45 protein-coding genes, 4 tRNA genes and 1 riboswitch are annotated in these 46,355 nt (G+C 58.0%); of the genes, 19 read left to right on the top strand and 30 right to left on the bottom strand.

Features of this window, described 5'->3' with window-relative positions:
* Positions 1-488: 488 nt before the first annotated feature.
* Positions 489-1,700 (top strand): site-specific integrase, encoded by a 1,212-nt coding sequence (locus BFQ04_RS09145; RefSeq protein WP_065950535.1) that lies wholly within the window; start codon positions 489-491, stop codon positions 1,698-1,700.
* On the opposite strand, the gene BFQ04_RS09150 is transcribed toward BFQ04_RS09145, so the two are convergent.
* Positions 1,693-2,181: a hypothetical protein gene (locus BFQ04_RS09150; RefSeq protein ID WP_065950536.1), complete on the bottom strand. Its 489-nt coding sequence runs from the start codon at positions 2,179-2,181 to the stop codon at positions 1,693-1,695. The two genes, BFQ04_RS09145 and BFQ04_RS09150, sit on opposite strands and share 8 nt — an antisense overlap.
* Before the next feature lie 185 nt (positions 2,182-2,366).
* On the opposite strand from BFQ04_RS09150, the gene BFQ04_RS09155 reads away from it, so the two are divergent.
* From BFQ04_RS09155 to BFQ04_RS09165, 3 genes are all read left to right on the top strand, one after another.
* Positions 2,367-2,570, top strand: coding sequence for a helix-turn-helix domain-containing protein (locus BFQ04_RS09155; RefSeq protein ID WP_065950537.1), 204 nt, complete (start codon positions 2,367-2,369; stop codon positions 2,568-2,570).
* Positions 2,571-2,688: 118 nt separating this feature from the next.
* A complete protein-coding gene (locus BFQ04_RS09160; RefSeq protein WP_139111907.1) occupies positions 2,689-2,925 on the top strand; it encodes a helix-turn-helix domain-containing protein in 237 nt (78 codons plus the stop codon).
* Between the two features lie 157 nt (positions 2,926-3,082).
* Positions 3,083-3,841 (top strand): hypothetical protein, encoded by a 759-nt coding sequence (locus BFQ04_RS09165; RefSeq protein WP_256544567.1) that lies wholly within the window; start codon positions 3,083-3,085, stop codon positions 3,839-3,841.
* A 105-nt stretch (positions 3,842-3,946) separates the two neighbouring features.
* Here BFQ04_RS09165 and BFQ04_RS09170 read toward each other — a convergent pair whose 3' ends face one another.
* The 4 genes from BFQ04_RS09170 to BFQ04_RS09185 form a co-directional block, all read right to left on the bottom strand.
* Positions 3,947-4,405 carry a hypothetical protein gene (locus BFQ04_RS09170; RefSeq protein ID WP_065950539.1) on the bottom strand — a complete coding sequence of 153 codons (459 nt, stop codon included), beginning with the start codon at positions 4,403-4,405 and terminating at the stop codon, positions 3,947-3,949.
* Positions 4,402-4,665, bottom strand: coding sequence for a hypothetical protein (locus BFQ04_RS09175; RefSeq protein WP_065950540.1), 264 nt, complete (start codon positions 4,663-4,665; stop codon positions 4,402-4,404). Before BFQ04_RS09175 ends, BFQ04_RS09170 begins: the two co-directional genes overlap by 4 nt.
* Entirely contained in the window at positions 4,662-4,847 is a 186-nt protein-coding gene (locus tag BFQ04_RS09180) for a hypothetical protein (protein ID WP_065950541.1), read from the bottom strand. The genes BFQ04_RS09175 and BFQ04_RS09180 overlap by 4 nt, the downstream gene beginning before the upstream one ends.
* A 145-nt stretch (positions 4,848-4,992) precedes the next feature.
* Positions 4,993-5,211, bottom strand: a complete 219-nt coding sequence (locus BFQ04_RS09185) for a hypothetical protein (RefSeq protein WP_065950542.1) — start codon at positions 5,209-5,211, stop codon at positions 4,993-4,995.
* Between the two features lie 289 nt (positions 5,212-5,500).
* On the opposite strand from BFQ04_RS09185, the gene BFQ04_RS09190 reads away from it, so the two are divergent.
* Positions 5,501-6,163, top strand: a complete 663-nt coding sequence (locus BFQ04_RS09190; RefSeq protein WP_065950543.1) for a DUF4145 domain-containing protein — start codon at positions 5,501-5,503, stop codon at positions 6,161-6,163.
* A gap of 218 nt (positions 6,164-6,381) precedes the next feature.
* On the opposite strand, the gene BFQ04_RS29215 is transcribed toward BFQ04_RS09190, so the two are convergent.
* Positions 6,382-7,791 carry a hypothetical protein gene (locus BFQ04_RS29215; RefSeq protein WP_139111908.1) on the bottom strand — a complete coding sequence of 470 codons (1,410 nt, stop codon included), beginning with the start codon at positions 7,789-7,791 and terminating at the stop codon, positions 6,382-6,384.
* A 402-nt stretch (positions 7,792-8,193) separates the two neighbouring features.
* Between BFQ04_RS29215 and BFQ04_RS09200 the strand changes: the two genes are divergently transcribed.
* The 6 genes from BFQ04_RS09200 to BFQ04_RS09220 all read left to right on the top strand — a co-directional run bounded on the left by BFQ04_RS09200 (position 8,194) and on the right by BFQ04_RS09220 (position 11,628).
* Positions 8,194-8,646, top strand: coding sequence for a DUF2280 domain-containing protein (locus BFQ04_RS09200; RefSeq protein ID WP_065950545.1), 453 nt, complete (start codon positions 8,194-8,196; stop codon positions 8,644-8,646).
* Between the two features lie 430 nt (positions 8,647-9,076).
* Positions 9,077-9,250, top strand: coding sequence for a hypothetical protein (locus tag BFQ04_RS29640; RefSeq protein ID WP_175413267.1), 174 nt, complete (start codon positions 9,077-9,079; stop codon positions 9,248-9,250).
* 26 nt (positions 9,251-9,276) lie between these two features.
* Positions 9,277-10,110 (top strand): hypothetical protein, encoded by an 834-nt coding sequence (locus tag BFQ04_RS09205; RefSeq protein WP_065950546.1) that lies wholly within the window; start codon positions 9,277-9,279, stop codon positions 10,108-10,110.
* Between the two features lie 67 nt (positions 10,111-10,177).
* Positions 10,178-10,528 (top strand): hypothetical protein, encoded by a 351-nt coding sequence (locus BFQ04_RS09210; protein ID WP_065950547.1) that lies wholly within the window; start codon positions 10,178-10,180, stop codon positions 10,526-10,528.
* Between the two features lie 8 nt (positions 10,529-10,536).
* Positions 10,537-11,148, top strand: coding sequence for a tail assembly protein (locus BFQ04_RS09215; RefSeq protein WP_065950548.1), 612 nt, complete (start codon positions 10,537-10,539; stop codon positions 11,146-11,148).
* A gap of 48 nt (positions 11,149-11,196) precedes the next feature.
* Positions 11,197-11,628 (top strand): hypothetical protein, encoded by a 432-nt coding sequence (locus BFQ04_RS09220; RefSeq protein ID WP_083217947.1) that lies wholly within the window; start codon positions 11,197-11,199, stop codon positions 11,626-11,628.
* Positions 11,629-11,697: 69 nt separating this feature from the next.
* Here the strand turns inward: BFQ04_RS09220 and BFQ04_RS09225 are convergent, their stop codons facing one another.
* A complete protein-coding gene (locus BFQ04_RS09225) occupies positions 11,698-12,906 on the bottom strand; it encodes a hypothetical protein (RefSeq protein ID WP_065950549.1) in 1,209 nt (402 codons plus the stop codon).
* Positions 12,907-13,089: 183 nt separating this feature from the next.
* Between BFQ04_RS09225 and BFQ04_RS09230 the strand changes: the two genes are divergently transcribed.
* Complete coding sequence (locus BFQ04_RS09230) at positions 13,090-13,707, top strand: recombinase family protein (RefSeq protein ID WP_065895872.1); 618 nt, start codon at positions 13,090-13,092, stop codon at positions 13,705-13,707.
* On the opposite strand, the gene BFQ04_RS09235 is transcribed toward BFQ04_RS09230, so the two are convergent.
* Entirely contained in the window at positions 13,685-14,506 is an 822-nt protein-coding gene (locus BFQ04_RS09235; RefSeq protein WP_065895871.1) for a hypothetical protein, read from the bottom strand. The genes BFQ04_RS09230 and BFQ04_RS09235 overlap by 23 nt on opposite strands.
* A 141-nt stretch (positions 14,507-14,647) precedes the next feature.
* Positions 14,648-14,724 (bottom strand) — tRNA-Arg (locus BFQ04_RS09240).
* A 321-nt stretch (positions 14,725-15,045) separates the two neighbouring features.
* Between BFQ04_RS09240 and BFQ04_RS09250 the strand changes: the two genes are divergently transcribed.
* From BFQ04_RS09250 to BFQ04_RS09260, 3 genes are all read left to right on the top strand, one after another.
* On the top strand, positions 15,046-15,273 hold the full coding sequence (locus tag BFQ04_RS09250; protein ID WP_065950551.1) for a hypothetical protein: 228 nt from the start codon (positions 15,046-15,048) through the stop codon (positions 15,271-15,273).
* Between the two features lie 11 nt (positions 15,274-15,284).
* Positions 15,285-15,464, top strand: coding sequence for a PA3371 family protein (locus BFQ04_RS09255; RefSeq protein ID WP_065950552.1), 180 nt, complete (start codon positions 15,285-15,287; stop codon positions 15,462-15,464).
* Between the two features lie 402 nt (positions 15,465-15,866).
* Positions 15,867-16,193, top strand: a complete 327-nt coding sequence (locus BFQ04_RS09260; protein WP_065950553.1) for an Arc family DNA-binding protein — start codon at positions 15,867-15,869, stop codon at positions 16,191-16,193.
* Between the two features lie 95 nt (positions 16,194-16,288).
* Here BFQ04_RS09260 and mgtE read toward each other — a convergent pair whose 3' ends face one another.
* From mgtE to ltaE, 8 genes are all read right to left on the bottom strand, one after another.
* Entirely contained in the window at positions 16,289-17,731 is a 1,443-nt protein-coding gene (gene mgtE / locus BFQ04_RS09265) for a magnesium transporter (RefSeq protein ID WP_065950554.1), read from the bottom strand.
* Between the two features lie 348 nt (positions 17,732-18,079).
* Positions 18,080-18,156, bottom strand: a tRNA-Arg gene (locus tag BFQ04_RS09270).
* Between the two features lie 72 nt (positions 18,157-18,228).
* Positions 18,229-18,305: transfer RNA gene (locus BFQ04_RS09275), tRNA-Arg, on the bottom strand.
* A 108-nt stretch (positions 18,306-18,413) separates the two neighbouring features.
* Positions 18,414-18,504 (bottom strand) — tRNA-Ser (locus BFQ04_RS09280).
* A 62-nt stretch (positions 18,505-18,566) separates the two neighbouring features.
* The gene (gene csrA, locus BFQ04_RS09285) at positions 18,567-18,755 is read right to left on the bottom strand and encodes a carbon storage regulator CsrA (protein ID WP_003175645.1); all 189 of its coding nucleotides are present in this window, start codon (positions 18,753-18,755) and stop codon (positions 18,567-18,569) included.
* A gap of 174 nt (positions 18,756-18,929) precedes the next feature.
* Positions 18,930-20,171, bottom strand: a complete 1,242-nt coding sequence (locus BFQ04_RS09290) for an aspartate kinase (RefSeq protein ID WP_065950555.1) — start codon at positions 20,169-20,171, stop codon at positions 18,930-18,932.
* 97 nt (positions 20,172-20,268) lie between these two features.
* The gene (gene alaS / locus BFQ04_RS09295) at positions 20,269-22,887 is read right to left on the bottom strand and encodes an alanine--tRNA ligase (RefSeq protein WP_065950556.1); all 2,619 of its coding nucleotides are present in this window, start codon (positions 22,885-22,887) and stop codon (positions 20,269-20,271) included.
* Between the two features lie 146 nt (positions 22,888-23,033).
* Positions 23,034-24,038: a low-specificity L-threonine aldolase gene (gene ltaE / locus BFQ04_RS09300; protein WP_065950557.1), complete on the bottom strand. Its 1,005-nt coding sequence runs from the start codon at positions 24,036-24,038 to the stop codon at positions 23,034-23,036.
* A gap of 190 nt (positions 24,039-24,228) precedes the next feature.
* Positions 24,229-24,398, top strand: a riboswitch (FMN riboswitch).
* 113 nt (positions 24,399-24,511) lie between these two features.
* Here ltaE and BFQ04_RS09305 point away from each other — a divergent pair.
* Positions 24,512-25,021 (top strand): 6,7-dimethyl-8-ribityllumazine synthase, encoded by a 510-nt coding sequence (locus tag BFQ04_RS09305; RefSeq protein WP_057723717.1) that lies wholly within the window; start codon positions 24,512-24,514, stop codon positions 25,019-25,021.
* A gap of 131 nt (positions 25,022-25,152) precedes the next feature.
* Here BFQ04_RS09305 and astE read toward each other — a convergent pair whose 3' ends face one another.
* From astE to BFQ04_RS09340, 7 genes are all read right to left on the bottom strand, one after another.
* A complete protein-coding gene (gene astE / locus BFQ04_RS09310; protein ID WP_065950558.1) occupies positions 25,153-26,157 on the bottom strand; it encodes a succinylglutamate desuccinylase in 1,005 nt (334 codons plus the stop codon).
* A gap of 11 nt (positions 26,158-26,168) precedes the next feature.
* Positions 26,169-26,456, bottom strand: coding sequence for a hypothetical protein (locus tag BFQ04_RS09315; protein WP_003175651.1), 288 nt, complete (start codon positions 26,454-26,456; stop codon positions 26,169-26,171).
* Between the two features lie 26 nt (positions 26,457-26,482).
* The gene (astB, locus tag BFQ04_RS09320; RefSeq protein ID WP_065950559.1) at positions 26,483-27,829 is read right to left on the bottom strand and encodes an N-succinylarginine dihydrolase; all 1,347 of its coding nucleotides are present in this window, start codon (positions 27,827-27,829) and stop codon (positions 26,483-26,485) included.
* Between the two features lie 156 nt (positions 27,830-27,985).
* Complete coding sequence (gene astD, locus BFQ04_RS09325; RefSeq protein WP_175413268.1) at positions 27,986-29,455, bottom strand: succinylglutamate-semialdehyde dehydrogenase; 1,470 nt, start codon at positions 29,453-29,455, stop codon at positions 27,986-27,988.
* A complete protein-coding gene (gene astA / locus BFQ04_RS09330; protein ID WP_065950561.1) occupies positions 29,452-30,477 on the bottom strand; it encodes an arginine N-succinyltransferase in 1,026 nt (341 codons plus the stop codon). The genes astD and astA overlap by 4 nt, the downstream gene beginning before the upstream one ends.
* Before the next feature lie 51 nt (positions 30,478-30,528).
* A complete protein-coding gene (aruF, locus tag BFQ04_RS09335; protein WP_065950562.1) occupies positions 30,529-31,548 on the bottom strand; it encodes an arginine/ornithine succinyltransferase subunit alpha in 1,020 nt (339 codons plus the stop codon).
* A gap of 199 nt (positions 31,549-31,747) precedes the next feature.
* Positions 31,748-32,968 (bottom strand): aspartate aminotransferase family protein, encoded by a 1,221-nt coding sequence (locus tag BFQ04_RS09340; protein WP_065950563.1) that lies wholly within the window; start codon positions 32,966-32,968, stop codon positions 31,748-31,750.
* 295 nt (positions 32,969-33,263) lie between these two features.
* Here BFQ04_RS09340 and BFQ04_RS09345 point away from each other — a divergent pair, with 295 nt between their 5' ends.
* On the top strand, positions 33,264-39,149 hold the full coding sequence (locus BFQ04_RS09345; protein ID WP_065950564.1) for a dermonecrotic toxin domain-containing protein: 5,886 nt from the start codon (positions 33,264-33,266) through the stop codon (positions 39,147-39,149).
* A gap of 8 nt (positions 39,150-39,157) precedes the next feature.
* On the opposite strand, the gene argR is transcribed toward BFQ04_RS09345, so the two are convergent.
* The 6 genes from argR to BFQ04_RS09375 form a co-directional block, all read right to left on the bottom strand.
* A complete protein-coding gene (gene argR, locus BFQ04_RS09350; protein WP_065950565.1) occupies positions 39,158-40,138 on the bottom strand; it encodes a transcriptional regulator ArgR in 981 nt (326 codons plus the stop codon).
* 203 nt (positions 40,139-40,341) lie between these two features.
* Positions 40,342-41,106: an ABC transporter ATP-binding protein gene (locus BFQ04_RS09355; protein WP_065950566.1), complete on the bottom strand. Its 765-nt coding sequence runs from the start codon at positions 41,104-41,106 to the stop codon at positions 40,342-40,344.
* A gap of 27 nt (positions 41,107-41,133) precedes the next feature.
* On the bottom strand, positions 41,134-42,246 hold the full coding sequence (locus BFQ04_RS09360; protein ID WP_065950567.1) for a succinylglutamate desuccinylase/aspartoacylase family protein: 1,113 nt from the start codon (positions 42,244-42,246) through the stop codon (positions 41,134-41,136).
* A 1-nt stretch (position 42,247) separates the two neighbouring features.
* Positions 42,248-42,946 (bottom strand): ABC transporter permease, encoded by a 699-nt coding sequence (locus BFQ04_RS09365; RefSeq protein ID WP_065950568.1) that lies wholly within the window; start codon positions 42,944-42,946, stop codon positions 42,248-42,250.
* Positions 42,943-43,632, bottom strand: coding sequence for an ABC transporter permease (locus tag BFQ04_RS09370; protein ID WP_032886746.1), 690 nt, complete (start codon positions 43,630-43,632; stop codon positions 42,943-42,945). Before BFQ04_RS09370 ends, BFQ04_RS09365 begins: the two co-directional genes overlap by 4 nt.
* Positions 43,633-43,724: 92 nt before the next feature.
* Complete coding sequence (locus BFQ04_RS09375; RefSeq protein WP_065950569.1) at positions 43,725-44,510, bottom strand: ABC transporter substrate-binding protein; 786 nt, start codon at positions 44,508-44,510, stop codon at positions 43,725-43,727.
* A gap of 673 nt (positions 44,511-45,183) precedes the next feature.
* Between BFQ04_RS09375 and BFQ04_RS30380 the strand changes: the two genes are divergently transcribed.
* Positions 45,184-45,486, top strand: a complete 303-nt coding sequence (locus tag BFQ04_RS30380; protein ID WP_065949522.1) for a transposase — start codon at positions 45,184-45,186, stop codon at positions 45,484-45,486.
* Positions 45,483-46,319 carry an IS3 family transposase gene (locus BFQ04_RS09385; protein ID WP_065949523.1) on the top strand — a complete coding sequence of 279 codons (837 nt, stop codon included), beginning with the start codon at positions 45,483-45,485 and terminating at the stop codon, positions 46,317-46,319. Before BFQ04_RS30380 ends, BFQ04_RS09385 begins: the two co-directional genes overlap by 4 nt.
* The last annotated feature ends 36 nt before the right edge of the window (positions 46,320-46,355 follow it).

Consider the following 46,355-nt stretch of genomic DNA (forward strand, 5'->3'; position numbering starts at 1 on the left):
CAAGCGGTTATTTTCAGAAGTTTTCGAAGATTTCTTCAACAACTTCAACCACTTGCGCTTGCGATCTCTCGTAAGCGGGAGGCGAATTCTACAGAACTCACCAAGGGCGTCAAGCGCTTAATCCAAAAAAATGGAGATTTCCTTCAAGGTCGCCGCCCTTCTATATAGATGAACAACCAAGGCGTATCAGAAGCGGTAGTTTGCGGACCAACCAGCTGAAGACAACCCCCCGCTTTTCGGGAGAGATCATGGCGAGGCTGAGGGAGCGAGCGAGGGTATTACGTATGGCGAACGCCAATAAGATAAAGCGAAGGAGATGGTGTCCCAGGGCCGGTTCGAACGGCCAACCTTCCCCTTAGGAGGGTCAATTTCGACCCAACAGACACAGCCACAAGGCCAGTATTAATGGGCCTTTTAGTCCCATTGAGTACGTGAACATCGAGCGGTATAGTGCATTTTGCTGCCATCCTGCTGTCACGGACGAACTCTTGAAATCCAAAATCACTCAGAAGCTAATTGGCAGCCTAGCCGCCGAGGCGAAAGCATACCGTGTGCATGACACAGTGCAACCCGGCTTCTTCATTCGCGTGCTGCCCAGCGGTCACAAGTCCTACATGGTCACCTGGGGCCGAAACAAGAACGCCACCCTCGGGCGTGTCGGCGTGCTTACTCTTGACCAAGCCCGAACCGAGGCCGCCCAGTACTTAGCCGATGCGCACGCCCATGGCGAGCCCCTGGCCATCGCCCAGGGCCGCAAGGGGTCAGCCCTGCCCTCTCTGCGCGACTTCATCGACGACACCTATATGCCGTGGTTCAAGGCTCATCACAAAGGCCACGAGAAGACGCAGCACACCCTCAGTAATAACTTCGACCCGATCATGGCCCAGCGCCTGGACGCGATCACCGGACGAGACTTGGAGCAGATCCGCACAGGATGGATGCAGGCCGGCAACAAGCCCTCCACAGTCAACCGGAAAATGGGCTCTATCAGCGGAGTATTCAGCCGGGCGGTCGAGTGGGATTACATCGATGAGCACCCTCTGGCCAAACTGAAACAGCTCAAAGTCGATTCAAAGGGGGTGATTCGCTACCTGGCTGCCGACGAGACCAAGCGTCTACGCGCTGCCCTGGACGCTCGACAGGATGAAATGAGGGCCGATCGCGAGAGTGCAAACGCCTGGCGGACGGATCGCCACAGAGAGCCGATGCCAAGCCTGCTGGAACTGGCCTTCACCGATCACCTGAAGCCAATGGTGTTGGTATCGTTGAATACAGGCATGAGGCGCGGAGAGCTATTTGACTTGAAATGGTCAGCGGTGAACTTCGACACGAAGACAATCACAGTCGCCGGGGCCACCACCAAGACAAGCGATACGCGCCACATCCCGATGAACAAGGAGACTATAGGTGTGCTGGAAGCCTGGAAGAAGCAGGCGAGCAAGTCGCCGTATGTCTTCCCAGGTCAGGGCGGCAGTCGCTTTGAGGACGTCAAAAGCGCCTGGCTCAAGTTGCTTGAGCGGGCACAAATCGACGGATTCCGCTGGCACGATATGCGGCACGACTTCGCTTCACGCCTGGTAATGGCTGGCGTACCGCTCAACACGGTACGGGATCTGCTGGGGCACGCCGATATCAAGATGACTTTGCGCTATGCACATCTGGCGCCAGGCACAAAGGCTGCTGCGGTGGAGCTTATTTAAAAGGAACGTAATCGAGATCGCGCATTGGGACGACGGTAGAGTGCATTTTATGTTTTTCAACATGGGTTAGCAAAGAACTCCACCCCATACTTACCGCATCCAACGATATAGATTCACGGTTGACCTCGTAGTAACCCGCCTCATCCGCAATCCAAAAAACCGGGCTCACTTTTATCGTTTCCCACGTCCGTAGCTCGTCGTAAGTCAGCGCCTGGGGCAAATCAAAACAGAGCTTTACAAACCTTATCGACTCGTCGGTAGACCAAATCCCGTCAATTACCTCACCAAGCGCAGCTTTCGAACCGTCCACATTTTGATGCGCAATTGCCTGGGAAATCGCCCATTCAATCACTGCGGTTAGAGAGCGCTTCTGCAGTCGGCCCATTATATCAAGAGCAAATTTAATTTTTGGATCAATCCTAATGCCCACGGCTACCGTGGTGCTCGATTCGCCAGTCCGCTTACTTGTCTTAGTGGCCATACATTTCCATCTGCTCTGATGAGGTCAGCCTAGCTGACCTTATTGCCACAGCTTGCGCGACGCGCAAACCTCTGTCAATCCATGCGAGTACGAGTCGATTTAGCTTTTGCTTGCAAGAATAGTTTTCCGCGATGTAGGCTAGCGAAACACGACGCCTCTCCGGCTTCGTTTTTTGGGAGACCACCATGGAACAAGCACAGCAACAAATGGCGCCGCTGTCGGTGAGCGTCGAAGAATCTGCCCGCATTCTGGGTATCTCGCGCTCGGCCACCTACGAGCTGATAGCTCAAGGTGAACTCAAAACTTTCAAAATCGGCCGCCGACGCCTGGCACTGGCATCCGAGCTGAAGGCTTTTATCGAGCGCGCAGCAAAGGTCGGCGCACGGTGAAGTGCGAAAAGAATAAGGATTGGGGGTTGCGCATGGCTGCGCGAGAGGTTGCCAAGGCGGTGCTCGAACACCGCCTTAGCGAAAACACACTGGATAGCACCAACGTGAAGGGCAAACTATGACACGCCATTCTTCAACTGAGCAAGACCGCAAGATGATAGAGGCCCTGCGAAACGGGCCGGTGTCGACCATCGAAGCCGCCAAGGACCTGGATATCGTCCAGCCCCCCAACACCATCCGCCGCCTCAGGAAAAAGGGTCATGAGATCCGCACCTATTGGACGCACCAGTCCACCGAGCCAGGCCGGCCACCTCACCGCGTCGCGAAATACATCCTGATGCGCGAAGCGTTGTAATCCAGAGTTCGCAGAGGTCTCCGCAGATTTGCGGCGACCTCTTGCGTCTTCCTGTGAGCTGCTTGTGGGCTTCGGCCCGCTGGTTATCCAGCCGAGTTACGCTGAGGTCGATTCAGTGGAATGCCTAGCCACAAAACTACTTCGCCGTGGCGACGCGGTGAGCATTGAGCGTGGGCAGCTCGCCATTCAACCGGCGAGCGGCAAGCCCGTGCCGGCTGAATGGATGAATGCCAATGCGCGAGAGATCTGCCGATCGATATTGGTTGCGGCCGGCATTGACGCCTACGAGTACGTGGGACACCGCACTGGTCACTACGGAAAGCGCAGAGCTGCGGGCCTGACTCTAATTTTCGCATCGGTAATCACAGGTGAACCCGCATACGCCATATTCAACGTGGACCTGGCTCGAAAGCGGACCACGGCGGGCGGCAAGGCCGGTGATCCTCTTCCTGCTGGCGAGTTCCGCGTAGGTGAACGGAGCCACTTCTACAAGTTCTGGGCGTCCATGGGTTTGCAGATGCCAGATCGGATGCAGCGGTTCCACAAATGCATGGGCAAGCTATCCAGTTTCTTACTGACGGGCAGCGTAACCAATGAGCGCCTTGACGTGCAGTCAATCCGGCACGCGACCATCGCTGCTGATCAAGCTCGATCGGCGATTCTAGGGCACAAGGAGGGCACAACTAAGTCACAAGGAGGGCACAAGAAGGGCACAATCTCAGGTCACAACGAAACTGCTACAGACCACGAGCTACAAGGGTTTCAGCCGAATTCAACTACGTGCGCTGAAAACCACGGAAACAAGGTAATAAGGGAGTACGGTAACAAGATAAGTATTTGCTCCCCCATACAAACCCTTAAGCCACCCCAGGAGCAGAGTGTTGATGAGTGGTTGGAGGCATACACTTCGACCTGATCTGCTTTGCTGAGAAAGCACCAACGGCCAACAAATGAAAAAAGGGCACCACCCTGTTTCGGGGAAGTGCCCTTGATGCTGCGAAGGTTTCTTTGCTTGTCAGTCCTACTCCAACACCACCGCGCGGTATTGCTGATCCCCGCCCAGGTCATCTGAGCCGAACAGGGCTTGATTGACGGCCTTCCGGCTCTCAAGCATCAGATCGTGCTCATCATGCGTGCCGATGCCCGCCGCTACCCACTCCGGCAGCTCTTTGCGGCGCCGCATCTCGTTCAAGTGCGTCCACCACCGGGTAGCGTGTGCCCGCTCGGCAGAAATCGCCACGGCCGCCTCCTCGTTCGCGTCATCCAGCTCGTTTTCCATGCACTCGCACCACTGATAAATTTTCGTGGACCAGTCATTCGACTCGAGGATGCCGAGTTGCGCGAAAGCGTTGCCGGTACTGTCTTCGGGGAAGTGCTGGAGCATCAGCGTGAAGATTGCGTGCATGTTGTCTAGTGCTGCCTGCGCTTCGTACAGATCACTGGTGGCGGTCTCGGCGATTGCCTTGTAGGAGCGGCTCATTGGTCACCCCCGGCGCCCAGCGCAACACACCCGGCCAGCGCGGCGGCGATTTGCTCGCGGTCGCAGTCGGCGGCGTTGGCGCCGTCAGCGGCCAAGCTCCATGCAACGTCTAGCAAGTTACGAACGTGCTGACTGGTGCCCTTGTCTGCCAGAGCGGCATAGAGAACCGCCTCAACCTTGCGTAAGGCGATCTGAGCGCTTTCGAGGTCCTCAAGCGCGTCATGGGCGACTTCTTGGATGGTGCGGGCCTGGGCGCTCATACGAAAGCCCCCAAGCAGATTCCGCGTGACGGGGCGGCGCCCGGCAGAACCTTAAAGCTGATGTCGCCCAGGATCTTCAACGGGGCCAGCTCAGTGAGCTTGATATTGGCCGGCAGCGCCATGGTGGCGATGATCTGGCCGCGCGCATCCAGAATTTGGATGGTATTCTGTTTAAATTGCATGACGTTCACCTTCAAGTAGTGTCGTGCGATAGCCGGCCCGGTGGTTGCACACCGGGTTGGCACCTCTTTTGAGATGGCCCAAATCTGGACCATCGATTCAATTGGCTACGGCTTAAGCCGATCGACATACGGGATTTCCCCGTATCTAATGCTTACTCTTCTCGCTGATCCAGCCTGCCGCCCAACTCAAGGGGTCTTTCGACTCCATTGGCTCAAGTGGCTTCCCATCGCGTGCCGCCTGCTTGCCTTCCTGCTCCGTCTCAGTGTGAATCCACACCGTGGTGTTCTTGTAGCCCCCTGCTTTCTGACGCTCCTTGAATGCTCGCTGGCGCAACGTGTTCGGGCTTTCGGGTTTGTCTGCCATCTGAACTCCTCATTACCGGTAACGTGAAATCATACTGCCACGGCATTACCGGTAACGCAAGAGAGTGTGCAAAATAATTGCATCCCCCAAATCTGGGGTATCTGCACGGCCGAGGTAACAAGGGTTCGCGTGGCCTCTACTGAAATCCCGGTAGTTTTGCGAGGGAGTCGTAAAAGGGTTCCGCTCCCACAATCAACACCAGCTAGGAAATTCAGCGCTATTGCTAATACACAGGGAGGCAAGCGAGTATCGATGCAGAAAAATCGCCAAGACGGAAAGGGAATTGAACATGACGAGGCTTTTGGAAAAACGGTTCGGCGAACTTGAGGTGCAACTCGAAGCTATCGAGGCGACCAAGCGGATGGAGCAAGGCGCTCTGAGCGGATCCCCATACCCGCACATTAACGCCGACCTAATTCTCAACTGGACTGTCAAAGCGAAGTCGCTTTTATCAAATGCGTGTGGCGAAAAATCGTATCATTTGTCCGCTTTCGTCGAAGCAGAGAAGCCGCGCCCCTACTCAAACAATTTCGAAACGCTTCAGCGCGTTAAGGCCGTCTTTCTGGCAGCCAAAGAAGATTATGAAGGTGGCTACCTCAACAGCGTTCGCAACCTGGTGCAGGCAGAAGTGTTCACCAGCGAACTGGAGCAAGCCGAGGAGCTGCTCAAATCTGGGTATGCAACAGCTGCAGCAGTCATTGCAGGAGTTGTGCTTGAGACGACCCTGCGCGATCTATGTACAGCGCACGGGATAGAGCAGGGCAGCCTCAACAAAATGAATGACGATCTGGCTAGAGCGAACGTTTACAACGCCACTCAGAAAAAACGAATCACGGCCTTGGCAGGAACTCGCAACAGCGCGGCTCATGGCAAGCCGGAAGAATTTACGGCTGCAGAGGTGAAGGGGATGATTGACGACGTTGAGAGATTCTTGGCTATGGCCCTGCAATGAGCTCTCGGACGGAATGGGCGTTATAATCTCAGCTGCCTGATCACCTGTCGCGGATCGGCACCGGCGGATATTGCTGAGATTGCATCCTTGGTCAGTTGGTCTAGGGCCCACTTTTCGAACTCCTCAGCCATTGAGGCAGTATTACGTAAGATTGACTGGTATACATCGGACGGTCATGCACTTAGGGGCGCCACTCCTAAGCGCAGAAACATACTATTTCATAAGAAGCTTTTAATCATGTCGGAGCCTGCATTCAGACCACCTCGATTATCACTGCCCGTTTTCGGCAGTGTAAACGTATATCGCTCATCGCCTTGATATAGTAACCTGCAATGTTTAGAATCTTCGGAAATTTCGAATCCAAGCTCTTGAAGTTTTGAGCGCACTTTCTGAGTCATCTCTCTATACCCTCTCAAGGTCTCTTTCAATTTTGAGGCAATTGATGCTGACTCCCGCTCAATAACATTCTGAGTTATCAAAGCATCAATTATATGCTGTCTACGGCTTCCCTCATGAACCCGTGTTCGATAATCAAGCAGCCCATCAAGGACCACGCCTATTATTTCATTTGTAAAAAAGTCATCCTCATCGCCGGTCGATAACCTTATACCGCCCTGAATAGGAGTTTGGGCACGAAGGCGCTTAGAAACACCCTGAAGCCTTGAAACCTCTGACTTGAGAGTCTCAATTTCGTCCTCTTTCGCTTTAAGATCCTGATCAAAGAGCTCCGAATATTCATTTAGATCAGCAGAGCCACGCTTCTTCAGTTCATCGATGGCGATTCGGTTTTTCGTCTCCACCACGGCCTCGCGCGTGCATCTCCGCAAGGGAATACGTTTGGAGAGTAACTCGCTTACATCAAGGAATATCACATCCTCAAAGTCCTTGGCCGTGCTCATTTCCGACGTTCGGCGGTACGTTTTCACTCCACCGTCATTAGGCCAATAAACTCCAATGACTCCGCCATATACGTTACGCGACTTCACTAAGGGCCTGAGTGCTTGCGAAAACTGCCTGTTCGGCTCGACGAAGACATGAGCCAGACCACATAGTTTACGTGCTAGCCGCTGCGGAATAACCGGAAGATAGTCATTATGAGAACGGCTTAGATAAACAATTGGAAGTCTGTTATCACAATCACCCAATATCAATTTAGAAGCAACATCCAAGTCGCTTTGCCCTAAATCAAAAGCCTCATGTGACAAAGTAATAGCGCCATCCCTGCCACCACCAAATCGGTCTATAAGCCTAATTATCAGTACAGGCTTTTTAATTGGTGGCACGACAGCAGCAGCAGAAATTGAATTACAGTATGTTTTTATATTTACCCAAACCTCATCGGTATGATTTAAAACCAAAAAGTTTACTACAGTTACCCACTTATAATTACGATCAGACTTTGAATAAATAAATGAAGATATAGTATATTCAGTATCAGCAACCCATTCAAAGTCAATAGACTCGCCCTTTATTGAAACTTTGAAGTCCTTTTGTTCAACATATTGCGCTAGATCTTCTTGAGCAAATTTTGTGTGAGGTGAGTCGGTCACCCAATTTACACACTCAGACAGAATGTCTAGCTGGGCAGTACCCGTCTTCAAAGGAAAATCGGTTGAGAAAAATTGCATAGAAACTCCCTTTCTTGGATTTATGGCGTGCCGGTTTAGAATATTATGATTTGATTTCAATATGCCATCACTAAATGAGCTTTTTTGTGCTGTTGAGGCCTAATTTGCATACTGCAACGACAAAGGAATGCTGCTTGGGAGCACTGACGAAAAACATTCCTGCAAGACTGACGTGTCACACAGCCAGATCGGGAGTGGTTTCCGATCATCCAGGCCCCCGAAACGATATGGTGAAACAGACCAAATGATCCGATTCGGTCCGTATCGTCTGACTGGCCGGTATCGGTCCCAGCGTTACCTGATCGTTACCAGGTGCTGGTGATGCATACGTGGGGCATTGCCATTGCGCGCCACGTGGGCAACCATGAGAATTCTTGACAGACCCTAGACAGATTCCAGCCCATGGCCGCGCTTAACAACGAAATCAAAGCCTTCATCGTCCAGTCCCTGGCGTGCTTCGACTCGCCTTCACAGGTCGCGACCGCCGTTAAGGATGGCTTCGGCGTAATCGTGTCGCGCCAGCAGGTCGAGACCCATGACCCGACACGCAAGAGCAGCAAGGGCCTGGCAAAGCGCTGGGTGACGCTGTTCGAAGACACCAGGGCCGGTTTCCGGTCTGAGGTGGTCAAGGAGCCGATCGCTAACCGATCCATGAGACTGCGCGCGCTTGGGCGGATGCTTGAAGAGGCCGAGGCGCGCGGGCACCTGGTGATGGCAATGAAGCTGATGGAGCAGGCGGCCAAGGAGTGCGGGGACATCTACATTAGCCGCAGGGCCAAGACTGGCGCCGGCCAAGCCGAGCCCGCAGACCGCGTGGCGGTTGAATTCGTACTGGCGCCGCACAAGGGATCCTGACAGCAGGTCGGAGCAGGTATTCCACCACCGGTGGTGAACATATCGACGACCATTCGACGACTGCTCGACGACCGCTCAGCGAATACCGAGATGCGTCCAAAGCTGGACACATCAAATCCGCGCCACGTTTTCAAATCTCGCAAACGTGGCGCGGGAACCTGACCTACCGAAATGGGACGTCAGCCCTCCCCGCTCCATCCTCAATCTGAGGTCTGACTGAGCCGGAAATCCGGCCCTGTATCATTTTGGCTGCCACCGACTTAATGCAACAAATTCCTCCTCTCCAGCCCTGCCAAAACCAGCTCTTTCAGTCCCGTTCAATCCCGTTACGTGTAGCACCTGAGGTGCACCCTAAAAGAACTGGATATGCAGCCAGATACTGCCTAATGTGAGCTTTGCAAGGCTTTCAACAGCTCACAGAGGATTGATCATGTCAGTCAGCGCCAGCACCACCAAACCCCGTGGCCCACAAGCCAAACCCACCCGCGCCGAAATCAATGCCGCGTGGGCTCGCCTGCGTTCGGCCGCCGAACATGGAAGCGTTCAGGCAAGCGCTCTGCTGATCGCGCTTGTTGAGAACCGCCCGCTTCACGTCGACGCTTAATCGGCCCACACATCAAAGGTAACTCAATGAAAATCGGCAAACGCTCCGTACTCAAGGTTGGATTGGCCAACCTTCACTATTCCGAATACGACCACGCTCATATCGAAGGCCGCACATTTGGCATTCAGCGCCCAGACGGCACTAAGTGCACCTGGCAAGCCGGCGGCCTGCTCAAGTCGGTGCGCCATCTGCAGGGTCTGGCACTGGAGACCTTCAAAGACATCGGCGAGGAAATTCTCTCGGTTCGCAATAACAAGGACCTGAACGCCTCTGCCGTAGAGCGTATGGGCAAGGAGCAGATCGATTGCATCGCACCAGCGCTCATGCCCGCCATGGAAAAGGTTGCCAAGGATATGCTCGCGTTAGCCCAAACTGTCGCCGAGGGCTTTGCGCCGGTTACGCCTCGCTCAAGCTCTGATGTGGTTGGCTTCCTTGCTGACCAAGAGCTTCGAGCCATCGTGCGAGGGCTCAGCCCTGAAGAGCGCCGCACATTGATCACTGAGGCGCGCGCCGGTAACCATCCCGACATCGTAGAGGCAGTGCTCCGGGCAAACCCAATGCTTTCCGGACTTTCTCCAGAGGTCGCCGAGAGCTTGTCGCGCGCCGGCATTGCCGCATCGCGCGCCGAGGACATTGAAGAGCTCAAGCAAATGCTTGCGGTCTACGACGACGTGTTAGCTACCGCTTCCAATGCCGGCGTTGCACTCAGTGGGATGGTTGCTAATTCGAACGGCTACACCGGTCGATTTGAAAAATGGAAGTCCGGCTGTGAAGGCTCGGTAGCGCTTCGCGAATGGCTGGCCAAGATGCCCTCTCGCCCTTCAGCTAAAGCAGATACAGAACAATCCGAAGCCGCCTAACTGCCCATCTGTGCGCTACGCAAGCATTGTTAGCGCCGATCAACGGCAGACCTGGAGTGTGAAAACAATGACCTTTCAAGAGCGCTTCACCGAGGCGTGCAAAACGCAGAAATTCAAACCCTACGAGCTGATCCAGGGGCCGGATGCCGGCTACACGGTGTGGGAGGTCCAGCACGTCAGTGGTGGCCAACAGGTAACCGTCGACGGCCCCTTCTTCACTGAGGATGAGGCCAGGGTTTCGGCCGACCTGCTGAGGGGGACATTCCGCGGCGCCCGGGCCAGCGAGGCGATCTACAACCGGGTGTGGAACTACGACCCGCGCCAGGAGCAATTGACCATCGATCAGGCGCTTATGTCGCGCGCAGTGCTCGCCATTCGTCTTGGGCTGCCCGCCCCATCCACCAACACCAATCCATAGGAGACCCCATGGCCGCTACAGCAATCGAATACGCCCCGCTCACCACAATTAAGCTCTATGGCCAGCTCCGGCAGTTCGGAAAGGTATACCACCTGGCCGTTCGCTCGCCTGCCGAAGCCATCAAGGCATTATGTGTGCAGATTCCAGGCCTTGAGCGCTTTATCTCAAATGCTAAGTCCCGCGGTTTGGAGTTTGCCGTGTTTCGCGGCAAGAAAAATATTGGCGCAAAGGAGTTGGAATACCAAGGCACCGGCGACATCATCATCTCGCCTGTTATCGTCGGGAGTAAACGAGGTGGCGTTCTACAAACTATCGTCGGCGTTGTACTGCTCGCGGTCGGTGCAGTGCTTACTTACGCTTCTGGCGGAACGGCCACGCCTTTTACGTCAGGGATGATGATGATGGGCGCGTCTCTCGCTCTGGGCGGGGTAATCCAAATGCTCAGCCCTCAGGCCGGAGGGCTCAAGACTAGCGCGGCGCCGGAGAACGTGGCCGGATATGCGTTCGGATCGGCGAAGAACACCACAGCTTCCGGCAACCCGGTCCCGCTGTGTTGCGGCCATCGACGGTGGGGTGGTGCGATCATCAGCGCAGCCATCTATGCCGAAGACCAGATGTAGGCCTCCTGCGGCGGTGCTAAAGTGGCCGCCTCATGGAAAGGAGCTCTCATGCTGAAAATTACCGTTGTTGCAGCTCTAGTTGCCCTGTTGAGCGGATGTTCTACAACCCCCGTACCGTTCGACCAGGCCAGGCCGGTCCCTGGTGATAGGATTACGGCTTTCGGGAAGAAGCCTGCAGATCCGTACTCGACCATTCAGATCGCGCGCGATACCGGCTTCGTCAGTGGCGGATGCTTCGTTGCTGTTCACATCGACGGACGTGCCGTCGCCAGGATCGATACAGGTGAAGTGGTCAGCCTTTACGTGGAGCCTGGCGAACACTTGGTAGGCCTGGGAGCCGATGAGCGTGGATCGGGTACGTGTAGTTGGTCAGGATCGCTCAAGGAGCAAGCCACCATTTTAAAAGCCGGGCAAACAAAGCGCTTCCGGATCGGTGGCGACACGAATGTCGGCCTGGATATCCGCCCCACCTCTCTTTGACCTGCAACCGTGTCGGAAACAACATAGTGTGTAGAAATCTACACGCTATGGCGTTTTCACCAGTCTGCTTTATGAGCTCGGTTTCACCGCCTTTAACATCTCAACCAGATTCTTGAAGTGTTCCGGATCCAGCGGACTGCTGGCAGTATGCGGCTCCGTAGTCCGGCCGAAATAGCTTGTTGTTAGACCGGTGCGGATCGCAACCTTGCTGTCTTCTGGTAGTAGCTCAATGAATGGCCCAATTGATGCGAGCTCAAGCTCTGTCTGCCTGGCTCTATCGGCATTGGTGCGATGCCTAGCAGACTCACGCGCGGTGTAGATTGCTGGTGACGTTATGACGATGGCGTAGAACAAGCGAATGAGCACGGATACCGCAGTATCTTGTGAAAATGGCTCGTGCCAAAATTTATAGAACGTGGCCATTGCGATCGCAATGCCTGTTCCAAAAATTGCCACAGTAACCCATCGCCAGAAGTTTGCACTTTCGCCCTCACTATTTGCGATTCGCTGGTAATTGCCAGTTACCCCAATATTGCCGACCACTTGCACTATGCGAGCGGCATCCTCCCGGAAACCGTTGAGCTCGCCAAGAGTCTTTGACGCAACGTACGCCTGGAGCTCCAATTCATCCTTGTGTATTTTTTGCTGCTCTGCCATAGCAGTATCAAAAGCTAACTGGCGGGCACCTTCCGCCTGGGTGAACGTCTGTTCCAGCTTGGCAACCGCGGCAGAAGCCTCCGCACGCTCCTTGGCTGCATTATCAGTGGCCTCATCAAGCTTCTTGGAAAGAATCCCACCCTTTTCGACGAGTTCTACCAGCTCGCTCTCTAATTTATCTCTAGTCTTAGTCAGCTCCTGTATCACGCCTTCCGAAAACTCGGCTTGCGCCCTGAGCAAGGCAGGAAAGGTATTTTTTGCACTTCCTTGGAGCTGTGGAGTGAATGCCCAAAAAGCAGACATTATATTTTGGTCTAGCTGCGACGATGCGTTAACGATATGGCCAGGATTCCCGTTGCTGACAAATGCAACCAGCTCAGCAATTGGGGCCTGAATATGGCTATTCAGCGCACTCAACCCGCCAGCGCTTGTGAGTTCCGCAGGCGTCTTATCGAGGAGCTCTTGGAGAACCTGAGCAATAGCAAAAACCTTATCACGGGCGAATGAGTAGCCTTCATTCAATGCTACGGCTTCGCTCGAAAACTCTGACATTTTGCGCATATCTAGGATGCGCTGGACTGATGCCCGCAGCGGGTCTTGGTCGTAAGAAGCTCGAGTCATGGTGATAGCTCGTTGTTATGTCGTCCAAAAGCTACTGTTTCGCCATCATCTTGTCCACGAAACAATAAGGTATGCCTATCCAGATACAGGCTTATTTTGCCTTTCTCGGGCTTTTCGCTTGATAAGTAACACCCAAAGTGCAACAGTATTAGTAGAACGCCCTAACTGATACAGGCACCCATGATGTTCATTCGCGCATACCTCCGAGCCTCCACCGAAGAGCAAGACGCAGGCCGCGCCCGCGCCTCGCTCGAGCAGTTCGCCAGCGACCATAACAAGGTCATCGCCAGCGTGTACCTAGAGAACGCCAGCGGCGCCACCGCCGACCGGCCGGAGCTGCTGCGCCTGCTGAAAGATGCACGTAAGGGTGACGTGCTGCTGGTGGAATCCATCGACCGGCTATCCCGCCTCCCGGCGGAGGATTGGCAAAAGCTCAAGGCCGCGATCGACTCCAAGGGGCTGCGCATCGTCGCGCTCGACCTGCCGACCAGTCACCAGGGAATGCAGGACACGAAGGGCGACGAGTTCACCGGACGGATGCTTGGGGCAATCAACTCAATGCTGGTGGAAATGATGGCGGCGATCGCGCGCAAGGATTACGAGCAGCGCCGCGACCGGCAGGCCCAGGGCATCGAGAAAGCCAAGGCCGCCGGCAAGTACCAGGGGCGCCCGGTGGACGCCGATCTGCACAAACGCGTGACCGAGTTGCTCGGCGCCGGCCTGGGCATTCGCGCGACGGCCCGGCACGCCAACTGCTCGACCACCACAGTACTCAGGATTAGGGACGCGACTCTGCCTTAGAGACGGCAACTAGGGTTGCTTCAGCATGACGAAGCGCTGCCGACCCAAAATCTTGCCCGCTGAGCAATTGATCGAATGCTTGGAACAACTGCTTATCGAATTGGAGGTTAAGCCAGCGCAATCGGGAGTGGGGCTGGCGCTTGAATTCATCCAGCACCACTGGCCCTAGCGCCGCATGGATCAGGGAGTAAATATTTTCATCCTCATACCAGATGAGCCGGTTGGGCTCGGCCCTACCCTCCCGAAAGAGATAAACAACTCTTCCGAGCATTCCATGATAGGTGGCGAAAAGAGCCCAGATGACCTCACCAAGGAATGGACGGTGGTTTTCCACTTTTCCAAAAAACCTGACCATCAAATCGTGTTCGACCTTGCGCAATCCATCGCCTAATGGGCCTTGGTAGATTTTTAAGAGCTCGGATCGCACCAGTACATCAGACAACTTGATTCCCGCGGGGAACAACTCGCGCGCTTCCAGCACCGCGAGCCAGAGCACTTCGATCGCCTCAATTCTCTTCGGGATCGTGGCCTTTTGGACCTCTGTAAAAGATGATGACGCTATGCGTAGCTTGTCGGCTTGCCGATCAATTTCCGATTTCAAGATAGCGAGGTTTGAATCGCCTTGAGCCCGTAGTTCAGCTTTGAGCTGCTCTAGTCGATCATCGTACTCGTGCTTAACGCTTGCCTTTAACTTTTCGGCAATCCATGTCCTGCAAAGCAAGCCTATTGCAAGCACAAGGACGGTCGGAGTTACGGCAGACTTTAACGCGGACCACACCATCTCCAGCAGGTTTTCCATCAGCATCTTCCATACGCCGTGAATACGAAAAAGCCCCGCCAGGTGCTCCTGAATGGGGCTTTCTTTTTACCTCCTGCTGTCACCCTGCTGTCACGAAGAAATAACTCTGTGAGAGGCATGACTTGAAAGGCCTGATTTATATGGTGTCCCAGGGCCGGTTCGAACGGCCAACCTTCCCCTTAGGAGGGGGATGCTCTATCCAATTGAGCTACTGGGACAAGTCGCGATCGTCGAGCCAAAGGCTCAGCGACGGACGGCGTGCATGTTAACGGCCACGGTAAAGTTTGTCATGTCATCCGTTGGCTTTTTGATCGTAGGCCAATCCTGCATGCGCATGCGTGTGGCGACACACTACATTCGGGCGCCCTACGCCATCGTGCAGATTGCATCCCAGCAAATTGCCATCATTGCAAATTGCAATGAACCACAACCTCGATTCACCCGCAAGCTATTGTTTATATTGAATTAATGGGTTGGCACGAGAGCTGCAATAGTTCTTCTACAAAACCGATTTTACACAGGCATACGGAGAAGAAATCATGAACAGCGCCCTTTTGCTCGGTCTGAACGCATTGGCACTGGCCGCGCTGGCAACTTTTCACTTCCAGCCTGCCGATTTGCAAGACTCCGCTCAGATCAATCAACCCGTGCCCCACCATCTGCAGCAACGCCCACAGTTGGCAGTGATGACCGCCAATGCCCAATCACCAATTCGCTTGACCCAAGGCACGCAAGCCGCCACCGCATCCGAACACTGGGTATTTTGAGAGCGCTACTCATGTCCAAATCTGCATGGTTATTTCTTTGCCTGACGCTTGTGACAGTCCTCCTGGGCTTGAGTAACGGTATGCAAGAAAACGCAACCCTCGCATTCATCGCCAGCGCTGTGTTCGGCTGCCTGCTGATCGTGTCGCTTGCCGTCGGTCGCCGTATCAAATTCGACCCGGTGTTGCGCTAGCCCTCCTCTCCTCATCTCACCTCAAGCCTCTCCCTACCTTACGTCGCCCCGCGCTAGTAAATCAGCAAACTGCCACTACCCTTATAGATGAGGGCAAAAGGCCATATTACTTCCGGTGTGCGCCCTTCAGTCCGATGCCGGATAAGGTTCGCGTGAGGATCAGGAATGCCCGATCCGCACAAAAACTTTTCCAACCAGTCCGCAAAAACGCAAATCAGTGCTGGCATAAAGCCTGTAGGCGGTTCAATATTTGTCACAGAATTGACGCCAAGGAAATGTCAAATCTGAGGCATGATGCGGCCTCTTTGCAATTCGGGTTGAACTTTGGTCGTGAGCCTTGTCTTAACACTCATCTTGCGGCCAATTCCAGAAACCGCTCCCCTGAACTAACCGGTTAAATATATGCGCCCATTGAAACAGGCAATTTATTCCAGCCGTACGGCTGACAAGTTCGTCGTACGTCTGCCAGACGGAATGCGGGAACGCATTGCCGAGGTGGCTCGCAATCATCATCGCAGCATGAACTCCGAAATCATCGCTCGCTTGGAACAGAGCCTTATTCAGGAAGGTGCCTTGGGTGAAGAGTTAAGCATGCGTCTGGACAGCCCGGAGCTGTCACTGCACGAACGCGAACTGCTGCAGCGTTTTCGTCAGCTTTCCCACCGCCAGCAAAATGCTCTCGTTTCGCTGATCGCGCACGACGTAGAGGCGGCCGCAGAAGTCAATTGATTTACACTTGAAAGCCGAAGCCAGCTATATGCTGGCTTTTTTTTGCGTGGGATTTGTGCAAGGGAAGCGAGGGCAGACTTGCCCTCGCAGGAAGGTCAGAGCAGGAAGATTGTGGCCAAGCCCAGGAAGATGAAAAAGCCCCCACTGTCGGTCATGGCCGTAATCATCACGCTGGCCCCCATGGCAGGGTCACGCCCCAGACGCGCCAAGGTCATGGGGATCAGAACCCCCATCAAGGCAGCCAACAGCAAATTGAGGGTCATGGCGGCGGTCATCACCACGCCCAGCGACCAACTGCCATATAGCAAGTAGGCCACCACCCCTATCACTCCGCCCCATACGAGGCCATTGATAAGGCCTACCGCCAACTCCTTGCGCAGCAGACGCGAAGAATTAGCGGTACTGACCTGGTCCAATGCCATGGCACGTACAATCATAGTGATAGTCTGGTTACCGGAATTGCCGCCGATCCCAGCCACTATCGGCATCAATGCTGCCAAGGCCACCAACTTTTCGATGGAACCTTCAAACAGCCCGATCACGCGGGACGCGATAAACGCGGTAATCAAATTGACCGCCAGCCAGGCCCAACGGTTGTGCAGCGAACGCCAGACTGACGCAAAAATGTCTTCCTCTTCACGCAAACCTGCCATGTTGAGGACTTCGGTTTCACTCTCTTCGCGAATCAAGTCGACGATTTCATCGATTGTCAGACGGCCGATCAGCTTGCCGTTCTTGTCGACCACCGGGGCTGAGATCAAGTCGTAACGCTCAAAAGCCTGGGCTGCGTCGTAGGCATCTTCATCCGGATGAAAGCTCACGGTATCGCTGGCCATCAGGTCAGCAACTTTTTTCTCCGGATCATTTACCAGCAGGCGCTTGATGGGCAATACGCCCTTGAGGATGCCTTCGTAGTCGACCACAAACAGCTTGTCGGTGTGGCCAGGCAGCTCCTTGAGACGACGCAGGTAGCGCAGCACCACTTCCAGGCTGACATCCTCGCGGATGGTGACCATCTCGAAGTCCATCAGCGCGCCGACCTGGTCTTCATCATAAGACAGTGCCGAACGCACACGCTCACGCTGCTGGGTGTCCAATGCCTCCATCAGTTCATGAACGACATCACGCGGCAATTCAGGCGCCAGGTCGGCCAATTCGTCCGCGTCCATCTCCTTGGCCGCAGCCAGGAGCTCATGATCGTCCATGTCGGCAATCAGGGTTTCGCGAACCGAATCGGATACTTCGAGAAGAATGTCGCCGTCGCGATCAGCCTTGACCAACTGCCAGAGCGTCAGTCGATCATCCAGCGGCAAGGCTTCGAGAATATAAGCAACGTCGGCAGAGTGCAGGTCATCGAGCTTGCGTTGCAGCTCAACGAGATTTTGCCGGTGGACCAGGTTTTCGACGCGGTCGTGGTGCGGACCTTCCTGGCGGTGCGTGAGGTCTTCGACCACGCGCTGGCGCTGCAGCAGCTCGATAACTTGAGCCAGACGATCCTGCAGGCTTTCCTGTGTTTTCTTTACTTCTACTTCGGTCATAGGCGAACTCCACTCCCAGCAGCGGGGCGCGCCGGAAGGATCAATCAGTCAATTCATGATTGGTAAAGCGGGGTACTGAGTAACTACTGGGTAAGTCCATGGAGGCATTCCACAAGCCCCGGCGGGGCTGACCGGCGCATGATACACCGACCGACCGCTTTTAACGTCAAAAAACTGGAAAGAACAAGCGCTTGCAAGCCGAAGCTAAGTAATGGCTGCATCTATGAACTGCGACGACGTAGCTGGAAGGGAGAACACATGGGAAATAGAAAAAGGCACACGCCAGGATAAAACCTACACGAACGCCAGACGGCAAAAAGCCCGCACTAGGCGGGCTTTTTGTTTGTATGGTGCACTCGACAGGATTCGAACCTGTGACCGCTCGGTTCGTAGCCGAGTACTCTATCCAGCTGAGCTACGAGTGCAGATTGTGCTTTTTAGACCAGATCACAACTGGTTGAAGCAAGTTACCTGCATTACTGCAAGCAACTCTTAAATGGTGCACTCGACAGGATTCGAACCTGTGACCGCTCGGTTCGTAGCCGAGTACTCTATCCAGCTGAGCTACGAGTGCATTTGTTGCCGCGCATTATAGGCCGTTCAATCTCTATGTAAAGCTATTTTTTCGAGTATTTTCAACAACTTACCGAAAAAACCAGATTGCAACGTACTAAGCAAATAATGGCGGAGAACGGGGGATTCGAACCCCCGACACCCTTTTGAGGTGTACTCCCTTAGCAGGGGAGCGCCTTCGGCCACTCGGCCAGCTCTCCGCAACACGGGGCGTATATTAACCACGTTCCTCCCCGTTTGCAAACATAAAAAACGATAAAAATTAAAGGCTTGGTTCTTCGTCCTTCTCTTTCTTGATCCGCAGGTAGATTTCCTCGCGATGGACCGCTACCTCTTTCGGAGCGTTAACCCCGATACGCACTTGATTGCCTTTGACGCCGAGCACGGTCACGGTGATTTCGCCATCACCGATAATCAGGCTTTCTGCGCAACGACGAGTCAGAATCAACATACCTTTCACCTCACGCAATTCATTTCAGGAACAACAGTCTGCAAAAAAAAGGCATTCGACCTACAACCAGACGGTCGTAGCCCTACCGCCTAAGTATTGTCGAGCCCACGCCAAAGAACATGCGCTCAACAAAAAAATGAAAGGCGCGGTAAGCCGCGCCTTCCTGGCATCGCATCACTCGCCCTGTCGGGCCGGAGCGTCCAGCTCAAAGGCGGTATGCAGCGCGCGCACAGCCAGCTCGAGGTACTTCTCTTCAATCACCACCGAGACTTTGATCTCCGATGTAGAGATCATCTGGATGTTGATGCTTTCCTTGGCCAGCGCTTCAAACATACGGCTGGCAACACCGGCGTGGGAGCGCATGCCCACGCCCACGATCGACACCTTGGCGATCTTGGTATCACCGATCACTTCACGGGCGCCGATCTCCCTCGCAGTGTTCTGCAGGATACGCTCGGCCGCATCGTACTCGTTGCGGTGCACGGTAAAGGTGAAATCGGTGGTGTTATCGTGCGAAACGTTCTGCACGATCATGTCGACTTCGATATTCGCACCGCTGATAGGGCCGAGGATCTTGAAGGCCACACCTGGAGTGTCTGGCACGCCACGGATCGTCAGCTTGGCTTCATCGCGGTTGAAAGCGATGCCGGAAATGATCGGCTGTTCCATGGATTCCTCTTCATCAATAGTAATGAGGGTGCCCGGACCCTCTTTGAAGCTGTGCAATACGCGCAGCGGAACGTTGTACTTGCCGGCGAACTCCACCGCACGGATCTGCAACACCTTGGAACCGAGGCTGGCCATCTCCAGCATCTCTTCAAAGGTGATCTTATCCAGGCGCTGGGCCACGGATACAACGCGCGGATCGGTGGTGTAGACGCCATCCACATCGGTATAAATCTGGCATTCGTCAGCCTTGAGAGCCGCTGCCAGCGCCACGCCCGTGGTGTCCGAACCGCCACGCCCCAGGGTGGTGATGTTGCCCTGCTCGTCCACACCCTGGAAACCGGCTACAACCACCACGCGTCCAGCCTTCAGATCGGCACGAATCTTCTGATCGTCGATCTGCAGGATGCGCGCCTTGGTATGTGCGCTGTCGGTAAGAATGCGCACCTGGCTACCAGTGTAGGACACCGCTGGCACACCGCGTTTGTTCAACGCCATGGCCAGCAGCGCAATGGTCACCTGCTCACCGGTGGACACAATGACATCCAGCTCACGTGGCAGCGGTTGTTGATCACCGCTGATGGCCTTGGCCAGGTCGATCAGGCGATTGGTCTCGCCGCTCATGGCCGACAGCACCACCACCAGGTCGTCACCGGCATCACGGAACTTCTTAACCTTGTCGGCGACCTGCTCGATTCTTTCGACAGAACCGACCGAGGTGCCTCCGAATTTCTGTACGATCAAAGCCATTTCTAAGCCGCCTCAGCCCGTAAAGGGGCGCCCAATAAACGAATCTTCCAGCAACCGAGCGAGCCCACGACTAGACCATGGGCTCATTAACAGCGCCTTAAATACCTGCCTCGACAAACGGCACGGCCAAGGCCAGGGCCGCGTCCAGGGCGCCGGCATCCACACCACCGCCTTGCGCCATGTCCGGACGACCACCGCCCTTGCCGCCCACTGCCGCAGCAGCCTGCTTCATCAAATCACCGGCTTTGAGTTGGCCAGTCAGGTCCTTGGTTACACCGGCAACCAGAACGACCTTATCCTCATGGACACTGCCGAGCAGGATCACTGCGCGGCCGAGCTTGTTCTTCAACTGATCGACCAGGGCCAGCAACGCCTTGCCGTCCTGACCGTCCAGGCGCGCCGCAAGGACTTTTACGTCCTTGACGTCAACCGCCGAGGCCGACAGATCGTCGCCCGCGGCACTGGCTGCCTTGGCCTGCAACTGCTCCAGCTGTTTCTCCAGCGCGCGGTTGCGCTCAAGCACGGCGGACAGCTTGTCGATCAGATTGTCGCGGCTGCCCTTGACCAGGCCGGCCGCCTCCTTGAGTTGTTCTTCGGCGGCATTGAGGTAGGCCAGCGCCGCAGCACCGGTCACCGCCTCGATACGACGCACACCCGAGGCCACACCGCCTTCGCTGATGATTTTCAACAGGCCGATGTCACCGGTGCGATTGGCGTGGATACCGCCACACAGTTCCACCGAGAAACTGCCGCCCATGCTCAATACGCGCACTTCGTCGCCATACTTCTCGCCAAAAAGCGCCATGGCGCCCTTCTTCCTGGCGGTTTCGATATCCGTCTCCTCAGTCTCCACCGGGGAGTTCTTGCGAATTTCAGCGTTGACGATATCTTCAAGCGCTTTGATCTGCTCGGACTTGATCGCCTCAAAATGGCTGAAGTCGAAGCGCAGGCGCTGGCTGTCGACCAACGAGCCCTTCTGCTGGACGTGCTCGCCCAGCACCTGACGCAACGCAGCGTGCAGCAAGTGAGTGGCCGAGTGGTTCAACGCAGTTGCATGGCGTACGTCGGCATCGACCTGGGTATCCACTGGCGCACCGACGGCCAGGTTGCCCAGCACCAACACACCGTGATGCAGAAACGCACCACCGGTCTTGGTGGTGTCGCGCACATCGAAACGACCGGACGTCGAACTGAGGAAACCACAATCACCGATTTGCCCGCCCGACTCGGCATAGAATGGGGTCTGATCCAGCACCACAACCGCTTCATCGCCCTCGCTCAGCACGTCGACTGACTTGCCGTCTTTATAAATGGCAACGATTTTGGCGGAGCCCGCGGTTGCCTTATAGCCGATGAACTCGGTGGGCACATCAACCTTGACCAAGGTGTTGTAGTCCAGGCCAAACGAGCTGGCGGAACGCGCGCGCACGCGCTGGGCCTCCATTTCGCGCTCAAAACCGGCCTCATCGACGGTCAGCTCGCGCTCACGGGCGATGTCGGCGGTCAGGTCCATCGGGAAACCGTAGGTGTCGTAAAGCTTGAACACCACGTCGCCCGGCACGACAGTACCTTTGAGCTCTGCCAGGTCCTGCTCCAGAATTTTCAGGCCGTGCTCCAGGGTCTTGGAGAACTGCTCTTCTTCAGCCTTGAGAACCCGCTCGATGTTGGCTTGTTGCTGCTTGAGTTCCGGGAAAGCGTCGCCCATCTCGGCCACCAGCGCAGCCACAATCTTGTAGAAGAAGCTGCCGCTGGCGCCCAGTTTGTTACCGTGGCGGCAGGCGCGACGGATAATGCGGCGCAGCACATAGCCACGGCCTTCGTTGGACGGCAGCACGCCATCGGCAATCAGGAAACCGCAGGAACGGATGTGGTCCGATACCAGTTTGAGCGAAGACTGGCCCTCATTGGCGCAACCAATGGCCGCAGCCGAGGCACTCAACAGGTTGGTAAACAGGTCGATCTCATAGTTGGAATGAACGTGCTGCATGACCGCACTGATCCGCTCCAACCCCATGCCGGTGTCCACCGACGGTGCCGGCAACGGATGCAACACACCGTCGGCGGTGCGGTTGAACTGCATGAACACGTTGTTCCAGATTTCGATGTAGCGGTCGCCGTCTTCATCCGGCGAACCCGGCGGGCCACCCCAGATGTCGGCGCCGTGATCGTAGAAAATCTCGGTGCACGGCCCGCACGGACCGGTATCGCCCATGGTCCAGAAGTTATCGGAGGCATACGGCGCGCCTTTGTTGTCACCGATGCGGATCATGCGTTCGGCGGGCACGCCGATCTGCTGGGTCCAGATGTCGTACGCTTCGTCATCCGTCGCGTAGACGGTGACCCAGAGCTTTTCCTTGGGCAGCTTCAGCACGCCGGTCAGGAAGGTCCAGGCGAAGGTGATCGCATCTTTCTTGAAATAATCGCCAAAGCTGAAGTTACCCAGCATTTCAAAGAAGGTGTGGTGCCGCGCGGTGTAACCGACGTTTTCCAGGTCGCTGTTCTTGCCGCCGGCGCGTACGCACTTCTGACTGCTGGTGGCGCGGGTGTAGGCGCGCTTTTCCTGGCCCAGGAAGCAGTCCTTGAACTGGTTCATCCCCGCGTTAGTGAACAGCAGGGTGGGGTCATTGCCTGGGATCAAGGAGCTTGAGGCTACACGGGTGTGGCCTTGCTCTTCGAAGAAGCGAAGGAAGGCTTCACGGATTTCTGCGCTTTTCATTAGGTTCTTCCACGGAGGCTGCGGCCAAAGGCCAGTGCGCGACATCATCAGACGAAGCGACGGCAAAGGGCCGCATTATATCGGCCCTTTGCCGGTGGTACAGCGTGTTTATGTGATAGAAACAGTCAATTAGACGGCTTGCACTGTCATTTCTGCGAAAATGCGACGAATGTCTGCACGACTTGCTCGATCTGTGCCCGATTGACATCCAGATGCGTGACCATGCGCAGGCGCGGCGCGGCGCTCAACTTGATCCCGCGCTCGGCGGCAAAGCTTTTCAGGGCCTGCGCCCGATCCCCCATCTGCACATAGACCATGTTGGTCTGCACCGGCTCCACCGTATAACCGGCCTGGCGCAACTCATCCCCCAGCCACTGGGCATTGGCGTGGTCGTCGGCCAGGCGCTGCACCTGGTGATCCAAGGCATACAGGCCTGCCGCCGCCAGAGAACCGGCCTGGCGCATGCCGCCGCCGACCATCTTGCGCAGGCGCCGCGCCTTGGCGATCAGCGCTGTGGAACCGCACAGCACCGAGCCGACCGGTGCGCCAAGCCCCTTGGACAGGCACACCGACACCGAATCGAAATGCCCGGCAATTTCACGCGCATCCACACCCAGCTTGACCGCCGCGTTGTAGATCCGCGCGCCGTCCAGATGAAGAGCCAGGCCATGCTCACGGGTAAATGCACGCGCCTTGGCGAGGTACGTCATCGGCAGCACCTTGCCTTGCATGGTGTTTTCCAGTGCCAGCAAGCGGGTACGGGCGAAGTGGAAGTCGTCGGGCTTGATGGCATCGAGCACCTGACTCAGGTCGAGGGAGCCGTCGGCCTGTACCTCCAGCGGCTGCGGCTGGATCGAACCCAGCACGGCCGCCCCGCCCCCTTCGTATTTGTAGGTATGGGCCTGTTGCCCGACGATATATTCCTCGCCGCGCTCACAGTGGGCCATCAACGCCAGCAAGTTGCTCATGGTGCCAGTGGGCACGAACAGCGCGGCGTCGAAACCCAGGCGCCTGGCCAGCTCAGCTTCCAGTTGGTTGACGCTGGGGTCTTCGCCGTAGACGTCATCACCGCTGACGGCGCTGGCCATCGCGTCAAGCATACCGGGGGTGGGTTGGGTCACGGTGTCGCTGCGCAGGTCGATCACGGTCATGAAAGGGGCCTCTAACGGAATGGATAAGTCCTTTTGTGAGTGATTACTGCGGGCAAAGCCACGCAATATCAAGTCCCCACTGCATTCAATCGAATACCAACCAAACAAACCGATATAGCTTATCGATACGGCAACCGTGCAGTTTTAGAAAAACCATGTTAAAAACTCTCCGCCGCCAGGGTTCTGGCGGCAACGTTCTCAGGGCGGGGTGCAATTCCCCACCGGCGGTAATTGCGCGCAATGTGCATAGCCCGCGAGCGCTTGGCGCTTCGAACTGCTCAGGCAGGACGGCGACAAGGTCAGCAGACCCGGTGTGATCCCGGGGCCGACGGTCATAGTCCGGATGAAGAGAGAACGGGATTGGCACCTAAGGGCCGCGCGCTGACCTCATGCCTGCATGAAACAGTGGTGCATACCCTTAAATCCCATTCGATTCATAACGCCCTGTTTTTTTCTTAAACAGGAGTCAGAACATGCAACCCACCGCAATCGACAGCAAAAGCAAAAACCATCACGGCGAGCGTGTCGCGTTTATCCAGGCCTGCTGGCACAAGGATATTGTCGACCAATCGCGCAAAGGCTTCCTCGCCGAAATGATCGCCCAGGGTTATCAGGAATCGGACATCGATTTCTTCGAAGTCGGCGGCGCCTTCGAGATGCCCCTGCACGCCAAGCTGCTGGCCAAGACTGGCCGTTACGCCGGTATCGTCGCCGCCGCGCTGGTGGTGGATGGCGGGATCTACCGTCATGAATTCGTCGCGCAATCGGTGGTCAGCGGCCTGATGCAGGTGCAGCTGGAAACTGAAGTGCCGGTGTTCTCGGTGTCCCTGACGCCGCACCATTTCCACGGGGGCAGCGAACACACCACGTTCTTCTACGAGCACTTCGTGCACAAAGGTCAGGAAGCTGCGCGTACGTGCGCCGATACGCTGCATAAGGTGCGGGCGATCCGTCGTAGCGAACCGCGGGCTGTAGCGGTCTAAGCAGCAACGCAAAACGAGTGTGGGAGGGGGCTTGCTCCCGATAGCGGTGTGTCAGTCAGCTCATCTGTAGCTGAAGCAACGCAATCGGGGGCAAGCCCCCTCCCACATTTGAAGCCAGTCAGGCCTGAGACCTATGCAAGGCCGGCGTCTGTGGTCGGCACGATGAGAATTCCCGCGCGCAAACCATTCTTCACCTTCGGGTTGGGGAAGATGATGCGCGCACCCTCCTCCTCGATCACCCAGCGGGTTTGGGCCACATCTTCGGCCAGCAGATACCCCTTTTCCAACGCCGAAAAGTTTTCCACGTCAGCCGGCAAATGCAGCAGGAAAGCATCGCTGTGCTTGATGATTTCGCGTGCAACGGCAAACAGCTTCAAGCCGTCGAGGCTGTCGGACTCAGGCTCGGTGCCTTCGATGATGTGCTTGAGGCGCTGCTCCAGGCGGGAAACATCCACGCCCTGGTTCTGCCCAAACGGCCGCGCCTTGCCCAGTTCCAGGGTGAAAGCCTCGGCGTCCAACTGTTCATACGTAAACGCCGTGAACGTGATAGAGGCCTTGTTCTGCAGCAGCACCGCCTCCATTCCGGCGGCGCGCAGGCGCTCTAGCTCACGACGCGAATGCCGGCGCCCTTCTTTCCACGGATACAGCGCAAATTGCTCGATCTTCGAGCCACGAATCGCGGTGTGCAGGTCGTAATGCAGGCGCGAACGGCCCGCCTGGCTGAAAAAGCTGCGGGCCAACTGTTCAAGTTCGGCGGCGCGCATGGCTTCCGGGCCAATGTTGCTTTCATGACGGCCGTTGAACAGCCGGTTGACGTCCAGTTCAAGGTAACGCTCGCCGCGACGCATGGCCTCGGGGTTGCCGAACAGGAACAGAATACGGGTGCGGGGTTTGATCTCCCCACGGGCGATGCCATGCAACAGGCGGTCGAGCAGTTCGATCGGCGCGGTTTCGTTGCCATGGATGCCGGAGGACAGCAGCAGGTCGCCGCGATTATCCCTGGCTTCGGGCGGACGCACTTCAAGCGCACCCTCGCTGAGCCAGCGCATCTGCACGCCGTCGACAGTCAGTTGAATTTTTTGCGCCGGTTCGCGACCGGCGAGGGTCAGTTCAAGCAGTTTGCCGAGGGCGAGCATAAGCAGCTTCCTTAGTGGTTGCAGCCTGGGCCGTGGACGTGGTCGTCGTCATCACCTTCGACGTCAGCCGGTTCCATTTCCAGTTGCAGGCTCATCAAGTTGGTCGCCAGCGGGCGCATCAACAGGTTGGCGTACTCGGCGTCGCCCTCTTCCACATCCACGCCGATCAGCAGTTGGCCACGGCCGTCATGCTGGATCCAGATCTCCTTGCCCTGCCAGACCACGGCAACGCGGGTGCAGGATGTTTCCAGCTGGGTGCCGTCGGTGTCTTCAAGGATCAGCTTCAGGGTGTCGGTCATAAATAAAAGTTCTCAGCCGTAGGGCGTTAATTGATCTGGAAAGGATAAACCGAGCCCAGTTTAAGGATTTGCGTCAGTTCATCCAGTGCCGTCCGGCACTCAAGCAGCAGTTGCGGGTCAGCCAGGTCGGTTTCGCGCAGGCTGTCGCGGTAGTGCTTGTTGACCCATTGGGTCAGGGTGTCGTACAGCGGCGCGGTCATGATAACGCCTGGATTCACCGCCGCCAGTTCGGTTTCGTTCAGCGCCACACGCAAACGCAGGCACGCCGGGCCGCCGCCGTTCTGCATGCTTTGCTTGAGGTCGAACACCTTCACTTCGCGGATCAACCCGCCGCAGGCCGTGAGGTGTTGCAGGTACGCCCAGACGCGCGGATTGGCGCGGCATTCTTCCGGCACGATCAGCAGCATCGAGCCGTCAGGACGAGTCAGCAGTTGGCTGTTGAACAAGTAGGAGCGCACCGCATCCTCGACGCTGACCTGGGAACGCGGCACACACACGGACTGGAAGTTGCCGCCCAGCTTGCCCAACTTGCCCTGCAGTTCGGCGAGCATCTGTTCGGTGTTGAGGAACGCGTCCTCGTGGTAGAACAGCACCTCGCCGTTGCCGACAGCGATCACGTCGTTGTGGAACACACCGGCATCGATCACCGACGGGTTCTGCTGGGCGTAAACCACGCCGTCATCCTTCAGGCCGTGCAGACGTGCAACCGCCTGGGACGCTTCGAGGGTCTGGCGCGCCGGGTACTTTTGCGGGGCCGGGTAGCGAGCATCGAACGCACTGCGGCCAAACACGAAAAACTCGACGCCGGCCCCACCGTACTCACGGCAAAAGCGCGTGTGATTGGCCGCGCCCTCATCGCCAAACTGCGCCACCGCCGGCAACGCCGCGTGGTGGGCGAAGTGCTTCTGGTCGGCGAACATCGCCCCCAGCACGCGGCTGGTGGTCGGGTGTTCGATGCTGCGGTGGTATTTGCAGTTGAGGTTGGCAGCGGTGAAATGCACACGGCCATCCGCCGTGTCGGCGCTGGGGCTGACGGTGGCGGCGTTGGCCACCCACATGCTCGACGCCGAACAGCTCGCCACCAATAAAGGCATGGCCTGCCTCGCCGCCTGTTCGATGACCTGAGCGTCGGTGCCGCTGAAACCGAGGTTGCGCAGAGCGGCCACATCCGGACGCTCCTGGGGCGCGAGCACGCCTTGCACAAAGCCCATGTCCATCAGCGCTTTCATTTTTTGCAGTCCCTGCAACGCCGCTTCCTTCGGGTTGGAATGCTGCTGGCTGTTGCTCTGGGACGCGACGTTGCCGAAGGACAAGCCGCCGTAGTTATGGGTCGGCCCCACTAGACCGTCAAAATTGACTTCACAGGATTTCATCGGCGAGGCTCCACGAACATCTGTTTTTATAGGCTTCAAATTACTTGAACACACCACAAATCAAGTGTGGGAGGGGGCTTGCCACCGATAGCGGTCTGTCAGTTGATAAATCAGATGACTGATCCACCGCCATCGGGAGCAAGCCCCCTCCCACATTTAAATCAGCGTGATGCCGGGGGTCAGTGTGGCGGGCACCGCCAACGTCGGGGTTTCAAGCGACGCCACCGGGTACGCACAATAATCCGCCGCGTAATACGCACTGGCGCGATGGTTACCCGAGGCCCCGACCCCGCCAAACGGCGCGGTGCTGGCGGCGCCGGTCAGTTGTTTGTTCCAGTTGACGATGCCGGCGCGGCTTTCCAGCCAGAACTGCTGGTAACGCGCTTGCGAATCCGACAACAAGCCCGCGGCCAGGCCGTACTGGGTGTTGTTGGCCTCGGCAATCGCCGCGGCAAAATCCGCATAGCGAATCACCTGCAACAGCGGGCCGAACAGCTCTTCGTCTTCGCGCTCGGTCACGGCCGTCACGTCGAGGATGCCCGGGGTCAGCAAGGCGGCCTGATCACGGGGTTGCGTCATTTCCAGCAGCGCCACGGCGCCATTGGCCAACATCAGTGCCTGAGCGTCCATCAGTGCTTTGGCGGCTGCCAGGGAAATCACCGAGCCCATGAATGGCGCCGGTTGCTGGTCGAAGGCCCCTACTGAAAGGGTCGCGCTGACCGCCACCAGACGTGCCAGCAAGGCATCGCCCCAGGCGCCTTCCGGCACCAGCAAGCGACGGGCGCAGGTGCAGCGCTGGCCGGCGGAGATAAACGCCGACTGGATGATGGTGTACACCGCCGCATCCACATCGGCCACTTCGTCCACCACCAGCGGATTATTGCCGCCCATTTCCAGGGCCAGGATCTTGTCCGGACGCCCGGAAAACTGCTGGTGCAGGTGGTTGCCGGTGCGGCTGGAACCGGTGAAGAACAGACCGTCGATGCCGGGGTTGGCCGCCAACGCGATACCGGTTTCCCGAGCGCCTTGCAGCAGGTTCAATACGCCCGCCGGTAAGCCCGCTTCGACCCAGCACTGCACGGTCAGCTCGGCAACTTTCGGCGTCAGCTCGCTCGGCTTGAACAGCACGGTGTTACCCGCCAGCAGCGCCGGGACAATATGCCCGTTCGGCAAGTGACCGGGAAAGTTATAGGGGCCGAACACCGCCACCACACCGTGAGGCTTGTGGCGCAGCACAGCGATGGCGTCGCCCAGGGGGCCGCTCTTCTCGCCGGTACGCTCGCGATAACTTTGCACCGAGATGGCGATCTTGTTGGCCATGCTGGTGACTTCAGTCGCCGATTCCCACAGTGGCTTGCCGGTTTCCTCACCGATGCAGCGGGCGATTTCATCGGCGCGGCTTTTCAGCGTGGCGGCGAAGGTTTCGAGCACACCGATGCGCTCTTCCAACGTCTGCCGAGCCCAGCCTGGAAACGCCTGACGCGCAGCCTGCACCGCGGACTCGACCTGCTCGGCCGTCGCGCCATTGCCGCTCCACAGCACTTGCTGGGTGACCGGGTTACGCGACTCGAACAATTCACCCTGGCCGGCCAGCCAGCTACCTGCGATGTACAACGAATTCATTATTTCGACTCCCGAGCAGCAGACAACGCAACAGCACGCACTTGATCACCGACCACCAACTGGAGGCGCTTGGCGGTCTGAGGATCGACCACCAACGTGCCCGCGGCCAGACGGGCCGGTGCGGCCGTGATGCGACAGTCTTCGCGTTTGCGGTTATGGATCAGGAACGGCGTGGCGTCGTCTCCCGGGGTGCCGATGGCCAGCACCAGCGTCTGGCTGTCGCGCACCGCACGAATCTTGCTGGTTTCACACTCCACCGCCGGGCCTGCGTCGAAAATATCCACATAGCCCTGGTAGCTGAAGCCTTCGCTCTTGAGCATGCTCAGCGCCGGCTCGGTGTCCGGATGCACCTTGCCGATCACGTTGCGCGCGTCTTCGGAGAGAAAGCAGCTGTACAGTGGAAACTTCGGCATCAGCTCGGCGATAAATGCCTTGTTGCCCACGCCGGTGAGGTAGTCGGCCTGGCTGAACTCCATCTTGAAGAAGTGTCGACCCAGGCTTTCCCAGAACGGCGAGCGCCCTGCTTCGTTGGACACGCCACGCATTTCGGCGATGATCTTGTTGCCGAACAGCTGCGCAAACTCTGCGATAAACAGCAGGCGCGCCTTGGCCAGCATGCGGCCGTTGAGGCCGTTGCGGTAATCGGCGTGCAGGAACAACGAACACAGCTCGGAATTGCCGGTGAGGTCGTTGGCCAGGAACAACGTCGGAATTTCGCGGTAGATATTCAACTCCTGGGAGGCGCTGACCGTCAGGCCGACCCGGAAGTTGTACCAGGGCTCGCGCAGGCCGACGGCGCCGGCGATGGCCGAAATCCCCACCACCCGGCCTTCGTCGTTTTCCAGCACGAACAGGTAGTCCGCATCACCGCGCCCGGCTTCGCCGCGAAAGGTTTTCTCAGCCCAGCCCACGCGGTGGGTCAGGCGCTCTTCGTTGGCCGGCAAGGTGGTGAGGCCGGTGCCGGTGCTGCGCGCCAGGTCAATCAGGGCCGGTAAATCGCTGCTGCGTACGGGACGAACGATCATGCTATCTCCTCGAACGGGCCGCTGTGGTCAGCCACCCGCGAAACTCTCTTTTTAAACCGCAACCAGACGCACACTCGCGCCTTCGCCCACGCCCAGGGCTTCGGCTGCCGCCAGGTCCAGGGTCACCGGCTTGCCCGGCGCGTAATCCAGCTCCAGCATCACCGCACGGTAATCCTGCAACTGCGCGTTGCTCACCAGGTACTGGCGACCGACGCCCCTTACCATCTCGCCGATTTTCACCGGTACCACGCGGCTCTGGGCAATCGAGCGAATGCCCGACACCCGTGCGTGCAGCGTCGGGCCGCCGTCGAAGATGTCGATGTAGTGATCCGTCTCGAAGCCTTCGCGCATCAGGATGTCGAAGGTGATCTGCGCTCGCGGGTGCACCTGGCCCATGGCTTCCTGGGCTGCGTCCGGCAGCAGCGGCACATAGATCGGGTAATGCGGCATCAGCTCGGCGAGGAAGGTGCGGCTTTTCAGCCCGCACAGACGCTCGGCGGCGGCGTAATTGAGGTCGAAGAAGTTGCGGCCGATGGCATCCCAGAACGGCGAATCACCGTTTTCGTCGCTGTAGCCGACGATCTCGGTCACCACCGAATCGGCAAAGCGTTCGGGGTGGCTGGCGACGAACAACAGGCGGCCCCGGGAATTGAGTTCCGACCACGGCGAACCGACCAGTGCAGGCTTCACGTAGAAACTGGTGAGCAGGCTATTGCCGGTGAGGTCGTGGCACTGGGAAAGCACGTGGATCTTGTTGTGGATCTTCAGCTCGCGGGAGGCGTGCACAAAGGTTTCGTTACGAAAACTGTAGAACGGCTCGGAGTAGCCGGCTGAAGCAACGATGGCCGAGCAGCCGGCGAGCTTGCCGGTGTCGGTGTCTTCGAGCACGAAGAAATAGCTTTCTTCACCGTTGAAACTCACTTCGGCCGCGAACGAGGCTTCACTGGCGGCGATCTTGTCGCTCAGGCGTTCCACATCATCCGGCAAGGAAGTGACACCAATCGGGCTGTCCGCAGCCAGACGCTGTACCTCGCCCAGGTCAGCCATTTGCGCGGGGCGCATCACCAGCATGGTGTCACTCCTTAACTCGAAAAACTCATAGAGGGAAAAATACCGGGCACAGGATCTGAGTTCACACAGATCCAATGTGGGAGGGGGCTTGCCCCCGATAGCAGTTTGTCAGTTGATAAATCAGGTGACTGATCCACCGCCATCGGGGGCAAGCCCCCGCCCACATTTGATCCGGTCCGGCCTGCTAAATGTGTCGCTATCAGGCGTGCGTCAACGTCTTCACAGCACGTTCAAAACGATCCAGCCCTTCCGTGATGTCCGCCTCTTCCACCACCAGGCTTGGCGCAAAACGCACCACGTCCGGGCCGGCTTGCAGGATCATCAGGTTTTCTTTCTCGGCGGCGTTGAACACGTCCTTGGCCTTGCCTTTGAACGCATCGCTGAGCACACAACCGATCAGCAAGCCCATGCCGCGCACTTGCGTAAAGATGCCGTATTGCGTGCCGATCTGCTCCAGGCGCGTCTTGAACAGCGCGTGCCTGGCATTCACGCCGGCCAGCACTTCGGGGGTGTTGATCACGTCGATCACGGCTCCAGCCACCGCGCACGCCAGCGGGTTACCGCCATAGGTGGTGCCGTGGGTGCCGGCCACCAAGTGCTTGGCCAGATCTTCCCGGGTAAGCATCGCGGCAATCGGGAAACCGCCGCCCAGGCTCTTGGCGCTGGTGAGGATGTCTGGCGTCACGCCGTAATGCTGGTAGGCAAACAGGTGACCGGTGCGGCCCATGCCGGTTTGCACTTCGTCAAATACCAACAGCGCGTCGTGGGCATCGCACAGTTCGCGGGCGCCTTGCAGGTAAGCCAGTTCGGCCGGCAATACACCGCCTTCACCCTGGATCGGCTCCAGCACCACAGCGCAAGTCTTGTCCGACACAGCGGCCTTCAGTGCAGCCAGGTCGTTATAAGGCACATGGGTGATGCCGGTGATTTTAGGCCCGAAACCATCGGAGTACTTGGACTGGCCACCGACGGTGACGGTGAACAGCGTACGGCCGTGGAAACTGTTCAGCGCGGCAATGATCTCGTACTTCTCGCTGCCGAAACGGTCGAACGCAACGCGACGGGCCAGCTTGAAGGCGGCCTCGTTGGCTTCGGCGCCGGAGTTGCAGAAGAACACGCGCTCGGCAAACGTGGCGTCGATCAGCTTATGCGCCAGACGCAGCGCCGGCTCATTGGTGAACACGTTGGAGACATGCCACAGCGTGTTGGCCTGTTCGGTCAGTGCACCGACCAGCGCCGGGTGCGCATGGCCCAATACGTTAACCGCGATGCCGCCGGCAAAGTCGATCAGCTCGCGACCGGCCTGGTCCCAAACGCGCGAACCTGCGCCACGCACGGGGATAAAGGCGGCAGGCGCGTAGGTAGGCACCATCACCTGGTCGAAATCGGCACGTTGCACCGGGGCTTGCTCAACGGACATCGGAGTCTCCTGAAGAGGAACGCCTGCCTGGAACTGGCGGGCGATGCAGGGATTGTAAGGACAGTTTTGAGCGCCACCTTGTCGCCAAGCGACAACTTCTTATAGCGCCAACCCCGGTTTTACACGGGTTTACGGCAATGCGACATATTGCGTCGCAATGGCGCAGTTTAAACGCTGCCGCAGTTTTGCGTCAGGGGCCGCCGGTGAAAGGGCTGTGCCCCCTAACTATCTAAAGCCTCCTGCGCGCAACCGACGGGTTTACTGCAAGCCTTCATGACTTGTACGGACCCGCTTCATGACCAACATCGATCTCTCGGATGCCAGCCTGCCTGACAGCCACTACCAACTGCTGACCAGCGCCCTGCCCGCCTGGCTCGGCAATGCCTCTGCCAGCAAACGCCAGGCGCTTGCCAAAACCCAGCCCCGCCCGCTGCCGGGCAGCGTCGAGCAGCGGGCGGCGCTCAAGCGGCTTACCGGCGCCCACTGGGATGCACAAAACAGTGTGGACCGGGCATTGCAACACCTGCAGGACGTCAAGACCTTTGCCACCCCGATCCTCGAGCAGGCACTGAAAGCCGAGTTCGGCCTGCAACTGGATGTCGAGGCCACCTTTGTGCGTCTGTATATCCCCGACCGCATCCCATGGTTCTCGATACACTCCGGCGCAACGCGAACCTGGACGGTCTCGCTGCTCGACGCCGCCCTGCATAACTTCGAACACAAGGAAACGCTGGCGGACGCCTACGAGCCGGCCTCGACCTTTATCACGCGCCCCTCAGCCAGCGGGCAATTCGACACCTTGCCGCCAATCAAGCGCGTGATGTCAATCTCGGCGTTTACCAGCCTGTGCCGTGACCTGGATATCGGTGCCCTCTACGCCCGCTACCTGAACGAGGCGCTCGGGATGTCCAACCCGGTGGCCGCCGCAGTACTGCGCCTGAAGGTCGACGCCAGCCACAAAGCCGCCCTGCAGGTCGCGCTGCAACTGGCACGTATCCAGGGAGATATCAGCGAGGACTTCGGCACCGTGATCGAAGGGCTGATCGCGGGCACATCCCACCTCAGGCTCGATGGCCAGCCGTTGCTCTGTCACGACTTCAGGCTGATGGAAATTCCGCTCACGGGGATCCAATTGTTTGCCCCCGACCTGGAAACGCCCCGGTCGGCCCAGCGCCTGGTGGCATACATTCCGGATGATCCACAGCACCCACTCAAGGAATATGCCTCGTCGCGGGCCTTCATGCAGGAACTGATACGACAACTGCGTGATCGCGACTATCAAACCTTCTTCAGCCGCTTCGTGCCCCACGCCAATCGAGGGGTATTTTTTTCCGGCCTGGACCAGCGCCTGGCGCGCATTACCTGGCATCCCCCCGTCAAGGGCAGCAGCGAGGCCCCCTGGCGCCGTAAACCGACCGACAACCCTACCCTGCAGTTTGACGCAGTGCCGATCACGGGCGATCCCTGGTTGCATCTGTATCAGCGAAAGCTCGACAAGATACTCAACGATGCTCGCACCCTTGCCGTTTCCACCGCCAGTGTCGATCGCGAGGCACGCTGGCGACTTTGGGACTCCTTCGTCGATGTTGCATCCTCTATCCTCAACGCGGCATTGATGGTGGTAGCCCCCTTTGTCCCGGGGCTGGGCGAGTTGATGCTTGGCTACATGGCCTATCAACTGCTCGATGATGTGTTCGAAGGGATCGTCGACTGGGCCGAAGGCCAGGGCAAAGAAGCCTTCGGTCATCTCATGAGCGTGCTGGAGTCCCTGCTGCAATTGGGCGCATTTGCCGCGGGCAGCAAGATTGGTGTGCCCCTGTTGCGCAAGGCGTTACCCAAGGACGTACTCGCCTATATCGACACATTCAAACCCGTCAGCCTGGCCAATAATGCCAAGCGTTACTGGAAACCGGACCTGACGCCCTACGAGTACCCTGCATCGCTACCACCGCGCCTGGGTATCAACGAGCTGGGCCTGCACGAGACACGCGGGGAGACAATCCTGGCGCTGGAAAACAAACTGTACAGCGTGGAAAAAGCCCCGGACAGCGAGCTATACCAGATCAAACACCCCAGCCGCGCCGACGCCTATCGCCCGATCGTGCGACACAACCGCGCCGGCGCGTGGCACACCGAACTCGAACAACCCTTGCAGTGGGACAAACCCACGCTGCTGCGCAGGCTAGGCCATAGCGTCCAGGGCTTGAGCGAGGCGGACCGAGAATTGGCTCTGCATATCAGCGGTACGGATGAACACGTCGTACGCAAAATGCATGTCAACAGCGAACGTCCGTCACCGCTGTTGGACGATACCTTGAGCCGCCTGCGCATCGACCGCGACATCCAACGGCTCATCGAACAGCTGCGCAGTGAGGACCCGACGGTGTATCACCAGATTGATCCTCAAGACACCTTGCAGCTATTGACCACCCACGGCTCGTGGCCGCCCACCAAAGCCTTGCGCATCGTCAACGACAAGGGTCAGACCGCCTGGGAATTCGGGGACAAGCGCATGCCGGTGGTTCAGGTCTACGAATCCCAGCTGGACAATGGAGACTTGCTGAAAACGGTCTTGCGCGGCCTGACCACCGAAGAGATCCGCACGCAGTTCGGTGAGCGCGCCAGCGACCCGGAACTGAGCCTGGAACGCCGCGCCCACCTGCTGCGCCATAAGCTGGCGGATATTGCCGATCACCAGCGCAGCGCGTTGTTCGAATCGCGGTATGCGCCGCTGCAAGCCGCTACCGAGCCGCTTACCCAGCAATTGCTCAGCACCACGCCCGGGTTGCCGGCGAGCGTGGCGCAAACCCTCGTGAGCGAGGCGAGCGGCGCAGAGCTTGAAGCGCTGCATGAGCGCAACACGCCGCCGCGCCTGGCCGAACTGGCACGCGCCGCGTGGAATGAAGTCAAGGTCAACCGTGCCTATGAGGGGCTGCACCTGAAGGCGCCGGGGTCGGTGGACACCGATCGGCTGGCACTCAACTCCCTGCGCACACTGAAGGGCTGGTCGGGCGAGGTACAGCTCGAGGCCCGTCACGATTCACTGACCGGGCCAACCTGGCTGCGGATCGGCCCGGTTGACGCGCCCATCCATCGCACGTTGGTGCGCACCGAAGCGGGTCACTACCAGCCCTACGATGAACAGGGCGCCCTCGGCAGCGAGACTGACCTGTACTCAGCCATTTTAAGTGCCCTGCCCGACAAGCAGCGTGATCAACTCGACCTGGGCCTTCACCAGGGCGCACAACTCAAGCAGCGTCTACGGCAGGCGCCACTGCCACGCAACGAACTACGCGCATTGCTTACCCCCCACAATGAGCCCGGACAGGCCATTGAAACCCTGCGCCTGTTAGGCGCCGACAACGGCTATCACGCCCAGGCGCCCGCGCCCCTGGGCGCTGCAAACCTGCACCAACGCGCGCGCAGCCTGTACCCCGCACTTGCCGAACATCAATTGACCACCCTGCTGAACCATTTGCAGTCCCAGCCTGGCGGTGCACTTGCCGGCCTGGAAGCGCTGGACATCGAATACCACCAACTGGAACGCGACCTGACTAGCTGGCAACGCAACATTCCCTCTCAGAACCCCGGGAACGGCTCTGTACTCAGCTTGCGGCAGCGCGAGTACGAAAAACGCAATCGCGAGCTCATGGCCCGCGAACTCAGACGCTGCTGGCGCAGGGAATTGCCCATCGATGATTACTTCGAAGACCCGACCCTCGACGGTTACCGGCTGAACCTGAATACCCCTATTCGCGGCGAATTGCCCCGGCTGTCCGCCAACTTCGATCACGTATCGATGCTGACCCTGTCGGGCAGCGACCACACGCTGGGGGCACCCGCGTTCCTCGGCTACTTTGCGCGGCTGCGTCATTTGGCCGTTGAAAGTCTGCCCTTGGGCGACGTGCCACCGGCTGTATTGCAGATGGGCAACTTGAAACTACTGCGCCTGAGCGACTGCGCAATCAGCCTGACGCCGCTCAGTCAGACCCGGCTCGCCTCGATGACCCAACTGCAAACCCTGGACCTGTATAAAAACCCCTTGGGCCGCGTACCCAGCGTGGAGGCCATGACCGAACTGCACACCCTGGACCTGTCCGACACCGGCATCGATAGCCTCCCCCCTGGTCTGCTCACCCGCAATAATCTGGATGCGGCCTTTCTCAGTGGCAACCGGATCAAAGAACTGCCCGCGACACTGTTCGCTCTGCCAGCGGGTAAAAGCGTGGCCTTCGACCTGTCTCGCAACCCGCTGTCATCGACCACCCTTGAGCGCGTCAAAGCCTACTACCAGCAGCACGGAGATTACTGGGAGGCCACTGCTCCCGACGTGGATGTGCACGATGCAAAACGGCTGTACCCCTCCCTGGACGACAACCAAATCAACCGGCTCATCTACAGCCTGCCGGGCGATCTGGAAGCAGGCAGGCGCGAGCTGGCACGCTTGGCCGGTGAATTGGACACGTTGCAGCTCGAGCTCAACCACTGGTCACAGCAACCCCCGGCACCGTCAGTGGAAGGCAACCGGCGAAACTCACTCAAGGTGCTGCTCGAAAAAAGCTGGCGTCGGGAGTTGCCCCAAGACACTCAAGTTGTCCACACCCTGGACATCCCTCAGTCTCTCGCGGGCGAAGTGCCCACCCTCAGTGCGCGTTTCAAACATATTGGCTCACTGACGATCAAAGGCAGCGGGAGCCCGATGGGGTCAACCGCCTTTATCGACAGCTTTCCGGCCCTGACGATCCTCGACATCGAAAACGTCTTGCTCGAGGATATCCCTCCCTCGGTGATCAACCTGCCAGGACTGGAAATACTGGGGCTGCCACGCTGCTCAATCGCGCTGAACCGCGCCAGTCTGGAGGGATTGCACGGCATGAGCAGCCTCAAGTACTTGAACCTGGACCATAACCCCCTGGGACAAGTCCCGGACTTCAGTCGCCTGCCCGGCTTGAGCCATATCTCACTGAAAGACACCGGACTAATGGAGATACCGCTTGAGCTGCTGGGCAACCCACCACGCCAGACGGTGAACTTGAGCGAAAACGCCATTGAACAACTGCCCGCCGAACTGTTCGCGTTGCCGAGCTCACTCACCAGCCCACTGGACCTTTCCGCCAACCCGTTGACGCCCCCGACCCTGGACTTGATCAAAACCTACTGCCAGCGCACCGGCGAGAGCTTCGCCGCCCAGGCCTCCGCAGAGCAACGCCTGCGTACGCAACAGCTATACCCCACATTCCTGGAAGCTGAGGCAGACCGTTTTATCTTCCGCCTGCCCGGCGATATGGCAGCGGTGGACCCGACTTTGACGCGCCTGGAAGCCGAATACGAACAACTGGGTAACGACCTGCAACTGTGGGTGCAGGCTGTGCCGGATCGACACCCGATCCTGGATGTGCCCCTTGACGAGCAAACCCGTGCCCTGGACCAGCTGTCGAGACAGAACTTCAAGACGTTGCTGGAACAAGCCTGGCGACGCGAAAGCGCCCTGGACGAAGAGAGCCTGGGCGATGAACCGAGCCACATGGTGCATACGGACACACCGATATTGGGCGACTTGCCGCAGTTGAACGCCAACTTCAACCACGTGACCTCGTTCGAGCTGATCGGTAACGGCACCACAACTGGCGTCGACGGCACATTGCGCAGTTTCAAGCACCTGCAATCACTGACACTGACCAAGTGCTCGCTGGGCACGCTGCCTGAGTCGATCCAGTACATGCCCAAGCTGTCCACCCTGGCAATGGAAGAGTGCGCAATCCGCTTGACACCCGACACCCGAGGAGCGCTGGCGCATTTGAACCAGCTGGACTTCCTTGACTTGAGCAACAACCCTTTGGGCCTCGCCCCTGACATCAGTTCGCTGCACCAACTAGCCTCGCTTCACCTGAGAAATGCAGCACTGAGCGAAGCCCCTGAAGGCGTGTTCCGGGTGGATGGGCTGCACACGCTGGATTTGAGCAACAACGGAATCCGCGAGATACCGGCGGACTTGCTGGACAGTCGAACCGTGTTCAACCAGGACTGCGACCTGAGCCTTAACCCGCTATCGCCAGCAAGCCTGGCACGCCTGCGCCAGTATTACCAACGCACAGGCATTGACTTCCAGGTTGCGGCCGCCACCGTGGATGCTCAAGGCACACCACTGGTGGTGGCTCATCCTGAACCGGAAGAAGACTGACGGGTTGATCAGCCGCGCTCGGACGGCACCGAAGACAGTTCAAAGGGGCTGCTGCTGCGCCGTTGATTGCGATCTTCACGAGGGGTTGCGCCGAAGAAGTTGCGGTAGGCGCTGGAGAAATGCGGCCCCGAGGAGAAGCCGCACGACAAGCCGATCTGGATGATCGACTTGCTGGTTTGCATCAACATCTGGCGGGCTTTGTTCAGGCGCAGCTCCAGGTAGTACTGGCTGGGGACGCGGTTGAGGTATTGCTTGAAGATCCGTTCCAGTTGTCGTCGCGACACGCAGACATGCTGGGCGATTTCGTCCGTGGTCAACGGCTCTTCGATGTTGGCTTCCATCAACAAAACCGCCTGGGTCAGCTTCGGATGGCTGGAGCCCAGGCGGTTTTGCAGCGGGATGCGCTGGCGCTCGCCACCTTCGCGGATGCGCTCCACCACCAGCTCTTCCGAGACCGCACCAGCCAGCTCGGCACCGTGGTCACGGGCCAGCACTGCCAGCAGCAGGTCGAGTACCGACATGCCACCGCAGGCGGTCAGGCGATCACGGTCCCAGTCAAACAGATGGCTGGTGGCGATGACCTTGGGGAAGCGTTCGGCAAAATCATCCTGCCAGCGCCAATGCACGGCAGCGCGGTAGCCATCCAACAGGCCAAGCTGGGCCAGCGGGTACACTCCGGCGGACAGACCACCGATCACACACCCCGCCCGGACAAGCTGCTTGAGCGCGGTACTGAGCTGGGAAGCGATCACAGTGGGCGGCTCATCCGCCAACAGGAACAGCTTCTGAAAACCTTCGAGCTTGCCGGCCCACGGCTCGCCCGGCAGTTGCCAGGCGCCTTCGGCGGCAGGCTCGGCGAGCAGGAATGACAACTCGTAGACCACCTCCGGATGCACCCGCTGAGCAACGCGCAAGGCCTCCTCAGCCAGCGCAAGCGTGAGTGCTTTTGTGCTGGGCCAAATCAGGAAACCAATTTTATGGGCGGTCATGGAGTGCTATCCGGAACGAAAACAGTAATGAAGACAGAGGCCAATGCTAGCCGGTAAACCAACACAAATCTCAAAAACAATGGCGATCAAATGTGGGAGGGGGCTTGCCCCGATAGCGGTGTATCAGATCCACATGTACTGACTGACACACCGTCATCGGGGGCAAGCCCCCTCCCACATAAAGCAGCTCCAACAGGAAAGGACTATTTCAAGCTGCCGGAGAGGAACTGCTGAAGGCGCTCGGACTGCGGGTTCACCAGCACTTCGCGAGGATTACCACGCTCTTCGACAATGCCTTTGTGCAAAAACACCAACTGGTTCGACACTTCACGGGCAAAGCCCATTTCATGGGTCACCACCACCATGGTGCGGCCTTCCTGGGCCAGGTCCTGCATCACTTTGAGCACTTCACCGACCAACTCAGGGTCGAGCGCCGACGTCGGTTCGTCGAACAGCATCACCTCCGGCTCCATCGCCAGGGCACGGGCAATCGCCACGCGCTGCTGCTCGCCACCGGACATATGGCCTGGGAAGGCATCCTTACGATGACCCACACCGACCTTGGCCAGGTAATGCTCGGCTTTTTCACGCGCGTCTTTCTTCGACATGCCCAACACATGCACCGGGGCTTCCATCACGTTTTCAAGCGCAGTCATGTGCGACCACAGGTTGAAATGCTGGAACACCATGGACAGGCGCGAACGCATGCGCTGCAGTTGTTTAGGGTCGGCAGCCTTCATGGCGCCGTCTTTGTTGGCGACCAGTTTCAGCTCTTCGTTATTGAGCAGGATCTTGCCGGCGTGGGGCTGCTCCAGCAAGTTGATGCAGCGCAAAAAGGTACTTTTGCCCGAGCCACTGGAGCCGATAATGCTGATCACATCACCGGCTGCGGCGACCAGGGACACGCCTTTGAGCACTTCATGACTGCCATAGCGTTTATGCAGGTCTTGGACTTCAAGCTTGTACATGCGGTCGGTTCTCACAAAAACAGGTGGTCAGTCGTTGAGCAAGCGCCCGTGACGCAGCGCTTCGCGCCCCGCCACCTTGGCCAGCCAGAAACCCGCTTGGGCATAACGCAGCCGTTCAACGGCAAACAACACCCCGGACGTACCCGCGCAAACAATGCTCACGTGGTCTGCCAGGGGATCAATCACTTCAAAAATGGGTTCGCCCTGCTCGACCCAGTCACCGGCCTTACGCAGGTAACTGATCACTCCGGCGTGGGGGGCGAACAGCAATTCGGTGCCTTCGAACGGCATGCCTTCGCACGCTTCGTGTTGCGGTGCCGGCCATTCGCCCTTGATCAGGCCTTGTTCGGCAAGAAACGCCAGGATGCCTTCAGCGTGGAAGATCGCCTCATTGCGACCGGTGTCAGCCTGGCCGCCCAACTCCAGCGTCGTCGCCAGACAGGCCAGCGGAATCTGTGCGTCGGGAAACGTGCGCGACAGACGCAGCCACGGCAACGAACAGGCTTCATCGAACGAGCTGCCACCGGAATCTTCCGCGAGCAGGCCGACCTTCACATTCAAATGCGCCGACAGCGAGCGCCACTGTGGCCAGTGCTGGGGCAGTGCGTACATGTGCAGTGCGGCCTCGGCGTCGCAATGCAGGTCGAGCACCACATCGGCGTTGCAGGCGTGGCTGAGCAGAATACGTTGCATGCCTTGCAACTGGCTGCTCGGCGCGGGCAAGGCACTGAGCACATCGCTCATGGCCTGGCGAATCATGCGCACGTTGGCGTGGGGGTCATCGCCCAATTTGCCTTTGAGCAGCTCGGTGACCGGCGCGCTCAACTCCACGAAATCACGGTTGAAATTCTTGCCGCTGCCCACCTCGAAACGGCCCTGGTGGCTGCCTTGCAGCAACTGGCCCAGGCCCATCGGGTTGGCCACCGGTACCAACTCGATCACGCCGTTAAGCGCGCCTTGCTGTTCCAGTTCGGTGAGGCGCTTTTTCAGCTCCCAGGCCGCGCGCATGCCGGGTAACTCATCGGCGTGCAGGCTGGCCTGGATATATGCCTTGCGCTCGCCACGGCCGAAACGAAACACGCTCAGCTGGCGTTCACAGCCCAGGTGGCCCCAGGGCAACAGGTGATCGATACGTTCCATATCAATGCTTCCGTGGAGCCAGGTAGCTCAGCCAGCGGCGTTCGGCCAACTTGAACAGGCGCACCAGGATGAACGTCAGGCACAGGTAGAACACGCCGGCGGTGATATAGGCTTCGAACGGCAGGTAGTACTGGGCGTTCACCGTGCGCGCGGCGCCGGTGATATCAATCAAGGTGACGATGGAGGCCAGGCTGGTGGTCTGCAGCATCATGATCACTTCGTTGCTGTACTGCGGCAGCGCGCGGCGCAGGGCCGACGGCAGCAGAATGCGGCGGTACAGCTTGTAGCGCGACATGCCCATGGCCTTGGCTGCTTCGATCTCGCCATTGGGCGTGGCCTTGAGGCTGCCGGCGATGATCTCGGCGGTGTAGGCGCTGGTGTTGATCGCAAACGCCAGGCACGCGCAGAAGGTGGCGCTGGACAGCAGCGGCCACAGGAAGCTTTCACGCACGGTTTCGAATTGGGCCAGCCCGTAGTAGATCAGGAACAACTGCACCAGCATCGGCGTGCCGCGAATCACATAGGTGTACAGCCACGCCGCGCCATTGACGATTGGCTGCTTGGACACGCGCATCAGGCCCAGGGGCAAGGCGGCGAGCAGGCCGAAGAACAGCGCGATGGCGAGCAGTTTGAGGGTGGTCAGCAGGCCGCCAAGGTACAGCGGCATGGCCTCCCAGATGACGTTGTAGTCGAAGATCATAGATCAGCCGCCCTTACGCCTACCGAGTAGCGCTTCTCAAGATAACGCAGGGCAAGCAATGACACGCTGGTGATCACCAGGTACATCGCCGCCACGGCGAGGAAGAAGGTAAAAGGCTCGCGGGTGGCATCGGCCGCCTGCTTGGCCTTGAACATCATGTCTTGCAGGCCCACCACCGAAATCAGCGCGGTGGCCTTGGTGAGCACCAGCCAGTTGTTGGTGAAACCGGGGATCGCCAGCCGAATCATCTGCGGCACCATCACCCGGAAAAACACCTGGAAGCTGCTCATGCCATACGCCAGGCCGGCTTCAGCCTGCCCCTTGGGAATGGCCATGAAGGCGCCACGAAACGTTTCCGACAGATAGGCGCCAAAGATGAAACCCAGGGTGCCGATACCGGCGGCCAAGGGGTTCAGGTCGATATAGTCGTCGTAGCCGAGCATCGGCGCGACGCGGTTGAGCAGGTCCTGACCGCCGTAGAAAATCAGCAGGATCAGCACCAGGTCGGGGATCCCGCGGATCACCGTGGAGTACAAGTCACCCAGCCAGGCCAACCAGCGCACCGGCGACAGGCGTAAGGCGACCCCGATCAGACCCAGAACAATGGCCAGCGCCATTGACGACAAGGCGAGCTGAAGCGTCAACCATGCGCCATCGAGGATAACGGCCCCGTAGCCTTTCAACATGATTCAGGTCCTCGAAAAGGGGGATGAAAAAATGGCGCAAACTTCAGAGTGTTCTGTTGCTTGCGCCATTTCAGACAGACCGCCGCGACGATTTACTTGGCTTCTGGCCCGTAAATGTCGAAGTTGAAGTACTTGTCCTGGATTTTCTTGTACTCGCCGTTGGCACGGATCGCGGTGATAGCCGCGTTGATACGGTCCAGGTTTTCCTTGTCGCCTTTGCGTACCGCGATGCCTATGCCGTCGCCAAAGTATTTGGCGTCTGTGAAGGCCGGGCCGGTGAACGCGTAGCCTTTACCGGCTGGCGTGTCGAGGAAACCTTCCTGCAGCAGGGTAGCGTCAGCCACAGTGCCGTCGAGGCGACCGGCTTCCACATCCAGGTAGATTTCGTTCTGCGAGCTGTAAGGCACAACGGTGGCGCCTTTGGGAGCCAGGACTTCCTTGGCGAAGCGGTCGTGGATCGAACCGCGCTGCACACCGATCTTCTTGCCCTTGAGTTCATCCAGGCTATCGCTGACCGTGGTGCCTTCCTTCAACACCAGGCGCGCCGGGGTCAGGTAGTAGCGGTTGGTGAAGTCGACGGACTTCTTGCGGTCTTCAGTGATGGACATGGACGACAGGATCGCGTCGATCTTGCGCACCTTCAGTGCCGGGATCAGGCCGTCGAATTCCTGCTCGACCCAGGTGCACTTCACGTCCATCTGCTTGCACAGGGCGTTGCCGATGTCGTAGTCAAAGCCGACGATGCTGCCATCCGGCGCCTTCGAGGCAAACGGAGGGTAAGCTGCTTCAATACCAATCTTCAGTGGCTTGCCTTCGGCGAAAGCCTGCATGGACAGCACGGACAGCGCCAGGGCGCCCAACAGCACGAGTTTCTTCATCTTGGGACTCCATCGGTATAGGGCAAAACAGCAGTATGAGCCATGGCCCACGATGCGGCGAAGGTGAAACCGAATAGCGTTGCAGCGTCCTGCGCCAGAGAGTGCCAGCGACGACGAGCGAGTGATCGGCATTCTAACGACAGGCGGAAAGCCGATATTTCCTCAATGCGACAACAATTTACAGAAGCACCGAGAAAGCGGTTCCAGCCCATTGACAGCCTCTGGATTTTATGCAGAGGCAAAAGATATTAAACCAGCTAATGCTGCAAATTGCGGGCCTATTATTCGCAAACCCTTCTGGCACGGCAAGTGTGGCGTTTAATCTTATTTCCCGGGGTCTCTGAAACGCAGTTTTTCGAGACGCGGGCGTAGCTGTTTGCCTCATACCTGAGCGAAGGGTTACACATTTGCGCCCACCGGTAACATTCAGAAACGTCCTACTGCGTAAACCGATATTTATTGGCTTGCTGGTTATGCAGACCTGTCAGACCACCCTCTGTACAGGACTTGAAATGCAATCCAAATGTGGGAGGGGGCTTGCCCCCGATAGCGGTGTGCCAGCTGATACAGGCTCCACTGACCCACCGCCATCGGGGGCAAGCTGAACTGGCCTAATGATTTTGGACACTTCAATCGGGCGCTATGATAGCGCCCAAATCTGAGGTGTTTGGTTATGCGTAAATCTTATTCGAGTGAGTTCAAGCTCAAGGCTGCCAGCATGGTGTTGGATGAAGGTCAGCCGGTTACCGAGGTGTGTGCCACCCTGGATATCGGCCCCACAGCCCTGCGCCGCTGGGTCGATCAAGTGCAAAAAGAACGCTTGGGCTCGACCCCGGTAGGGGCCAAGGCGATTACTGCTGATCAACGAGAAATCCAGAGGCTCAAAGCTCTGCTCAGAGAGAAAGACCTGGATATCGAAATTCTAAAAAAGGCCAGTGCTCTCCTGCTTTTGGACGCCAAAGATCATTCACGTTGATCGATGAGCTGGACGAGCAGTACGGCGTTAAAAGGTGTTGCCAGGCGTTTGGGGTCAACCGCAGTAGCTTCTACGCCTGGCGCCAGCGCCAAGGCAGAGCAAATCCTGAGAGGGATAAGCTCAAAGCCGCGCTGGTCAGGCACCACAAGGCGTCCAGAGAGTCGGCCGGTGCACGTACGTTGTCCAAGGAGCTACAAGCCAAAGGGCATCGTATCGGGCGTTATATGGCTCGCAGTTTGATGCGCGAAGCTGGCATCGCCAGCCGTCAGCGCAGGCGCCATAAGTACAGGTCGCCGGGCGTGGAGGCCTTGGTGGCGCCGCACGTGCTCAAGCGAAAATTTGATGTGACGGCGGTTAATCAGGTGTGGTGTGGCGACGTGACATATATCAAGGTCGGCAAGCGGTGGATGTACTTCGCCGCCGTTCTGGATTTGTACGCTCGCAGGATCGTGGGCTGGTCGTTCTCGATGATTTCTGATGCCAACCTGACCTGCGAAGCGCTACGCATGGCGGTTGAGCTACGCGGCCATCCCCAGGATGTGTTGTTTCATTCTGACCAAGGTTGTCAGTACACCAGTCATAAATTCCGAAACGAGCTGCTGAAACAGGGGTTTAGGCAGAGTATGAGCCGTAAAGGCGAATGCTGGGACAACGCCCCGATGGAGCGTTTCTTTGGCAGCTTGAAATCAGAGTGGGTGCCTGAAACGGGCTACAAACTGGAACATGAGGCCCGAGCAGACGTGCAGCGCTATGTCTCGCGCTACAACATCAGCAGGCCTCATAGCTACAACGACTACCGGTCGCCGGTCGTGAAGGAAAGGTTGGCGGCGTGAACCTTAATCAGTGTCCAAGATTACTTGACCAGTTCA

The organism is Pseudomonas sp. 37 R 15 (assembly GCF_900004865.1).
In the GTDB taxonomy this organism is placed as follows: Bacteria; Pseudomonadota; Gammaproteobacteria; order Pseudomonadales; family Pseudomonadaceae; genus Aquipseudomonas; species Aquipseudomonas fluorescens_AM.

What these genes read in the sequence shown, in the direction of transcription:
- BFQ04_RS09150 (WP_065950536.1), bottom strand. Translation starts at nt 2,181, where the DNA reads ATGGCCACTAAGACAAGTAAGCGGACTGGCGAATCGAGCACCACGGTA.
- BFQ04_RS09155 (WP_065950537.1), top strand. Translation starts at nt 2,367, where the DNA reads ATGGAACAAGCACAGCAACAAATGGCGCCGCTGTCGGTGAGCGTCGAA.
- BFQ04_RS09160 (WP_139111907.1), top strand. Translation starts at nt 2,689, where the DNA reads ATGACACGCCATTCTTCAACTGAGCAAGACCGCAAGATGATAGAGGCC.
- BFQ04_RS09170 (WP_065950539.1), bottom strand. Translation starts at nt 4,405, where the DNA reads ATGAGCCGCTCCTACAAGGCAATCGCCGAGACCGCCACCAGTGATCTG.
- BFQ04_RS09175 (WP_065950540.1), bottom strand. Translation starts at nt 4,665, where the DNA reads ATGAGCGCCCAGGCCCGCACCATCCAAGAAGTCGCCCATGACGCGCTT.
- BFQ04_RS09180 (WP_065950541.1), bottom strand. Translation starts at nt 4,847, where the DNA reads ATGCAATTTAAACAGAATACCATCCAAATTCTGGATGCGCGCGGCCAG.
- BFQ04_RS09185 (WP_065950542.1), bottom strand. Translation starts at nt 5,211, where the DNA reads ATGGCAGACAAACCCGAAAGCCCGAACACGTTGCGCCAGCGAGCATTC.
- BFQ04_RS09190 (WP_065950543.1), top strand. Translation starts at nt 5,501, where the DNA reads ATGACGAGGCTTTTGGAAAAACGGTTCGGCGAACTTGAGGTGCAACTC.
- BFQ04_RS29215 (WP_139111908.1), bottom strand. Translation starts at nt 7,791, where the DNA reads ATGCAATTTTTCTCAACCGATTTTCCTTTGAAGACGGGTACTGCCCAG.
- BFQ04_RS09200 (WP_065950545.1), top strand. Translation starts at nt 8,194, where the DNA reads ATGGCCGCGCTTAACAACGAAATCAAAGCCTTCATCGTCCAGTCCCTG.
- BFQ04_RS29640 (WP_175413267.1), top strand. Translation starts at nt 9,077, where the DNA reads ATGTCAGTCAGCGCCAGCACCACCAAACCCCGTGGCCCACAAGCCAAA.
- BFQ04_RS09205 (WP_065950546.1), top strand. Translation starts at nt 9,277, where the DNA reads ATGAAAATCGGCAAACGCTCCGTACTCAAGGTTGGATTGGCCAACCTT.
- BFQ04_RS09210 (WP_065950547.1), top strand. Translation starts at nt 10,178, where the DNA reads ATGACCTTTCAAGAGCGCTTCACCGAGGCGTGCAAAACGCAGAAATTC.
- BFQ04_RS09215 (WP_065950548.1), top strand. Translation starts at nt 10,537, where the DNA reads ATGGCCGCTACAGCAATCGAATACGCCCCGCTCACCACAATTAAGCTC.
- BFQ04_RS09220 (WP_083217947.1), top strand. Translation starts at nt 11,197, where the DNA reads ATGCTGAAAATTACCGTTGTTGCAGCTCTAGTTGCCCTGTTGAGCGGA.
- BFQ04_RS09225 (WP_065950549.1), bottom strand. Translation starts at nt 12,906, where the DNA reads ATGACTCGAGCTTCTTACGACCAAGACCCGCTGCGGGCATCAGTCCAG.
- BFQ04_RS09230 (WP_065895872.1), top strand. Translation starts at nt 13,090, where the DNA reads ATGTTCATTCGCGCATACCTCCGAGCCTCCACCGAAGAGCAAGACGCA.
- BFQ04_RS09235 (WP_065895871.1), bottom strand. Translation starts at nt 14,506, where the DNA reads ATGGAAAACCTGCTGGAGATGGTGTGGTCCGCGTTAAAGTCTGCCGTA.
- BFQ04_RS09250 (WP_065950551.1), top strand. Translation starts at nt 15,046, where the DNA reads ATGAACAGCGCCCTTTTGCTCGGTCTGAACGCATTGGCACTGGCCGCG.
- BFQ04_RS09255 (WP_065950552.1), top strand. Translation starts at nt 15,285, where the DNA reads ATGTCCAAATCTGCATGGTTATTTCTTTGCCTGACGCTTGTGACAGTC.
- BFQ04_RS09260 (WP_065950553.1), top strand. Translation starts at nt 15,867, where the DNA reads ATGCGCCCATTGAAACAGGCAATTTATTCCAGCCGTACGGCTGACAAG.
- mgtE (WP_065950554.1), bottom strand. Translation starts at nt 17,731, where the DNA reads ATGACCGAAGTAGAAGTAAAGAAAACACAGGAAAGCCTGCAGGATCGT.
- csrA (WP_003175645.1), bottom strand. Translation starts at nt 18,755, where the DNA reads ATGTTGATTCTGACTCGTCGTTGCGCAGAAAGCCTGATTATCGGTGAT.
- BFQ04_RS09290 (WP_065950555.1), bottom strand. Translation starts at nt 20,171, where the DNA reads ATGGCTTTGATCGTACAGAAATTCGGAGGCACCTCGGTCGGTTCTGTC.
- alaS (WP_065950556.1), bottom strand. Translation starts at nt 22,887, where the DNA reads ATGAAAAGCGCAGAAATCCGTGAAGCCTTCCTTCGCTTCTTCGAAGAG.
- ltaE (WP_065950557.1), bottom strand. Translation starts at nt 24,038, where the DNA reads ATGACCGTGATCGACCTGCGCAGCGACACCGTGACCCAACCCACCCCC.
- BFQ04_RS09305 (WP_057723717.1), top strand. Translation starts at nt 24,512, where the DNA reads ATGCAACCCACCGCAATCGACAGCAAAAGCAAAAACCATCACGGCGAG.
- astE (WP_065950558.1), bottom strand. Translation starts at nt 26,157, where the DNA reads ATGCTCGCCCTCGGCAAACTGCTTGAACTGACCCTCGCCGGTCGCGAA.
- BFQ04_RS09315 (WP_003175651.1), bottom strand. Translation starts at nt 26,456, where the DNA reads ATGACCGACACCCTGAAGCTGATCCTTGAAGACACCGACGGCACCCAG.
- astB (WP_065950559.1), bottom strand. Translation starts at nt 27,829, where the DNA reads ATGAAATCCTGTGAAGTCAATTTTGACGGTCTAGTGGGGCCGACCCAT.
- astA (WP_065950561.1), bottom strand. Translation starts at nt 30,477, where the DNA reads ATGATCGTTCGTCCCGTACGCAGCAGCGATTTACCGGCCCTGATTGAC.
- aruF (WP_065950562.1), bottom strand. Translation starts at nt 31,548, where the DNA reads ATGCTGGTGATGCGCCCCGCGCAAATGGCTGACCTGGGCGAGGTACAG.
- BFQ04_RS09340 (WP_065950563.1), bottom strand. Translation starts at nt 32,968, where the DNA reads ATGTCCGTTGAGCAAGCCCCGGTGCAACGTGCCGATTTCGACCAGGTG.
- BFQ04_RS09345 (WP_065950564.1), top strand. Translation starts at nt 33,264, where the DNA reads ATGACCAACATCGATCTCTCGGATGCCAGCCTGCCTGACAGCCACTAC.
- argR (WP_065950565.1), bottom strand. Translation starts at nt 40,138, where the DNA reads ATGACCGCCCATAAAATTGGTTTCCTGATTTGGCCCAGCACAAAAGCA.
- BFQ04_RS09355 (WP_065950566.1), bottom strand. Translation starts at nt 41,106, where the DNA reads ATGTACAAGCTTGAAGTCCAAGACCTGCATAAACGCTATGGCAGTCAT.
- BFQ04_RS09360 (WP_065950567.1), bottom strand. Translation starts at nt 42,246, where the DNA reads ATGGAACGTATCGATCACCTGTTGCCCTGGGGCCACCTGGGCTGTGAA.
- BFQ04_RS09365 (WP_065950568.1), bottom strand. Translation starts at nt 42,946, where the DNA reads ATGATCTTCGACTACAACGTCATCTGGGAGGCCATGCCGCTGTACCTT.
- BFQ04_RS09370 (WP_032886746.1), bottom strand. Translation starts at nt 43,632, where the DNA reads ATGTTGAAAGGCTACGGGGCCGTTATCCTCGATGGCGCATGGTTGACG.
- BFQ04_RS09375 (WP_065950569.1), bottom strand. Translation starts at nt 44,510, where the DNA reads ATGAAGAAACTCGTGCTGTTGGGCGCCCTGGCGCTGTCCGTGCTGTCC.
- BFQ04_RS30380 (WP_065949522.1), top strand. Translation starts at nt 45,184, where the DNA reads ATGCGTAAATCTTATTCGAGTGAGTTCAAGCTCAAGGCTGCCAGCATG.